The following is a 45,464-nucleotide window of genomic DNA, read 5'->3' as shown; positions in this document are numbered from 1 at the left end:
GGTCTTCAGGCTTTTCGAACAGTGTTTGAGTCGTATTCCTTTTTACTGTAATTTTTTTCTATTGCAGTGATACAGGATTAGCTCTGGAGTCCGTTATCTTCCTGAATGGCTGAATTTAAAGGCAATAAGGCCTCTGGAGTCCGTCTTGAAGAAGTGAGTACTAATTTTAAGGTAGGTCCGAGTATATTCGTTTTTATTTTTCGCATGTGATAAATGTCATCGAAAAGATATAATTAAAATTTGAATAATAAAGGAGAGAGAAATATATTTAGAGGATCACTTGCAGAAGGGGTGTGGGATCGTTGGCAGCCAGCCGCGAATCTGTGGAACAGGATTTTATGATTGAACAATTGAAAGAGGTATTTCAAGTTACGGTATTATGGTCCGAAGGGCGTGCATGTCTGGAGTATGACACCGAGGAGCAATTGCAGAAAGTATCAGACTATGTCAGAGAACATTTTGACAGAGATCTCCTAGATGTATTCTTTACAGCTGTGGAGAGCCTTCCTGAGGATGAATAATAAGATTGAAGGAATATACTCCATATGGAGTTTAATGAAGCTTAATGGCTTACAAGAGTAGCTTTTTACGGGATAGCTGGGTGGTTTTTTGGATGCCAGTAAGGTCGAATAATGATTGATTCCTACTATGTAAGTAGCAAAAGAAAAGACACCCGGCAAGGTGTCTTTTTCAATTCCATTTAAGCGTATTTCACCACTGTTGCATGTCTAACGATTCAAAGGCTACTTTGCATGCTCGTCCGGCTGATGAATACCAAAAGTATTTCCTTCAGTGTCTATATAATACCCTTGCCACGCCATTCCAGGCAGTGCATACTTGGGCAACGCTAACTTGCCACCAAGACTAAGAATTTTGGATTCAGTGGAATCGTAATCTCCCACCCCAATAGTACAGGCATATCCATTTATAGGTTGACCAGGCTGGGGTGAAGCCCCTTGACGTTGCATCAAGGCCCCATTAATGCCGAGTTCATTTGCATCTCCTGTCGTAGCTCCCCAATAAGGCATGCCAGCATAATTACTCCAATCCTCAAAGGTCCATCCAAATACCTCGCCATAAAACTTTTTAGCACGTTCCATGTCATCTACATGAATTTCGAAATGAACTAGTCGACCCATAATCTCCTCCTATTTTTTGACTTCCTGTATTTCCCTCTTATTATACTTTCCTATTTCGCTAAAAATATAAAATTGAATGGAAAATCGATGGCTAGGCCTTGCGTGAGTGTCGTTATTCTCGTTAGGATAATGCTATATGTTTAAATCGGAGAGGAGCTGAATGGATTGAAACTTAACCAAATAAATATCGCTGTTGAATTGTCCAAGCTTAGCAAAGACGAACTGGTAACCTTACTTGTCAACTTTTCTGAAGATATTGATGAGGTGAAGCGGTCGCTTTCCTTGAGGTTTATGGATGACGATGATAAGAGCAGTTTTAATGAATATAAAAAAATTATTCGCTCCTCTATCAAACAAAATTCTGATCGCTATGGCTTCGTCGCGTATCGTTATGTTAGTTACGCTGTAGTTGGTGCCGAACAAGTAATGGTCAAAGCAGAGGATGCTTTGGAGGGCGGAAAAGCTATCCGTGCTGCTGAAATTTCGTTTTGCATTATGCACGAGATGGGGAATTTGCTGCAGAAGTGCGATGATTCCGGTGGTATTGTCGGAGATATGATACAGGCGTGCCTGCGCTTAGTTCGTAGTGTGACTACCGATATTGAAGAGAACGACCCGAAGGTAAAGTCGAAACTGTTTAAATTGCTTTTAAAAGAGGCAGGCCATTCAAGTATTAAAGGGTGGAGTGATTGGCAACTGTCACTTTTGGAAAGTGCTGTTCATGTGATGACAAGCTCTGCGGAAAAGGATTTATGGAATGATACCATTAAAAAATTAGTGAGCGAGGAAGATAATCACTTATCGAAAAACAGCTATTTTCTTGAACACTCAGCTTGGCTGTGGTATCAAATCATTGAAAGGTTCGACGGCGTAATCCAAGCACAACATTATTTACAAAGTCATCTTGAATATACGGTTTTTCGGAAAAAAGCGATTGAACAAGCAATCCAGAATCAAGACCTTGATAAAGCGCTACAACTAGCTAAGCAAGGAGAAAAAAAGGATAGAGCAAACAGATTTCATGGTTTAGTGGACGAGTGGAAGGCTTATCAATATGAGATCTATGGACTTACTAATCAATTAGAAAAGCAAATCGAAATTGCCGAGGAGTTTGTGTTAGACGGCGAATATCTGTATTACTCGCGTTTGAAAGGATTATACAGTGCGGATGACTGGAAAATTGCCTACGAGAGACTTTTGAACGAGCTGGACAAGAGCGACAGAAGTTGGAGTGCAGACTCATTATATAGACGTGTACTTGTTGAAGAGAACGAGACGCAGAGATTGCTGAATTATGTTAAAAAGAATAAGCGTGCTGTGTTAGAGTATTACCCGCATCTTGTTTCTAAGTATGCTGATGATGTTTTCGCATTGTTTACACAACTTATTTCGGAGGAAATTGCCGTATCATCGAATCGGAAAGAGTATCAAAAAGTATGTGGAATGATTCGCCATCTAATCAAAGCCGGTGGGAAACTTCAGGCCCAAATGATAATTGAACAGTTATGTAATGATTATCCGAAAAGATCCGCTATGATAGATGAGTTGCGAAAGATAAAGGTTTAGACTATATTTTGAGGAATGTTCCTTTGAGCAGATCACGTGTATTCTTTGGGAGCATTCAGCACACAATAATCAGTAAAGACACCCTTTAAAGGAACCTATTTCCTTTTAGCAGGCTGTGTGACTATAAGTGGTTAGATGTTCTGCTACAACCCTACAACGGCGAGGGTTTAGCACCTTTTTTTGGGATTTAATTTTGTTTGACAGAAGGGGCACATTCATACATAATCTATTCATACTAAGCGCATATGTTTTACTGCATAAGAGGGGGATTGACATGTCAAAGTTTAATGCATTTCAAAGAAAGAAGTCGTTCTGGGTTGGATCTTTAGTGGTTCTGTTAATGGTTGTTCTGGCAGGATGCTCCGGATCGAATAATGAAGCGGCTCAAAATACAGGTGCTAATCAAAGCACGAACCAAGGCGCGGATACAAGCAAAAACACAGAACCGCCCGCAACTGGTGGAACGTTCACTTACGGACGTCCGGCTTCAGTTACCTCGTTTGACCTGCACAATCAGATTACTGCAAATAACGCTTTTGCAATAGATAAAGTTTTTGAGCCACTGGTTGCGTTTGATAGTGAAGGAAAGATTGTGGATTGGCTAGCCAAGTCACATAGTATTAGCCCAGATGGCTTGACCTATACTTTTGTTCTGCGTGATGGGTTGAAATTCTCTAACGGAACTGAAGTGACTGCAGAGGATGCAGTGTTCTCCATTCAGCGGCATTTGACTGTGGGTGGCCCTCTGGCTATCGCGGCACAGGTTGCTTCTCTTAAGGCCGAAGATGCCAAAACGTTAGTAATTACACTAAAAGAGCCGTACACGCCATTTATTTCCGAGCTGACGAATTTCTCCAACGGTATTCTGCCTAACAAATTTGGCGGTGTAACTGAAGAAGAATTCTTTAAGAACCCTATAGGTACTGGTCCGTTTGTCGTTGAAAAATGGGACCCAGCGGGTGATCTGACGTTCAGCAAAAACCCTAACTACTGGCAGGAAGGCAAGCCATACATCGATAAGCTTGTCTACAAGCTGATTGAAGATGATAGCCAAGCAATCAACCAGCTTAAAGCGGGTGAGGTAGATGGTATTGAGACGCTTGCGCTTGGAAATGCCAATGAAGTGAAGCAAGGTGCTGATACGACAGTAGCGACTAACGGCAGTTGGGTAACGGAGCAGTTGTTCTTCAATACACTCGATAAACATTTCTCTGATGTCCATGTTCGTCGTGCCCTGGCGTTGGCCCTGGACCGTGATGGATTGACCAAGGCGCTTACCTTCGGTTATGCGCAGGTAGCGAATTCGCTATTGCCACCAGCCATCCCTTATAACACTAACGATACGATTAAAGCACTCAACCATGATGAGGCCGCAGCTAAAGCAGAGCTTGCCAAGTCGAAGTTCCCTGATGGCTTCACTACGAAGTTGTTGGTTGCTTCCGGAAACAGTACAAGAGCGCAAGAGGCACAGATCATTCAGGCTGCTGCTAAAACCATCGGTATCAATATTGAGATTGAATCGGTTGAGCTAGCTTCATTCCGTGAGCGTTTCTTTGCTTATGATTTCTCGGCTATGCTTAACAGTGGTCAGGCGGATTCTCCTGAAGCTAACTCGATCCTTGCCTTCCAGACCGATCCGAACGGTTTCAGCAAGTCTTATTGGACACATTACACGAATGATGAAGTGACCAAACTTCTGATCCAAGGCCAAAAAACACTTGATGGGGCAGAACGTGGAGATATTTACGCCAAGCTTCAGCAGATTCTTGCGGATGAAGTGCCTTACATTCCACTGTACTATCCAGATATTATTACTGGTGTACGTTCTTCCGTAGAAGGTCTGGTTGTGCTTCCTAACGGCAGTCTTCGCTTTGAAGATGTTCGTATTAAAAAATGATTAAATCTAACCGTTTATTCAAAAAATTTGCCGACAACGATTCACCGCGCAGGTGGCTCGTGCTTGCTCTCATAAGAGCGGCAGCCGTTATCACCTGTGTGGTGGCGGCTGTCTTTTTCCTTATACGGATTGTGCCGGGAGATCCTGCCAAAATGATCCTCGGGGAACACAGCACGCCTGAAGCTATCCAAGCCTTGCACCATTCACTTGGGCTGGATCTCCCGCTATGGGAGCAGTTCACCCGATTTGTACAAAATCTTTTCACACACGGCGATACCGGGGCTTCCATTGCTTGGGGAACGTCGACTAGAGAACTGATTGCGGAGCGCGCTCCGGTTACACTCTTGTTGATTGTGATGGCCAGTGTATTGGCAATAATAGTGGCGCTTGTGCTAGCTACGCTTGCAGCGACGAATAAAGACAAACTGCTGGATCATCTGATACGTATCTTTCCAACGATCACGCTCGGTATGCCGGTCTTTTGGGTAGGCTTATTGTTGATTTTGTTCCTGAGCGTTCGCCTGGGCTGGTTCCCGGTAGGGGGAGTTGGGGAAGGCGTGGCTGGAACCTTATACAGTCTCACACTTCCTGCGATTACCGTTGCCTTCTCACAAATTCCTACCCTTGTGCGGTCCTTAAGAGCACAGATGCTGGAAGTGTTGGAATCGGATTTTGTAGTCACCTTGAAGGCGGCGGGAATTCCTAACCGGGTGATCCTGACCAAGCATGTGCTGCGCAATTCTGCGCTGCCTACATTGATGCTGCTTGGCGTAAATATTTCTTATCTGATCGGCGGTACCTTGGTCGTTGAACAGGTGTTTGGTATCAAGGGGATAGGCAGTCTGCTATTCTCAGCAATCTCCAAACGGGATTTTCCGGTCATCCAAGGAATAGCTCTGTACTGTGCGATATCTGTGGTCATCATCAGTCTTCTGGTCGAGATATCCTCCTGGCTGCTTGATCCCAGAACGAAAGGAAAACAATGAACACTACACTACTGGACCTACAGCAAGAGAATCAAAGTGTCCTGAAAAAAATACTGAACACGCCCTCTCTGCTTGTCGGGAGTATTATGTTTTTACTCCTCATAGGCATAGCTGTATTTGCGCCGTTCATTACTCCCTTTGAGCCTTCCGAGCAGAATCTGTACGCGATTTTGCAGCCTCCTTCCTCGGAGCATTGGCTGGGGACAGACCAGCTAGGACGCGACTTGTTCACGAGACTGATCTATGCGGCACGGACGGATTTGAAAATCATGGTGCTGGCGGAGATCATCCCTTTTTGCACAGGTATCTTTCTGGGAATGCTGGCGGGGTATTACGGCAAATGGGTGGATACCGTTATTTCACTAGTGACCGATACTTTTATTGCGTTTCCCTTCTATTTAATTGTTATTATCGTGGCCTTCGCTAGTGGCGCAGGTCAAAAAGGTATATACATCACCTTTATCTTGGTGGGCTGGATCGTCTTTGCCCGTGTAACGAGAGGCCTAAGCGCATCGTTTCGCAAGCAGGAATGGGTTGCTTCTGCCCAAACGATGGGAATTCCAGGGGTGAAGATCATTCTGCGGCATCTTTTGCCCAATGTATTGCCTCAGGCCGTGGTCGTGTTAATGACCGATATGGTTGGCTTGCTTGTGGCGATCGTCACATTAGGTTATCTGGGTATCGGTATTGCACCGCCAACTCCGGATTGGGGAACGATGATTTCAGACGGACAATCCTTCATAACTACAGCCTGGTGGCTATCAGCTGTTCCAGGAATTGCGGTTGTATACACAGGGATCGCGTTATCCCTTGTGGGTGATGGCCTGGCAGACCTATGGAGGAGAAAATAATGGCTACAAATCCCATTTTGGAAATAGAAAATCTCTCGCTCGCTACGTCCTCAGGCAAACCATTGGTCACCAATGTGAGCTTCTCTCTTGGAAAGGGCGAAAGCTTGGGACTTGTCGGTGAATCTGGCTCAGGCAAATCGCTCACTTTGCGTTCCATCTTAGGGTTACTTCCGCGTGGGGTTGAGCAAGTGGATGGAGCCATCCGGAGTGATGTGAGAAGCGCCATGATCTTTCAAGATCCCAGAGGTGCTCTGGACCCGCTTTGTCCGGTGGTTAGGCAGCTTGCCGAGGTAGTTTACTACAGACAGAACGTGAGTCGGAAAGCTTCACGCACCATTGCTCTGGAGTTACTGGAGATGCTCGGACTTCCCGATTCCCTGAAACAGAAGGATCGGTATCCGAGCCAATTGTCGGGCGGTCAATGCCAGCGTATTGTCATTGCTATAGCTCTAGCATGCAAGCCAGGTATCCTCTTGTGTGATGAGCCGACGACTGCGCTTGATGTTACTGTACAGAAGCAAATTATTGACACGATTACGCGTCTGCAACAGGAACTGGGCTTTGCCATGGTTTTTGTTACGCATAATCTGGCGATTGCTTCTTCGATGTGTTCTACGCTATGCGTGATGAAAGAGGGGCAGATCATCGAACGCGGCGAATCTTTGCCTCTTCTGCAAAACCCGCAACATCCGTATACGCAGATGCTGATCAATTCGGTGCTACCTTTGCCGGAGCTTGAAAGGGGTGCGGGTGCATGAAGACAGCCTTGCAGATAGAAGACCTAACAGTGAAGTATGGTGAGTTCACCGCACTGGATAAAGTAAGCTTAGAAATACAACCGCATACTACACTTGGTCTCGTAGGCGAATCAGGTTCAGGCAAATCTACGCTCGCGCGGGTCATTGCGGGGCTGATTGCTCCTAGTAGCGGACAAGTTTCGCTGGGTTCCCAAGTGTTAGGGAAGAAACGCAGTCGGGAGCAGCATAAGGACATCCAAATGATTTTTCAGAACCCGGATTCCTCGCTGAATCCGAAGCATACGATCCGGCAAATTCTTGCCGAAGGGCTGCTTTTTCACAAAATTGTGGATCGTGCCGGTGTGGAACAACGTTGTAAGGAGCTTCTGAACCGTGTTCATCTTGACGAAAGAGCCCTCGGTCGATATCCGCACCAATTCTCTGGCGGTCAGCGTCAGCGGATCGCGATCGCCCGTGCCTTAAGCGTGGAGCCAAGTGTGATTATCGCTGATGAACCTACGAGTGCGCTTGATGTTTCGGTACAACGTAGTATGCTTGAACTCTTTAATACGCTCAAATCGGAGCTTAATCTTACAATGCTATTCATCTCTCATGACCTGGGAGTTATACATGCGATAAGCGATATTGTGGCTGTTATGCGTAAGGGGAAGCTTGTGGAGATCAATCCCAAGGATCAATTCTTTTCACGCCCTGAAACGTCATATAGCCACGAGTTATTGTCCGCTGTCCCCAAAATGCCAATATCCAATACAGCAGGAGGTTTGTCATGAATCAAGTTCATAAAGGATATTCGCCACTTACGATCTCGGAGTTCGAAACGCTCACTCAGTTGCTCTCTAGGCTCCTATCCACAGAAGAATCCCCGGTTATCATACCGGGCGAGGCCATCTTGGGCATTGAGGCTATCGCAGCAGGTATCTCTGCTCCCGGCCGTAAAATTCTGAATGTTGTGACCGGTCCCTATGGGGATATTTTCGGAAAATGGCTGGAGCGCGGTGGCGCAGAAGTGATTGAGGTTAAAGTACCTTTTGATGAAGTAGCCACTGTAAATGAAGTTGCTGCCGCAATCGAACACCATAAACCTGGCGCAATTTCTTTTGTTCAGGGAGAAGCGGTCACAGGGGGTTCTAATCCAACCAAAGAAATACTGGAGCTCGCGCGCCGTTCTAACCTAATCACCGTGATCGATTCCGTGTCGGCCGTCGGGGCTGAACCGGTGCTTATGGACGAGTGGGGCATTGATTTTGTAGCCATTGGTGCGCAGAAAGGGCTGGCTGGACCCAACGGGGTCAGCGCCGTAGGTGTGTCCCAGCGTGGCTGGGCGTTCCTGGAGTCCAACGAACAAGCGCCGCGCAATTCTATTCTATCGTTGCTTGATCTTAAGCGTCCAGATAACAGTACAGCTCCTGTGCGTGTTCCGGCTAACATTCCTACGTTAGAAGCCAGAGACCTTATTGTATCTCTAGAGCTTATTGAGCAAGAGGGCTTGGCCGCGGTCAACCGCCGCCATCAGTTAGCAGCATCAGCTATGATTGCTGGCGTAGAGGCTTTGGGGCTCGAACCGTGGCAAAGAAATAGCACTGGGTACTCCTCGCTAACCACAACGGTACGGGTTCCTGAAGGCAGTAATCTCCATATCGACAAGCCGATTGGGATTGTTGCTCCTGGAGATGGAGTATTGCATGATAAACTCTGGCGCATCAATCATTTTGGTGCGAATGCCAGTCAGCAGGGCGTTGAACAAGCGCTTGTGACGCTGGCAGGATTTGTGCAAAAGGATCCTTCCAAGGCCATTGCCGCCCAAAAAGCAATTTGGGAGAATGCAAAATGACCAATGGAACTCAACAAGACCAGATTTTTAATAATATTTTTATTGCCGGGACTCAAGGAAAACGATTCGATATCACGATACGTGCCGGCCGGTTCTCATCCATTGTCGAGTCTAATTCGCCGGATGCCCGGGATGCTAGCTCAGGCAGCGATTTATGGATCAGTCCTGGTGTGATTGATCTCCATACGCACTTGGCATGGACCGATTTCGATCATGATGACCAATTGAAGCGTGATGCCTTGGAGGTAGAGGTGCTGCAAGCCCAAGCCTTTGAGGCAACGCTCCGTACCGGGGTGACTACAGCACGTGATGCGGGCGGACTTCTGCCGAGTGTAGTGAAGCATATTGCGCAGCAATATAATCAGCCTTTAAGCGTACACACCTGTGGCGATATGCTGGGTGCCGGAGATGCAAGGGGGATTAAGCATCTGGAGCAGCGGGTAAGTGATATTATCCGTTCCGGGGCAACCTGGATTAAGATCCTGGCCACGGGCGGACTGGGAGCAGCGCCGGATACAGTGCTGAACCCAGCGTTTTCGGAGGAAGAATTCGCTTATATTGTGCGTACTGCCCATGCGCAGGGCGCCAAAGTATTGGTTCATACCTGGGGTGGACCGACAGTCGACTGGTCTATTGATGCAGGCGTCGAGTCTGTTGAGCATGGAATGTATTTGACTGAGGCACAAGCTTATCGGTTGGCTCAGTCTAAGACAGCGTTCGTACCTACGGCCTCTATCTATCGGATTGCCGCAGACCCTTCCGGCGTGCTTGGCCTGCCTGAAGTCATTCGGGATCGGGCCGCACGCGCTGCCGCAGCTCACCCGCAGGCGATCAGCTATGCCAAAAAAGCAGGCGTACGCATTGGTTTTGGTACCGATTATGCTACACCTGCACTCCACGGACACAACCTCGATGAATTGGATGTATTAATCGACTGTGGACTAACACGTGAGGAGGCATGGCAGGCAGCCACGTCGTCCGCCGCCGACATTTTGGGATATGGTGACAGCTTGGGACGTGTCCAAGAAGGCTTCACTGCCGATGCTATTCTTTTTAATGCAGATCCGTATCAGGCATCAAGCGCAGCAGACTTACAGAGAAGTATTGTATCCGTCATTAAGGGAGCTGCGAGGCTGGAATAGTCAGGCACTCTTGAAAATAGACAAAGAAGAAGCTCCTTGGGAATCTCCAAGGAGCTTCTTCTTGCATCACGCATTCGTGTCCAGCATGGCTGGCATATGAATCTCCTTCACACATGACGCTTTAGATAGAGTGATCACACATTTTACGAGCGAAACAATATCTTGAACTGGAATCCTGGCGCCATCATACAATGAAATTGCTTTGTCCGCGCCTTCCTCGTAAGGAATTTCTGCGGCAATTTCTCCGGGATTGATACAGGTGACGGCGATACCGTATTTCCTGGTGTGTTCACGTAAAGCACTGCCAATCCCGCGTAATCCGAATTTGGACGCTACAAAAGTCACTTGGTCATTATTCGTATGATCGAGTCCAGCTGTGGAACCGATGAGGATGATTTTCCCGTTGTCCGATTGCATCAAATGGGGTAGCAGCTTCTGGATGCAGGTAATGGGTGAGGAGAGATTGACCTGAATCATCTTTAGGATCTCCGTTGGATCATCTTGCTCAAAATTGTACTGCTCTGTAAAGCCTTCCTTTTCCCAAAGCCCCACATTGTAGATCAATACATCAAGCGGAGTTCCTTCCATCTCAGCGGCTATCTTCTCAGTTGAAGAGGGTAAGGATAAATCAGCCTCAATCCAATAACGGTGAATGCTGTCGTTCAAATCTACGCTTGGCGGACGAGTTCTGGAGACGATCCAGACACGGTCACCGTTCTCTGGCAAGCCTTTTACGAAGGCGTCTCCCAAACCTTGGCTCGCGCCGAAAATTATATAATTTTTCATATGTCCTCCTGAATTGAAAATAATCGAACACACTTATCCGCTGGAAAGTTGTTTATAAAATACTTCATAGACGGAACTTTGTAAACAAAAATGTTTATAAAGTTTAATAATTAACAAAAAAAAGCGGCCCAAATGGGTCGCTTTGCTATTTCTATAAATCGCCTATGGCAGAGTCCAAAGGCGATTTATATCGTAGGCTGGGAAGGGTAGAGACGTTTTCTTTTGCGTTGCTCCTCCAATAGAGACATCATGATTTGTTGAACCTCTTTGGTTTGCTGTGTGGCAAGTGTGGGGTGTGCGAGGTTATTTGCCTCCAGAGGGTCTTCTGTCAGATTGTATAATTCATATTCATCAGGAACTGGCTCGGTTTTGGTTGATAGAACCCATTGTTCGGGGTTGCCGCCCTCACCGGGCTGTACAGTAACATCCTGAACCCCCGGCTGGCTCCAGAATTGACTATTATCAAAATAGCGGGAGAACTTCCAGATATGCCGTTGTTTCCCCTTATAAAGAGGGGCGATGACGGTCTCGATGTGGTTAGGCTGTATAACCGAGGCATACGGTTCGCCTAATAGATTGACCTGATGCTGTCCGCGTGTAACATCGTCGTCAGTCATGAAATAGAGCGGCTCATCGGTAGGGGAGATTGCCTTATTTTCTAAAATTAAAGGGGTAAGGTTGCGTCCGACTAAGGGGCGGGTTTCGCTAAATTTGTGCTGTAGATCCCGCTGAATGTCAGTCAGGTTCACATTCGCTAATCCCAGCATGGTCGGCAGCAGATCTAAATGACTGGTCAGCGTGTGGACATTTTTCTGCTCCGGGAATAGATGCTTGTTATGAATAAGAAAAGGAACATGAAGGAATTCTTCATAGGCGCTGTACCATTTTTGATGGAGATTGCCGTGAGACCCCAGTAGATCACCGTGATCCGATGTGAAAATAACAATGGTATTGTCATAAAAAGAGGAGTGAGTCAGCGCCTTGAATACTTTGAACATTTGCCGATCGGCATTTTTTTGCAGCTGATAATATAACTGACGGTAGAACGGACCATCGCTAATAGGTTGGAGTGCCTTCGGGTATAAATCTCTGTAGCTAGCTTGGCAGCCCGGTTTTGTGTTTAGTTGTTCGTTTAGCGTCGGAGGAGGGGGAACGTCCGGTATGTTATCGATCTCAAATTTAAAATTAGGAAGTCTTGCGGAAATATCTCCATAGAGCACAATGTCGTGCGGGTTCACAAAGGAAGAAACGATTAACCAGGGGGAGTCATTATGGTGCGGTCCGCAGTTTTGGTCTAACACTTTGATTAGTTCAACAGTCTCTTCTGCGTAGACTACATCTCGCCCACTTAATCCAATAGCAGCGGAAGAGGCGGAGTTGCGAGGGTTTTTGCCTACAGGATCAGGGCCAACCCAACTGGAAAAGCCGAAGTCATCTAAGCGGTTGGCATTCAGATAGAGCTCTGTCCATCCCTGGTCGGGTACTCCGGTTAATGGATCATAGCTGGGCAGACTGTTATGGGTACCGGGAGCAATGATATCCTCATTGGATATATGCCATTTTCCTTTATAGTAAGTCTGATAGCCGGCAGCCCGGAAGTAATGCCCCATTGTAGGTACGGTGTTACGGTTCAACCAGAACATGTCGGAGTCAAAGGATTCTTTGGCTATGCCGACCGTTTGGCTGACCCCATGCAGGGATGGATACTGTCCTGTGAACAATGTTGCTCGGCTAGGGCAGCAGGCGGTGCTCCCGATATAATGCCTATGAAATTCCAGGCTATGAGCCTTCAGAAGTTCCTGGGTAACGAGATTCTGCTTGCGCCATTCTTGGATTTCTTGACTCTCATAAACAGGAGGATAACGCTCTTCATCCACTAGGAATACAAGGAAGTTAGGTTTTTTCATAGGTAGGGATGACACTGGGTTAATGTTCATGGGTTACACTCACCTTTGGTTAGGATTTACATTTTTCTTATATGGAACATCCTATGTGTGGCTTGTTTCGAATATCCTTGGAACATAAAGATTAGTTAGTGAAGGAATTCTTGCTCAACTAGGAACAATGATTGTGAAAGTAGGAATGTTTGAATGATATTATGCTAATTTTCGCCTAAAATTAAGGATGAAGTATTTTATTTTATAAACTATTGAGGGATATATTGACAAAATGCGAGTAATTTTATAGGGTAAACTAAGAATTTAGTTCTTTTATTAGGATAATTAGGAAGGGAGTCCTGTTATTAGGTAGTAATGTACAGATCATGGGTTATAAATATTCGAATAATGTAGGAGATGAAAGAATGCGTTCGAGAGAGTTTGCGAGATTTAGGAGAATGGTTTCAGTAGTATTGATATTGATATTATCTTTGCTGAGTGTGCTGGAGGTCTCGGCTGCTCCATTGAAGGTAGATGTGATTTCTGCCGACCGCGCTGTGGATAGTACACAGAAAATAGTGGTTAGTAGTGTGTTAGATGTGACCTACACAGATATTCCTACACTTCAGGATATAGAGTTTTCTCTATTTAAAGATGGAATAAAAGTTGGCAGTCAAATCAAGAATAAAGAAGATGTAAAACGGCGTACAATAACGGATACCGTATATTCTATGGAATTTACCAATCTTTCTTTTGAAGGATTAAAAGTTGGGGAGGCTTACTCTCTTCAGGCTCAATACATGGGTAAGGATGGCCTGGTGACGACCGAACCGCAGACCATTCGTGTTCCGGCTACAACCAAAATCAATCTGACTGTAGAACGGATGCCCAAGAATTCTAATACATATATAGCTGCTTCCACTGGGGAAATTCGCAGTGATGACCAGAAGCTCAGACTTACAGTTACGAGTGAAGGTGTTCCTCTAGTGCGTAGTAAAATCGTTGTGGATAGTTACTACTCAGAATACCGCTACGCGATTACAGATACGAACGGTCAGGTGGAATTGAATAAATCGGAGTTTAATGCAAACCGGCCTGTTCTATTTGTATTCATTAATCAGGGTACAGAACATTATGAGGCTTGGCCATTATATGTCACCGATCTCCAGCCAGCAGGCACGCATACTGTAGCGATACGTTACCTGGATGAGACAGGAAAACTTGCACAGTCACCGGCCAACAATATCAGCCTACCTTATGGGGCTTCAGACAGGGTTGCTGTTCCAGGTTATGATGTACTTACACTAAGTACAGGTTCCATCTCTGGTAGTTACAGTTCTTACATATGGCAGATCCGAAACCAAACCCTCCTGTTCCAGACTAGCCAAGCTGCACTGTTCTCTGCTGAGTCCGGAACGCATAAGGAAATCATACAGGATGCTAGTGATTTCAGTTGGTTAAGCTTTGATTACACCTGGAATGGAAAACCGTTGACGGTAGAGTCTTATTCCATTGTCTTTAACGATCAGTATAAGCAGATCACTAGAACAGCTGGAGCTTTTGAAATGAGAACAGCCGGAGTATATGTTCCGAAAAATAAAGAGTACGATATTACAGCGCTCGCAAGCCTTCCAGGAACGAAGGATAAAATTATCATCCGGAGTCAGGTCAGACCTGTCGATTCGGAGACAATACTGCATTCTGATGCTGTGTCTGCAGACTACAGCGCTTTGAAACTACAAATTCCAGATTTGTCCACGTCAGGTTTAGGAAAGGTCGAGTTTACGTACTTGAACAACAAGTATAATGTCAATCGGATCAGTACATATTTCCCGATACAAGCTACCTCTTTGTATGTTGAAAAAGGTGAAGAGATTCATAGACTGACAGCGACTGCTGTATCAAGTATTCCTAATAACAGCACTTGGGATGTCGATCAAGTGGTTATAGCATCTTTTTTCAGCCCAACCGATAGTGAATATGCATTAACGGCTGGAAGCACTTATGATACGAACATTGTTACAAGCGTGTCAGGATCAAATTATTATGATGGAGTGGAGACTCGCAACGAAATTGTATTAGGTGAGACCGTTGATTACCAAGTAGTCATGGAGGATGAATACAAGAATAGTTTGGATATGAGCAGCAATTATAGAGTTCGCATCGTGGATGAATCCGGAACGGTGATTGAAGATAATTCAATTTACTGGTCGATGGACGAAAAAGACGGGCAGCTTCGCCGTGCAGACAAACGCCAATGGAAGCCTGCCAAATCAGGAACGTATAAGATCCAGCTATTACCTTACTATTACTCTAGTGGAAAGTATGTTTATGGAGAGCTACTCCATGAAACAGTGCTGAAGGTTACATCAAAGCAGGAGCTCGATATTGAGATTAGAGGTAAAGATGGAAAATTGGTTGATTTGGTAGACGAACCATATTTGAATACAGATCAGTCAGAGAATATGACGGTCACAGTACGTCAGCACGTGACAGGAGCCCAAGGCCCGTTGCTGGCCGGAGTTGAGATTAGTCGATTTGGCGAGTTGATCGGTGTAACGGATAGCCAGGGGCATCTGACCCTTCCTCAAGGGGATGCAGGTTACTTTAGCGAATTTATTTTTAAGAAACAGGGGTATTTATCTAAAGTTGTCTCCCTAGCAATTATTGACCCTCAAACCCAGGCTGTTGTTCGTGTGCAAGGGTTGGACAAACCTGAAGGTGACAGCTACGCAGGCGGCGTTCCGCTAGACAACGCCTATGTAATGGCTAAGATCAAGAAGGAAGATGGAACTTTCAATACACAAAGTCGGTATATCGATGTAGGCAAACAGCAAGCATTCCTTGTTACGCAATCCCCTTCGGTGGTGGACATAGACTTTATTCGATACAGTCGCACCTATATGGGCGTTCAAGCTAAGTATGGTTACTATATGTATGGTTCGATAGTGACTGAACCTGGTAAAGAATATTCGATGGTACTCGATGCCAGACAGCCTCTTCAACAGGTTAGCAAAGTGAAACTGACTCAGGTTATGAATCAATTATCGCTTGTGCGAAAAGATATGGTGGGATCGAAATATGTCCCTTATGTCATCAATAACAATACACCGGCAGAAAACTATTTCTATGCTACAGAGGGAACTTATAGTGTACTGTCCCAACCCCAAAGTGACACATTTATATATCGTGATGATGTAATCATTGGAGCAGGAGATCATACACTTGTGATTGACGATTCTCTTTCTACATTGGCTACGCTGGTGGCGCCGGCAGCGGGGGCTATTTATAGTGTTGAATATGCTACACAGGCGGGTTCAACTATTGTGGGTTATGCATATGACGCTGCCCAGGTTCAATTGACTCCGGGAGAAGTTACTGTGCAGGTAGGGCAGTCCGTCGGTGGTAGGGAGTATCAATATGATATTCATTTCTCAGCTGGAATATTAAAGGCAGGCACCACTACGCAGCTTGCCCTACAAACTATTAGCGGCTTGGATATTTTTGATCTGAAGGATGGGAAGTTGGTTCTTCCTACCGGGGATAGCTGGTTTAAGATAGGGTTAATGGATACAGCCGGGAACCGTATTGGACAAATAAGAAAGCCATTGGTTCTAGTGTCCGGTAGGGGTTCTTCATCTGGCTCAACAGGTCTGAACCCGACTGCTGCATCGTATGAAATCCAGGATGTAACAGGAAAAACGCTATTTAAATCAACCGCAGATAACTACTATCCGCTATCCATTAGCGCCATTCAGGAAATTAATGATTCTTTTCAAGTTCTCCCTTCCGGGAATTATGTGCTTAAAGCCCAGATGACAATTGATGGGCAGACCTATACTTTGAATAAAACATTTGAGCTGGAGTCCAGCGGCGGAACGGTGGTCGATCCGGGAGGAAATAACCCGGGCAACGGCGGAGGAAACGGACCGGGTCCAGGAACTGAGCCAGGTCCAGGAAATAACCCGGGGCCAGGGACCAATCCAGGCCCGGGACCAGCCGGAGGAGGAGGCAATCCAGGTGCAATCCCTGCTGCTCCCACAGTAACTGTTAACGACAGTGTAGCTAAACAGAATGCCAAGCTTCAGGAACTGCTTAAGGACGGAGCAGCTACTGCAGCGGAGCGGGCTTCAGCAGCCCAAAGCGCGTTGGCAAGTATTGCTGAGTCTCTTAAGGCAGCCGCAACCTCTGAGGAGGCTGAGCAGAACAGCAAGAGTCTCTCACAGGCACTGGAGAGTGCAACTCAATTGCTCGGATCGATACAAGATGCTGCAGCGAAGCAAAAAATCGTTACTGCGGTTAGCGAATTGGTAGGCAGTGCACCTTACCTGCTGAACAAATTAGATACTGCAGACAAGGCTGTGAGCTTCGCCCAGACGCTGATCCAGAATGCGGCGGCTGTTCTGAAAAATGCTAGCGGCGTTCCTGCAGAAGAAATTCTGCAGTTGAAGAACGGTGTCATCTCTTCCAGTCAAGCGGCATTGAATAAAGCCGGAGAAGTGACTATTGCTAAGGAAGATGTATCAGTTACGGGAAGTACAGTTACTTCCCAATTGAGCAAGGACTTGATCAATAAGCAGATCGTCTCTGCGAAGCAGGCGCTGACTACCGTTACTGGTGAGCTTAATACCAAACTGGGTGCAGGGTCGGCTCAGGAGCTTAAACTGTCTCTGACAGTCAAGGTACCACCGATGGGCGAAGGTCTGCATAAGTTGAACACCACTTTACCAGCAGAAGTATTAACCTTGGTAAAAGAGAACGGTATCGACGGATTGAAGCTACAGATGGATCATACCGCATTTACCATTGCTCCAGATACCTTCGGGGCTGTAGAAGCGGGACAAAACATCACTTTAGCGGCTGAAGTTGTACAGAACGCTATAGTGAATAAACCAAATCAGGCAGAGCCATTAGCTAAGATTCCTGTGATGGAGTTTAGTGCCTCGATTGGAGGCAAGACGGTAGAGGCGTTTGCCAAACCGATGAAGGTTACCTTCGATGTATCTTCTATAGATCCGGCGAAATACTCAGGAGCTGATCTGGAGAAGCTGACCTTGTATGTCTTGAACGATAAGAGCCTGACGTGGGAAGCGGTTGGGGGTAAATATGATCCGATAACACAAACGGTAAGTACGCTGCGAGGACATTTTAGCCGGTATACCGTTATGCTGGGCAAGGCAGTTTCCTTCACAGATGTGCCGGCGACTCATTGGGCAACGAAAGAGATCCACGACCTGTTGACCAAGGGCATCGTAGACCAGGCCGGAGAGTTCCATCCATCCAAGCAGGTAACACGTATAGAATTCGCGAGCTGGATCGCAAGAGCTTATGGTTTGGAGGGTAAGGGGATTACCTTGCCATTCAAAGACATCGCTCCGAATAACGACCATTACAACGAACTGGCGGCCGTTTATGCTGCAGGGATCATCAGCGGAAAATCAACGGCTGTCTTTGATCCTGAAGCTAGCATTACCCGTCAGGAAATGGCGACCATGCTGGCCCGAGCACTAAAGACTTACAACGGAGTGAAATCCGTTGCTCAGCCGGACGTGGTGAACGGGGCCTTTACGGATGGGGCCAAGATATCCAAATGGGCAGCGGATAGTGTTGCTCTTACCAAGAGTACACAGCTGTTCGGAGGGTTCGAGGATAAGACCTTCCGTCCTAATCAGACTGCTAGCAAGGCAGAGGCTGCAGCCCTGATTTACCGTTTATATCGATTGAAATAGAGAGTATAAGATACACCTAAAAGGAGCCGCAGATCTGAAATGATCTGCGGCTCCTTTTTTGCGATATAAGAGAAAACAGCCCTGGGGAAACTGTTGCAGTGAAGCATACGAATCGGCGACGATTTACTTTCCGATCTTCAACGAAATTTCAAACTTCGCACCCGCGTCACCCACGAATACAATGGTACCGTTCTTCGGTAATACAACCGTATTTTTACCGCTGACTGCTGAATCGTTCACACACATGCCGGCTTCGTCATATACGACAACTGCGCTGTTTGCAGGTAGTTTGACGGACAGAGTCTTTTCTTTGGCAGCGGCAGGAACGCTGAACCATCTGGCAAGCCCGTCCGCTTGGATGGTGGCTGTGGATTGTTTACCAGTATAGAGCGGCTTTAAGATCTCTTCACCAGCATACAAGTAACCGCCTGTTGTTTTGACATACTCAATGCCATCCTTCGTAAAGAAATTGAATTCCATGCTATCTCTACCTGCTATAGTGGGAATTTGCAGCTGGCTGATCGCTTTGTTTGCATCAACGATTTTATTATTAACGATATAGCCAGGAGCTTCTTTGCTCGTCACAATTGGAAAAGCAGGCAAACCCGAGAAGTAGGATATCGATGAGTATTTCTCGTTCATCATGTAATATGTTTTGCCCTCACGTTTGTCCCATGCGGCAGCTACATCTTTGGATAATGGATTAGCTTCAAGCTTTTCGGCGGAGTATTCAGAGAATACGGTCTGCCCAAGTCCAGGTACGGATACATATGCGCTGGACCACAAGTAGGTGCGTCCATTTTTTTCGACAACAAATTTGAACTTTTCCGTGCCATCCGCACTCTTAAAAGAACCATCGGTAGTGTACACATACTTTTGACCAGGATCGCCTGGGAACAGAAGTGAGGTTAGTACCATTTCACCTGATGGGTTGATTGCTATCTTCATCAATGAATTGGAAGCGCCATAGATGCCTGCATAACGGGACATCTCTTGCGGCATTTTTGCCTTCACTGGGAGGCCGTGCGACTTCTCTGCCTTCTGCTCTTTAATTACACCCTTCGCTTGCAATGCGCTAAGCAGCAGTTCATTCGCGAGCAATTGATCGGTTGTGCTGGAGCCACCAGATGAAGTCACAGCAGCAGCCAGATTATACTCTGGGAGCACGACTAACGATGAATGGAACAGTGTCGTGTCTCCTCCTTTGGTAAGCGCCTGAATACCATAATTATTGAATGGGAAGAGATCTACGCTATCCCAGCCTAGTCCGTAGGCAAAGGTCGCATCGGTATTGTTCGGCCACATGCCTTTTTTATATTCTGCTTCGGTCATTGCCTTGACGGATTGTTTGGAAAGAATGCCGTCTACTTGTCCCGTGAAGATCTGTGAGAATTTCACCAAATCCTCAGCTGTGGAGCGAAGCCCTCCAGTTCCGATGACATTATAATTTTCTAAAGGAAGTGGAGCCTGAGAAGAAGGAATAAAGGTCCCGGCTATTTTGGCTTTGTCTATTTGATCTATAGGGGTCTTGGTATTCTTCATCCCTAAAGGCTCTGTGAAATTCTTGTGGATAAACGTCGTAAAGTCCAACCCACTGACTCTTTCCAGCAGGATTTCAGCTAGTGTAAAGCCGTCGTTAGAATAGACCGAGAATGCTCCCGGGTCTGCCTTCAAGCTTTGAGTTGCTAATTGCTCTAACAGATGATCGTGGGCATAGGTATCGTTATCATTGAACAATAGCGCACGGTTAAAGGAAGAACCTTCAATACCTGCAGAATGATTTAGCAGCATACGCGGCGTAATCTGTTCGTAACGGGCATCTTTCATTGTAAAGTCAGGAATATATCTCGTAAGCGGCAGGTCCAGATCCAGCTTGCCTTCATCCACTAGTTTCATAACAGCGGATGCTACAAACATTTTGCTGGTCGACCCTATGCCGTAGATTGTATCAGAGGTTAACGGCACATTCTTCGTCAGTTGGTTCTTGCCAGAATGCCCGGAGATGACAATGTTCCCTTGGTCTATCAGAGCGTATTGCAGGCTTGTAGTACCGTAGGTATCGGTTAGTAGTGCCGCCTTCTCTGCAGCTGTTTTTTGGGAAGATACATAGTTAGTCTTATTGCTGCTGCTGTCGGCCATCACACTCAGCGGAGCTAGCAGTGTTAGCGCGAGTGTCGTGCTTAAGATCACAAATCGTTTTGCTCTCATCTCATTACCCTCTCTCATTCATTTCTGTATGCCTTAGTTTTCGGTGTTGTGTCAGCATAATGGAGTGAGATGAATTCTACATAAACGTAACTTTAACAGAATCTTAACAGGTACAATTGCGCTTCCATTTTTTTATTGGGTTTAGCCAGGTTTACTACTATAATTGAAACTAACTGAATTCGTAAGCATGTCTCATTCCACTATGCAGGAACTAAGGAGATAGTCCAACGTGCCAGATCATCGAAACAAGCTTGGGAAATGGAAATTCCCTCTCGTTATCACCCTGTTCATCCTCCTCCTCACCGGCTCACGTCTGTTGTGGATGACATCGTTTAACAGCGTAGATCATGCAAAATCTGTGCGTGGAGTGATGGATTTGCGCGATTGGAACGCGCGACAGGGCGGCACCATTCTGCTGGATGGAGATTGGGAATTCTATCCCCATGAATGGTTATTCGGGCAAACATCTTATGAACGTCCCCTAAGCGATAATTCCCAATTTATACAAGTTCCGGGGAGTTGGAATCAAGCGCTGCAGCCGGGGAAAGATAGCCCCTTTGGCTATGGAACCTACCGTTTGACAGTTCTTGTGAATCCCGACCATGATTTAAATTACAGCATTCGCACTGCCAGTATCCGAAGTGCGTACACGCTATATATTGACGGCCGAAAGTTGGCTCAGTCAGGAGAGACAGGGGAGAACGGAAAGAATTATGTAGCCAGAAATGTACCTTTCACAGCAACCTTTGCTGCTAGCAGCAGTGGGGTCATCGAGGTCGTAATTCAAGTGGCTAATCATGTGGATGTTCGGAAGAGTGGGATTGTCCACTCTCTTACCTTTGGATCGGAATTGGCAATTGAACAGAAACAAATGTTAGCTATATCCATGCAGATGCTGGATGTCGTTGTATTTTCGATGCAAGCTATTTATGCGATTATTTTGTACCTGGTAGGCAACAGAGACAAGAGACCACTGTACTTTGCCCTACTTGCGGTTAGCATCATGCTGAACAATCTGCTTGTGAATGATGACAAATTTTTACAACATCTATTACATTTCAATTATGACTGGAGCTTTAGACTTGCCCATTTGTCTACTATGGGTATCATTTACGGGTTACTGCGAAGCGGGAAGCAACAGATGCAGTTCTACTGGCCCAGAGCCTACCAATGGTACACTTCGTTTTGTACAGTTGACGTCATAGTGGCGCTATTCCTCCCTCTACGGTATCTCCTGATCTATCATCCTATTGTTCTAGTATTAATGGCTTCTTCTGTATTTCTTACACTCACATCCATAATTCGGGCATCTCTCAAAAATCTGAAAGAGAACATTCCCCTTGTGTTGTCGTTAATCGCGTTGATGAATCATTTCGTCTGGCTGATCCTTTCATTCGCAGTTGGCTTCAAAATGGACTTTTATCCGTTTGATTTGATCATCGCCACGACCTACTTTGCTTCCCTCTGGTTCCGGCAATATTTCAAGATCTATGCGGAAACGGGGATGCTTGCGGCCAAGCTGCAGAGAACAGACAAGCTCAAGGATGAGTTTCTGGCGAATACTTCGCATGAGCTGCGCAATCCGCTGCACGGTATCCTCAACATCTCACAATCCATTTTGGAGCGGGAGCAGCATGTACTTACAGAAAAAAGCATCAAGGATCTGGGGACGGTGTTGTCTGTAGGACGCCGAATGTCACTTATGCTGCGCGATTTGATCGATGCCAAAAGACTGCAGGAAGGAACTCCCCAGCTGAATCTTCGGAACGTTTCTTTACATGCAGTAACCACAGGTGTATTGGATATGCTCGTTTTCATGACAGCAGGGAAGTCCGTTCGATTGGTGAACGATATCCCCGAGTTTTTTCCAGATGTGCATGCCGACGAGAATCGGGTGATACAGATTGTGTTCAATCTGCTTCATAATGCGGTAAAGTTTACGAATGAAGGAGAAATTGTCATTTCCGTAAGTGTGAGAGAAGGGTGGGCACACATTGTCATCTCGGATTCAGGCATTGGCATGGATGAAGAGACGATGCGCCGTGTTCTGGAGCCTTATGAGCAGGGAGAGCTTGGAAAAACAATGGTTGAGGGTGGGTTTGGACTGGGTCTCAGCATCACCAAACAACTAATTGAGCTCCATGGTGGGACGCTGCAAATCAGCTCGAAGCCCGATCAAGGTTCGGAATTTGTCTTTACGCTGCCGCTGAGTCAAGGGGCCACTCCAATAGGGGATAAAGCAGCAGAAATTTTTGCATCAGAGGCCCTAATCAATGCGACAGTGCCAGATGCTCGCACTCTACCTGCCCAAGTTTCTGTCCAGCCACTGAAGAAATATATGGATAGACCTCGGATATTAATTGTGGATGATGATCCGGTAAATCTGCAGGTTCTGGAGGCCATTCTTTCGTTGGAGCAATACGACATCGTGACGGTTACAAGCGGTAAACAAGCACTAGCGTTATTAAAGACTAGGGAATGGGATTTGGTTATTTCTGATGTCATGATGCCTCAAATGTCAGGGTATGAGCTAGCCCGCAGCATCCGCCAGCATTTTACACTGACCGAACTGCCAATCCTTCTGCTCACCGCAAGAAGCTATCCCAAAGATATTGAGAACGGCTTCCTTTCCGGTGCCAACGACTATGTAACGAAACCCGTGGAGTCTTTGGAAATAAGGTCACGGGTAAGAGCGTTAACCGAAGTAAGGCAGTCTGTACGCCAGCGGCTAGAGATGGAAGCAGCCTGGCTGCAGGCGCAGATTCAGCCCCATTTTCTGTTCAATACGCTAAATGCTATTTCAGCCTTAAGTGAAATTGATTTGGTGAGGATGCGCAATCTGCTCGAAGCACTCAGCAGCTTCCTAAGGGATAAATTCAAATTGCAAAATATGAATCAGCTTGTCCCAATTGAAGAGGAGCTAAGCATCGTCCGGTCCTATCTGTTTATTGAACAGGAACGGTTCGAAGAACGTCTGCATGTGGTGTGGGAGCTTGGTGAATGCAAGGAACTGCGAATTCCGATGCTGACCATTCAACCGTTGGTGGAGAATGCCATAAGACATGGCCTTATGAAGCGCGCTCGCGGAGGGAGTATCTGTATTCGGGTGCTGAATGAAGAGAGTTATGCAGAGATCACGGTTCAAGACGATGGCGTCGGGATGGATGAAGACATGCTGCGCCAATTATCGGGGGGACATCCTGGTGACAGGCCGGGCGTTGGTCTGTATAATACGGATCTCCGGTTAAAGCGCCAGTATGGGGAAGGGCTGCGGATTCAAAGCAAGCTAGGTCACGGAACTTCAGTTTCATTTATTATTCACAAATAGAAGTGAGACGAGAGGTTCCGTCTTTGTTTTTTGCGAGCGGGACTTGTATATTATTATGATAGCCACTATTCTTTATAGGAGCTTTACATAGAGACAGGTCTAGGAAATGAAGATCAGGAGGAAAGAAATTGAGTACACAGAATGTGGGAATTCCATTAGAGGGTTTTGCAGAATTTAGCCGGACGGTGGCCGCAGAAGGTGCGGTACTACTGAAGAATGATCATCAAGTTCTTCCGTTGCGCAGCGGTGACAATGTTGCGATTTTTGGTAGAACACAAGTGAATTACTATCGCAGTGGTACAGGTTCTGGCGGTAGCGTTCACGTTGCTTATACAACGAATCTGTTGAATGGTCTTCGCAGTAAAAACGATTTTATTGTGAACGAAGAGTTGGCAGCTGTCTATGAACAGTGGATTGAGCAGAATCCGTTTGATGATGGTGGAAAGGTCTGGGCTGCAGAACCTTGGCACCAGAAGGAAATGCCTGTAACTGCTGAGCTTGTAGCAGGGGCAAGAAGCAAGTCCAACAAAGCCATCGTAGTGATTGGACGTACGGCGGGAGAAGATCAGGACAATGCTGACGCTCCAGGCAGTTACCAGTTAACCGCGGATGAGAAGGATCTGCTGAAGCAGGTTACAACTTATTTTGAACAAACCGTTGTCGTGCTGAACGTATCCAACATCATTGATATGAGCTGGATTAACGATGAGAGCTATGTACATCCGATTGCGGGTGTGATCTATTCTTGGCATGGCGGTATGGAAGGCGGAAACGCGATTGCCGACGTGCTGAGCGGAGAGGTAACACCGAGCGGTAAACTAACCGATACCATCGCCTATTCGATCAATGATTACCCATCCACAAGCAACTACGGTAATGAGTTCAAGAACTTTTATCAAGAAGATATCTATGTGGGCTATCGTTATTTCGAGACGTTTTGTCCAGAGAAGGTTCAATATGAATTTGGTTACGGGATTTCGTATACCTCCTTCCAAGTGGAGCCAGGGGAAGCCAAGCTGTCAGTCAAAGACGGCCAAGAGCATATTGAGATTGATGTACTTGTAGCTAACACAGGAAACCACTATGCTGGTAAAGAGGTTGTACAGGTCTATTACGAAGCGCCGCAAGGAAAGCTGGGTCAACCGGCTAAAGTGCTGGCAGCATTCGGCAAGACCCGTGTCCTTCAGCCGGGTGAATCAGAGCGTCTTACCGTAAGCTTCCCAGTGGATATTATGGCCTCCTATGACGACGCCGGAGTAACAGGGCAATCTTCTGCCTATGTACTGGAAGCTGGAACGTACCACATTTATGCCGGAACCAGTGTCAAAATGCTAGCGGAAGTAGCTGTCCAAGGCCAAAACGGTTACGTTGTGGAAGCTCTGCGAGTTGTGGAGCAACTGCAAGAGGCGATGGCTCCTACAGAGGGCTTCTCAAGAATGATGCCAGGTGCCCGGAAGGCTGACGGTTCATACGAGATCGTCTACGTAGAAGTGCCTACGCGAAAGATTGACATGGCGGATCGTATCGAGAAGAATCTACCGGGGGCCTTGGAGCAGACTGGAAATAAAGGACATATCCTAAGAGATGTTTTGGATCAGAAAATCACTATGGAAGCCTTTATCGCCCAGCTCAGCGACGAGGATCTAGCCACCATCGTTAGAGGCGAAGGCATGAGCAGTCCGTTGGTTACACCGGGTACAGCTTCAGCTTTCGGCGGTGTAAGCGATCAGTTGTTCAATTACGGCATTCCTGTTGCTTGTACGGCAGATGGCCCGTCCGGCATTCGGATGGACAGTGGGGCAAAGGCAACCCAGGTTGCTATCGGAACCTTGCTCGCAGCCACTTGGAACGCAGAACTGGTTGAAGAGCTGTACGTCATGGAAGGCCGGGAGCTGCTGGGTAACAATGTAGATACTCTGCTCGGACCTGGTCTGAATATTCGCCGTAGCCCGCTGAATGGGCGTAACTTCGAGTATTTCTCTGAAGATCCGCTGATTTCCGGTGTCTTTGCGGCAGCATGCACCCGCGGTATTATGAAAGGTGGCTCTAACGCCACACTGAAGCACTTTGCTTGCAACAACCAGGAGAAACACCGCAGTAAGGTAGACGCGATTGTGTCTGAACGCGCCCTGCGGGAGATCTACCTGAAAGGCTTTGAAATCGCAGTGAAGCAGGCTGGCGCAAATTCGATTATGACTTCCTACAATCCTATCAACGGACATTGGGCAGCGTCTAACTATGACCTGAACACCACCATTTTGCGTGGCGAATGGGGCTTCAAGGGCATTGTGATGACTGACTGGTGGGCGATCATGAATAATGTTGTAGATGGCGGACCTGCGGATCGGAAGTACACGAACTGGATGGTTCGTGCCCAAAACGATTTGTACATGGTCGTTCCTAACTATGGTGCAGAAATCAACGGCTGGGAAGACAACACCATGGAATCTCTGGAGAATGGATCGGTTACCCGTGGTGAGCTGCAACGTTCAGCTATGAATATTTGCGAATTCATTATGCACGCACCGGTGTTCTCCAGAAAACATGAGATTGTAGAGACGGTTGTTGCCTTCACAGGTAATCCATCGCTGTCTTCCGAAGGGGCACATGTGCTGTCCGACAATGCGCAGGTTACACCAGCGACCACTGGTTCAACTTTTGTAAAAGTGGACGCGGCTGGCCAGTACCGGATTATTGTTCATATCATGTCTCCAGAGCCTGAACTGGCGCAAACCGCTTGCAACGTCACACTGAACGACCAATTGGTGACAACCATTCAGACGAATGGTACGGAAGGCAAGTGGATTAAGCAAAAGCTGGTTAAGATCGAACTGGAAGCAGGTCTGTATGAATTGAAATTGGACTTCGTTAAGCCAGGTCTGCAAATCGACTGGATTGAATTCAAGCAAGCCTAAGAGCAGGTGCCGAAGAACAGGTAGTTCTGATTTGTGAAAAAAAGGTCAGGAGTGTTGCAGGGATGAGAGGATATAACATCTGGCGTCCGCTGATGCTGATTTTGGTCGCGCTGGTGACGAGAAGCTTGGTTACCAACCTGGGCATTATGTTTGGTATGTCGCCCGATTCAGCAAGCAGCATCGCTGTACTTGCCATGATGATCGTGGCATTTACCATGTACAACCGAATGATGAAGAAACGTCGCAAATAAGGCAGAAGCCGACCCTTGGCTCCGTTATGGAACTAGGGAGAGTGCCTGTTTCAACCAGGCACTTTTCCATTGCCCGAGAAACCCGGATCATTTAAAGATCTAGGGTTTCTCTTCATATTCGACATTTATTTTAAAAAGAGCATTGTAATGAAAACGGTTTTATGTTAGTTTATATTTATAAAAACGTTTTTAGCGAGGTGAATCCTTATGGGGAAAATAACCATTAAAGACGTAGCGCGAGAGGCAGGCGTCTCCATATCTACGGTGTCTAACGCGCTTAATGATGTGGATGTGCTCAATCCGGAGACCAAGCAGCATGTACTGAAGGTGGCGCAGCGGCTCAATTATGTTCCGAATCTCAACGGTAAGCAGTTGAAGTCAGGAAAGACGAAAATGCTGGGTTTTTTCACCACAAGCGTGTCGGGTCCTTATTTCTATAAGCTGGTTGAGTCCATGGCCCGGGAGTGCGACCATATGGGGTATGGTCTGAATGTCTTTGTTACCAAGGACAAGCAAGTTATCATGAGCAATATCATGGGCCGCCGCGTTGACGGCGCCATTATCTATGAAGAGCTGAAGATTGATGATAATGATATCGCCATGATGCAGAAGGACCGAATCAAGGCTGTGTTCTTGGATCGGGAGATTCAGAATGAGACGATGGGCAGTGTTATTTTTGACTCCTATGTTGCAGGTTATGAAACAACCAAATACTTAATCAGTTTGGGTCATAAGAAAATTGCGTACATATCCGGTGTCGATACGATGTTTGACAGTGTCCAGCGGAAGGAAGGCTATCTGGCTGCGCTTCGGGAGTACAAGCTTCCGATCAAAGAGGAGTACGTGTTGCAAGGCTTTTTCGAAGAAGAAGGTACCTACAACGTTGTGAAATCATTCATAAACTCCCATTCCGACATTTTGCCGGATGCGTTCCTCGCAGGTAATGACATCAGTGCCATCGGCTGTATGCAGGCTCTGAAAGCCCATGGGTATGAAGTGCCTACTGATGTTAGTGTCGTAGGATTTGACGATATTGATATTGCTCAATATATCTCGCCCTCCCTGACGACAGTGCGCAACCAAATTGCGCGGCAAGGGATTCTCGCCATTGATCATCTGGTTCGAATGATCAAGGAGAGGGAACAGGGCAACATTCAGAAGTTGGCGGGAGAACTGGTGGTTAGAAAATCGAGCCAGGTAAAGATTGATCGAAAAGATTAGTGGTAATGCGGTGTTACAAGCTTCTTCGTTTTTTTCATAGTGAATCAAACAAGAGGATTTTATTGGCAAAAATAAAAACGTTTTTATGAAAGCGTAAGTCAGAGGGGAGAAAAAACGTGGCTAAACCATTAGCAATGCCATCATCTGGCAAGAGACCTATGGGAGAAAGAGTCAAAGAGTTTTTTGCAGGCTACTGGAGACAGAAGGAACTGCAATCGATGGTTCTGCCGGGGATTATTTTCATGATTATCTTTTGTTACATTCCCATTTACGGACTGACCATTGCGTTCAAGAACTACACGGTCATTGATACGTTGAGTTCAGCACCATGGGTGGGCTTTGATAACTTCAAAATCATCTGGTCTGACAAATATTTTTGGGACGCGGTCGTGAATACGCTGGGCATCAGCTTCCTGAAGCTGGGCATCGGATTTGTAATCCCGATTATACTGGCCATCATGATCTATGAAGTCAGCCTGACCCGATTCAAGAAGTTCGTTCAAACGATTTCGTATCTGCCACACTTTCTGTCATGGATCGTACTAGGCGGGATGTTGATTAACTGGTTCTCCACCACAGGCCTTTTTAATCAGATTCTGCTGGATCTAGGTCTGATCTCGAAACCGTCGAACATCCTGCTGGACCCGAGTAAATATTGGTGGATCGCCACCCTCTCTGATATTTGGAAAGAGGCGGGCTGGGGAACGATCCTGTATCTGGCCATTATGTCTAAGATTGACCCGACGTTCTATGAAGCAGCCAAGATTGACGGGGCAGGTCGTCTTCGTCAAATTTGGAACATTACCCTTCCCAACATGAAGCCTATCATCAGCTTGAATCTGATCCTTACTGTAAGCGGTTTGTTTGGCTCCAATCTGGACCAGACGCTGGTGCTGATGAACACGCAGAACCGTGAAAAGGCCGAAGTCATTAACTCCTACGTGTATCGTATGGGGATGACCCAAGGAGATTTCTCCTATGCAACGGCTGTAGGTCTCGGCGTATCCATCGTTTCTGTCATCTTGCTGGTGATTGCTAATAAAGTGACCACTAAGCTGAATGATAACCAATCCGTTTTATAAGAGGAGGCATTTTCCATGAATCGAAAGGCGATAAAGGGAGATCTGGACAGTCGGATCTTTAATGCCTTCAACATTGCAGTGCTTGTAATTGTTTCACTGGTCATTATGATCCCGTTATGGAATGTTATTATCTCCTCGCTCAGCTCCGGACGAGCGTTGGCAGAGGGTGGCTTTATTTTCTGGAGTAAAGAGTTCTCGTTCGAGAATTATCGTGCTGTGTTTCGGGACAGCAGCATTTGGCAGGCCTTCTTTATTTCCGTGGCCAAAACAACGATTGGTGTAGCCACTCACGTCTTCTTCTGTGCGATGGTCGGTTACGCGCTTAGTAAAAGGCATCTTCGCGGCCGTAAGTTGTATGTTGCCATGGGTGTCATCACCATGTTCTTCTCTGGCGGTATGATTCCTACTTACTTGCTGATCAAATCTTTGGGTCTATTGAATAGCTTCTGGGTGTACATTATCCCGGCGCTCTTCAGTTACTACGATGTTGTCATCCTGATGAACTTCTTCCGAAATGTACCGGACGCCCTTGAAGAATCCGCCAAAATCGACGGTGCGGGCGAATGGCGGGTGTTCCTGAAGATCTTCATTCCACTGTCCATGCCGGCTATGGCAACCATCGCCTTGTTCAACGGGGTGGGACAATGGAACGACTTTATGACAACAAAGTTATATATCACGGACCAAGCCTTGTATCCGCTGCAGATGAAGCTGTATGAGGTTATCGTGCAGTCTCAGACACAGTCCATGCAGAATATTGGCTCAGTCATGATTGAAACCACTACCAAAGGGGTTCAACTCGCGACCATTGTCATTACCACCCTGCCGATTGTGATCATGTATCCATTGCTGCAGAGATACTTTATCTCCGGTATGATGCTCGGCGCTGTTAAAGAGTAAGCTTTCTAGCTATATAAGATGAATAAGAGAAAGTAACAAAAAGCGAGAAGGAACGAAGGGGAAAGTTTGGAACTGTAGGAGCGATAGCGATCGCCTTTGTCTCCGGATTTCAACCGCTAGAGGCGGTTAACAAATAAGAAATCTGGGGACAACAGCGACCGGAAGTCCAAACATTCACCGTAGTAACGACCGAGCCTTACGTTGGTTTCTTAAATTCATCTTACATAGGCAAGACATGTGTATTTACCAAAATGGAGGTTACTAACATGAAGAGATTTGCAAAAGGAATTAAACTGGGTTCGGCTCTTCTGGCCGTTGCCCTGACCGTTAGCGCATGTGGTGGTTCAGGTGGATCAAACTCGGCAAGCAGCGAATTGCCAGCACTAGGTGATCGTTACACGCCAAATGCAGATACCCCGGCATGGCAGTTGGATACGAAAAAAGAGACCACTGACCTAACCTGGTATGTGAACGCAGAATGGTGGAATACCGATTTTGGCAAGGATTTGGTGACGAAGAAGATTAAAGAAGATTTGAACATCAACATTAAATTTATTACCGGTGATGATTCCAAGCTGAACACCTTCTTTGCCGGAGGCGACATGCCGGACGTGATTACAGTGTTCGATTCTAACTCGGCGGTAGCGCAGAAGGCATCCACTTGGGCTTGGCCTTTGAACGACCTGGCTGAGCAATATGATCCATACTTCAATAAAGTAGCCGCTCAAGATACCATCAAATGGTTCCAGCAAAAAGACGGCAAAACATACGGATATCCAGACTACTCCAATACACAGGCTGATTACGACAGCGGCGATATTCCTGCTAAACAAGCCTTCATTATCCGGAAGGATGTATATGAAGGAATCGGCAAGCCTAGCATGAAGACACCTGAAGAATTTGTCGCAGCTATGAATAAAATCAAAGTCCAATTCCCTTCGTTGGTGCCATTCGGCTTCAATGCTATCGGCAACGGCACTGGCTCATTGGGCGATGGATTCCAGGATTACCTGGGCGTACCGCTGGAAGATAAGGACGGCAAGTTCTATAACCGCAACCTGGACGAAAGCTATTTGACTTGGCTGAAAACGCTTAATACCATCTATCGTGATGGTGATATTAGTGACGATAGCTTTGCAGACGACGGTACTGCTTTTGATGAGAAAGTAAAATCCGGTAAATACGCTGCTATATACTTAGATGGTACACCACAACAAGGTGGTAACCTGCAAGTATTCATGAGTGCTAACCCGGGTAAAGAGTACATCGCTATCGATGGTCCTCAGAGCACCATTGGCAACCAGCCGCTCCTTAACCAGACTGGTATTACCGGCTGGATGATCAGTTACATCACCAAGAAGGCTAAAGATCCGGCGAAAGTAATGCAAATCTTCACCTACCTGCTTAGTGACGAAGGTCAAATGCTGATGAACTTCGGTATCGAAGGCGAGACGTATAAGAAGAATGCCGATGGTAAGGTGGAGTTCCTGCCAGCAATCAAAGATCTTCAGGAAAACAATGCAGATAAGTATAAAAAAGAGTACCGGATCGGCGAGTTTATCTTCTTCGGTCATGACCGTTACAAGGCCCTTAGCGATGATTCCTTCCCAGAATCTATCCGTCAGATGCAAGAGTGGGGTAAAGGCAAGCTGACACCACACTTCATTTTGGAAAATATCAATCCGGACCCAGGTACACCGGAAGCACGTTCTTTGACAGCGATCGACACGACTTGGTATTCCACAATGGTCAGCCTGATCCGCTCTAAGAGCGATGATGATTTCAACAAAACATTGGATGCCTACAAGAAGGTCCTTGACGACAATAATTGGTCTAAAATCGTAGAGATTCGCAGCGAGAAAATGCAGAGTAACAAAGAAAAGCTGGGAATGAAATAAGTTTGATCTAACGAAGGTGCCCCTATTGAAGGGGCCCTCCTTCGTTACCGGCAGGGTTGTCAACAAACTGTACACTAGTCTGGAGGGATAATGATGACTGAACTTATCATTTATGAGTCCAAGGGAGAAGGAGATCTGTTCGTTGAACGGACCGTGGAGACCTTGACTCCAGTTGTAGAGGAAGCGGGACATACGGAAATTAACCTGGACAGGAACCAAACCTATCAAGAGATGGACGGCTTTGGCGCCTCCTTCACCGATTCATCTGCCTATCTGATTCACCAGGTACTGAGTGCGGAGCAGCGTTCAGAAGCTATGACTCGTTTGTTCGATGCCCAGGAAGGGATTGGACTCTCCGTTCTGAGAAACCCGATGGGTGCTTCGGATTATGCCAGAATGTTCTATAGCTATGACGACAGGCCGGAAGGGGAGATTGATCCGTCACTGGAGCATTTCACCATTGCTCATGATGAGGAGGATGTCATTCCGCTAGTAAAAGAGGCTTTGAAGCTGAATCCAGCGATTAAGCTGTTTGCTTCACCTTGGAGTGCGCCAGCATGGATGAAGACAAGTGGCTCCATGAAGACCGGGGAACTGAAACAAGAGTTCTATTCTTCTTATGCCGATTATTTTGTGCGGTTTATTCAGGCCTATAAGGATAAAGGTCTTCATATTTATGCGGTAACCCCGCAGAACGAGCCTTTATATGAGCCGGCTCACTATCCAAGCATGCTGATGCTGCCAGAGGCACAGGCTGATTTCGTGAAGAATCACCTGAAACCGAGCTTCATCAAGAGTGGACTGGATACTAAAATTCTTAGTTACGATCACAATTGGGACCGGCCGGATTATCCGCTGACCGTAATGGAGCAAGCCAAGGATAGTGTGGATGGGGTGGCCTGGCATTGGTACGGCGGTAAGGCATCCGCTCAAAGTGAAGTGCTCGAAGCCTTCCCGGACAAGGAAGTACACTTCAGTGAAGGCTCCGGTGGAGAGTGGATTCCGCCATTTGAGGAAGCATTCTCTAACGTAATGCGCACGGGAATTGAAATTCTCCGCAATCACAGCAAGTCTTTTATTCTATGGAACATGGCGCTTGATGAGAAGAATGGTCCGACAGTACCGGGCTTTGGCAAAAGCACCTGCCGCGGCATCCTGCTAATTAATCAGCAGACCGGTGAACTGGAGTACACCTTGGATTACTATGCGCTGGCGCATTTCAGTAAGGTTATCCGTCCAGGCGCTAAGCGTATTGCATCGACTGCCAGCGCAGAGCATGTCCGTTCGGTGGCTTTCACCAACCCGGACAAGTCCGTTGGTATCGTCTTGTTCAATGACAGCGACGAAGCTCAAAATGTCAGCATCAAGCTGCAAGGACAAGAAGTTCTGTCCTGCAATCTCATTGGTAAGAGTGCCATTTCGGTTCTTGTACCACAGCAATAATTGACTTATTCGACTGTTGCTATGCTATGGCGAAACACCCTCGCAACCACTGATAAAGTGGGGACGAGGGTGTTTTTGTTTTAATGTGTACTTTTTATGGAATTAAAATTATTATATATAAAAATTTTAAAAAATACTGAGTCTTATTTACTAATTTTGCTAAAAAAATAATATTGAGGAAAAATACTTGTAAAGGTGTCTTTAAATCAGAAAATTACAGCCAATCCTAATCCTTCACTTCATAAAGGATTTTAGTTCCCCAAGGAAAGGTTGGATTGTTTTGATCATATTATAGCCCGTCTTCATCAGTGGCATGGTGCGTTGAATCATGCCGAATAAGCCCATCTGGCCGAAGCCTCCTCCTGCTGCTGTTGCCGCCTCTGTTCCGGCTTCAGCGGCCGTGGCAATGCTGGCGGCGTTAGGCGGACCAGTAAAGGGATCGAATATGGGGAAGAAGCCTGAGACTCCAGCTTTTTTACGGGGGGATGTCTTCTTGTAAGTTTGTCTTCTTGAAGCAGGTCTGCTTGGTCTGGAGAGAATCAAGGCTTCTTTCTCAAGTCCGGTTATCCATCCTACATATGAACGTCCATTGTGCAGGGTAATGCAGACAGGCCGGCCCTGAAGCTTCTGTGCCTGCTTACGGATCTTGGTTGAACTACCCATAGTGAATCACCTCCATTTATTTGATTTACTTTATAGTACTCAATTCATGACAGGTTGCCTGTGCAGACAACTATTTTTGGCTTGTTACATCAGTACTATGTTTACAGGGCATCTATGGTTCATAATTAATGGGTTAATAATCCAAAAAAATGGGATTCAGGAAGAAAGTGAAGAAAAAAATTTATTAATCAGTACAGTTCTCCTTCTATTTGTAATAGCGGGGTGTTCGGAGAAAAAAACGATGCAGCCCTGTATCCCGGCTGTCCCTGCAAGAACTGCAGCAATGAGTCCATATTCATATCCTGACATTAACATCGCTTTCGATGAAAGTAGTGGTGAACAGCCCAACAATTCATGGGAAATTACCCATTTCTCCACTATAATAAATGTATATAACCCATAGAAATGAGGCGGCAATATGTCAGCTAAGGCGGTTTGGAGCGGAGATACCAATCAGGCGATTTGCGCGTTTACGTTTGACGATGGGCCTTCCCGGCTTCCACTTGAATTGTGGCTGGATGTTCTGGAGGAAGAGGGCGCAGTAGGCACCTTTTTCTTCACAGGAGAATGGATGGATCGTCACCCGGACAAGGCGCGGGAGATTCTGTTCAGAGGGCATGTGCTCGCTCCCCATACCTACCATCACCGGCGGATGGCTCAGGTTCCGAAACCAGTGTTTCTGGAGCAGTTAAAACTGACCGAGCTGGCATATCAGGATGCAACCGGTCTGGCGTGTCCCAGCTTCATGCGTTTTCCGTACTGTTCGTTCCGTGAGGAGAATCTGGATTGGCTAGCCGATTGGGGCGGGTATCTGGATATTGAAGGTGTGGATTCGGGCGATTGGGCCGGGATTTCTGCAGAGGAGATTGTGGCACGTGTCGAGCCGGAGCTGAAGAATGGCACGATTGTAGTCATGCATAGCAATGATATCGCGACAGGATCACCAGAGGGTCTGAGACAGCTTATCCGTATCGCCAAGCAAAAAGGGCTTCAGGCCGTAGGCGTTCCTGAAATTCTGGACTCCATTGGTGCTGAGACCGAGTATAGACCATGGAAGATCACAGTGAAGGTTCCAGATGAGCTGGATCATCCGGTGGAGAAGTGGGTGCCGCTTCAGAATGATAGTCAGCTTACTGATCTGGCGACCCAGACGATCCAATGGAACACTCCACAGTACACCCTTCAATTCTCCTCGGAGAGTGAGTGGCTGGAACACCTGAAGACACCACTGGAGGAGTTTGGTGTGATAGAGGATCGAGAAATGTTCACCCTCAGGGAGTTCGATGGCAGCTATTGGGGATATCTGCGTGCTGGAGTCCGTGGCGATACGTTGGTATTACTAGACTTTGCGGCTAAGGAGGCACAGGCCGACACACTGGTGTATGTACTTCGTCTGGCAGCTGAAAAGGCGATGTCGCTCGGATTGACACATATTGAGGCCAGACAGGATCTTCGCAAGATGCACGAGATGTGCAGACAGCTCGGCTGGAGTGCAGAAATCGAAGAAGATCGTTAAGAAAGAGGAGCAGTGTCATTCGTGAGGACATTATCAAGCTATTATTTTTTATATTACCTGGCCATGTCTGTTCTGATGCCGTATACAAGTCTGTATTTCAGTGAGAGAGGCTTCAGCTTCACTGCCGTAGGCTTGATTCTGTCCTTATGGGCACTGGTAAGTGTGGTTGCTCAGCCGGTTATGGGGCTCATTAACGACCGGTTGGGCAATCCCAAACGAATCATGCTGATCTCTTCGATCCTTGCCGCAGTGCTGGGCTTTGGGTTTAACTTGATGGAAGGATTGACCGGGATCATTATCCTGTCTTTGTTCTTTGCCTGGTTTCAATCCTCTGTTGGTCCGGTGGGCGATGCGCTCGCGGTGGAAATTGCCAGCCGTGACGGCTTTTCTTTCGGTAACGTGAGGCTGTTCGGAGCTTTGAGTTATGCCATAGGTACATTCACTACAGGAATTCTGTATGAGCGATTCGGTTACAGTCATATTTTTGTCTATTATTTAGTCATTAGTTTGATCGTTTGCGTGACGATTCTGTTTCTGCCCACAACGAAAGTGTCCCGCAGCAGAAAGGTGACGCTCTTCGGACAAATGGGTGAGGTTGTTCGTAATAAGCCGTTTATGATATTTGTAGTCACCAGTACGTTAATGATGATGTCAGCTTCTATTAATTTGAACTTTCTACCACTGTACTTCAAGGAAATGGGCTTCAATAAAAGCTGGATCGGCAGCGCCTTCGCCATCGCGGCCATTATTGAAGTGCCGATGTTCTGGGTAGCCACTCGGCTTAGCAAGGCTATCGGAAGATACCCACTGCTGTGCCTGGCCGCTGCGATCTATGGCAGTCAATATCTTGTCATGTTCCTGTTCTCTAATGTATCGCTTACGCTCGCGGTTCAACTGCTGAATGGTGTTGCCTTTGCTTTTGCCGCAGGGACAGCTGTAGAGGTGGTTCAGAGTTATGCCGCAGAAGGGACCAAAGCAACATTGCAGACGGTCTATGCAGCAGTAACCTGGGGCCTCGGTGGCATTGTCGGAAATGCGGTCGGAGGTGTCGTCACGGACCATCTTGGTGCAAAGTTTCTGTACCTAATCCTCTTCTGCCTGTGCGCCACAGCTTCATTATTATTTATTGTGAACAGGCATCATCAGCCTTCGGTGGGTCAGGAGATTGGCTTGTAACAGAGGTTAGAGAACGAATGTTGAACAGAGGGGTTGTTGAGTGATTAAACAATCGCGAAGATAAGTTCCACAATGCTCACCCTTGATTTATCAAGAGTCTTTACTAGCACATGTGAAAAAAAGCTGCCCCATCACTCGCGGATTTGACCGCGTTGGGGCAGCTTTTTCTATCGGATCAAGTTCATTTATTGTTTGGAGGATACGGCCTCATTAGCGAAAAAATTAGGCAGATACTCCCTGTTGGCTTCCAGCATTTCATCCAACATCTTAATGGCCACTTCCACGGATGGAACCAGTGGATGATGGGCCAGTGCTTGAATGGCCAGCTCACGGCTGCCAGTCACAGCGGCTTCAATTGCCAGCTGCTCGTAGGTTTTAACTGCATGAATGAGTCCCTTAGCCATTGGCGGAACGGCTGTCAGTGGAAGTGGCAGTGGTCCGTTCTTCGTGACGACACAGTTCACTTCAATGCTGGCATCATCGGGCAGAAAATCCAGAATACCGTTATTGGCGACATTCAGCGTCTGGATATCATTCGCACCGTTATACAATGAGCGCATCAGGTTGACAGCTGCTTCTGAATAAAAAGCGCCGCCGCGTTGTTCGAGCTGCTTCGGCTTTTCTTTCAGCTCCACGTTGCTGTAGATTTCGAACAGCTCTTCTTCCACACGCTTTACGACCTCGGCACGGTTGCCGCCCTGCTTAAAGGATTCCAACTGTTCTTCCAGCATAGCATCGGTCATGTAGAAGTACTTCAGGTAATAGGAAGGCAAAGCATGAAGAGAGTGCAGGAATTCTGGATTCCATTCTCGGGCAGGCACATTCTTGGCACTGTACGCAGTTGTATCGGCTAGCATTTCATCAAGCTTGTTCTCGCCCTCAACATCAATGCGGGTAATCCAGTGCAGGTGGTTGAGACCCACAAATTCGGCGTATACCCGATTTGGGGCTACGTTGTATTTGGAGGAGACTTGCTTGATCAGGCCGATAGGAGCGTTGCATAGGCCGATGCTTTTGACATTGGAGTATTTCAGGACAGCTTCTGTGACCATTCCCGCCGGGTTGGTGAAGTTGAGCAGCCATGCGTTCGGAGCCAGTTCCTCAATATCGCGGCAGACGTCAAGAATCACAGGAATCGTGCGCAGAGCTTTCAACATGCCTCCGGGACCGGTGGTCTCCTGACCAATAACCCCATACTTGAGCGGGATGGATTCATCGCGGGCACGGGCATCCAGCATACCGACACGCATCTGTGTGCTGACAAAATCAGCACCTGCGATGGCTGCGCGGCGATCTGTCGTCAGATGGACTTCGATCGGGAGTCCGGATTCCTCAACCATCCGTTTGGCGAGGTTGCCGACAATGTTCAGCTTGCGCAGTCCTGGTTCAATGTCCACCAGCCATAGCTCACGAATAGGTAGTTCCTTGTGATGAAGAATGAATCCTTCTACGAGTTCCGGTGTGTACGATGAGCCTCCGCCGATGACGGCGATTTTCAGTCCTTGATTAGCTGTCATAATAATCACTCCTGTCTGGTAGTTTGTTTAATGGATTCGAATTCCTGAAAAACCTTCATCTTGTCATAGACTTCACTACTGATCGTCATCCCGTCACTTTCCATGGCTGACCATACTGCACCAACCACCGGTTCGGTAGTTAGGGTGACCACGGTTGCCTGTGGGGCCGCAATAGCTACGGCTTGTTCAATGGGATTGCGAATCCAGCCCCGGTCTCCGCGAGTCAACAGGCTTCCGGCTAGCACGACATCGAAGATGTCCTTTTCCATGCCTAGCCGGTGGATGACAGCGGCAGCCGATTTGCCCAGCTCGACACCTTGCCGATGCAGGATTTCCAGAGCAACAGCATCGCCCTCCGCTGCGGCCTCGAACAGCAGGCGGGCAGCATCTGTAGGCACGTGCTTCCCGTGGTCTAGAAAATCATTGAACATGCGCTCTACACTCTCATACCCTAGCATTTTTAGCAGCGGGGCAGTCAGGAGAGTCGGTTGTTCCCGCCCGTCCCAAGCCCGGATGACAGATCGGAACACTTCAATGTTAAGCGAGCCTCCGCCGCCAAAATCACCATACATATAGTCGAAGCCACCACACTGATAATGCTGTCCATGCAGATTTCGGCCAGCAGAATTGGTACCTGTACCGCAGATGAGGGAAACACCATATGGACGGTTAGTGCCTGCTCGTAGCCCAATCATGGTGTCACAATTGATGGTGTATCTGGTAAAACCGATATCGCGGATGATCGGGTGCAAAATCTCATAATCGGCATCACGGTCGGCACCCGCCAATCCCAGATAGGCGTGCTGAATGTCGTCCAAGCTGAGCCCGGCATCCGCCAAAGCGCCGAACGTAGCTTCACGAATACTACTAGCTGCCCGGGCGGCATCCACCTGATGATTGCCGTTGCCACTCTTGCCTTTCCCTAGTACATTGCCCTGTTCATCGCTGAGCAGGGCGTAGGTTTTGGTTCCTCCCCCATCGAGTCCCAAGTAGTAAGTCAATGGTCTTCACTCCTAAGTGAATATATATTATAGAAAAAAGACTGCGGCCGATCAGCGAATGGATGTCAGCCTAGCTGGAGATTGTAGATTCGCGAATGATCAGCTCAGGATCTATCCGTACCCCGGACCCGCGCTTCATCTTGCCAGAGATACGCCGCAGCAGCATATCTGCTGCAGCCTGCGCGATTTTGTCCGCAGGCTGCCGAAGGGTCGACAGATGCGGACGAAGCTGTGAGGCAATGTAATGATCATCATAGCCGACAACGGCTACCTGCTCCGGTACTGAGATCCCCGCCTCCATCAGCGCGTTGATAACCCCAAGGGCGATATTGTCGTCACCGGTGAATACGGCGGTAGGCAATTTTCCTTCGCTTAACCAGCGTTTACAAGTGTCATAGCCAAATTCGATTTCGAAATCACCCTGTACGATTTCAAAAGGAGTGATTCCCTTTTCCTGAAGCGCCAGTACAAATCCGTTGCGCCGTTCCCGTGTACTGCGGAACATCTCATGTCCGCACAGGTGCGCGATAGACGTATGCCCGAGCTCCAACAGATGGCTTGCTGCCGCGTAGCCACCCTTGAAATTGTCGATTGTGATCGAATAGGTATCATTCTCTGGCTCCTGATTATCAATCAGTACATATGGGATGCCGCGTCGTTTCAACTGCATGATATAATTCTCTTCTCCGATCGGCGAGAGCAGAATCATACCGTCTACCCGGTCTTCCTGAATGAGATAGTGATCCTCATCAGATTCAATACCTCTGGAGATGGCGATTGCCAGGAAATAGCCATGCAGCGCCAGTACCTCATTCAGTTCCTTAACAACAGCGTCAAAGAACGAGTCGTGCAGGGTGGTTACTACGAGGCCGATAATCCCCGTTTTTCCGCTAGCCAGGCTGCGTGCAGCCGCATTGGGGCGGTAATCCAGCTCCTTGATCGCATCCAGCACTTTCTGCCGATTCTTCTCGCGTACCGAGTCAGCGCCGTTCAACACCCGTGATACCGTCACGACAGACAGACCGGATTTTTTGGCTACATCAAATATGCTCACTTTCATGTCTTGTGCTCCTTGCAGCAGATTTTCCGAATGTATTATCTACCATTAGTATACAGGGTGGAGAGTCGGTCCGCTAAACAATAAGATTCCAAGCAAGGATACCGCCCCTTCCGGGACGGTATGCGGGCTATTAACGTTTGATGATCTCGGTCACTTTTTTCTGAATGGTGCCCATAACCTCTTCAAGCGTCTTATGTCCAGTCTCCACAGGCTGCATTTCATTGATGAACATGTCATTGATTTGCGAGTAGTGGGTGATCAGATGGTTGTAGGATTCATAGCCGTACTTCACAGCCCCTTCGTACACCTTCTTCACATCTTCAGGATCAATGCCGTCAAAATGCTTGTAGTAGGCTTCAGCCGCTTCTGTATTGACCGGCGGGTTGCCGCCGCTCAGCTCAATAGATTTTTCCTGGATTTCGGTACCCAGCAGGAATTTAATCCATTCAAAAGCTTCTTTAGGATGCTTGGAATCCTTCAGAATCAGCAGTGGGTCAACAAACAGGGTGCTGCGTACCTTGTCATTGCCACCCCATGGCACTGCAGCTACGCCGACTTTAAACGGAAAATCGTTGGAACCGGCAAGGTTCCACGAACCGCCCACAGACATGCCGATCTTGCCTGCTACGAACGGATCACCATTCTGTCCGGCCACACTTTTGCTCCATTCAGAGGTAGGGGAGACCTTATCCTTGAACACGAGATCGAACAGCTTTTGATAGGCTGCAATGACTTTTGGGGAGTCAAAATGAGTCTCAGAGGGAACACCGCCATTGGTCCAAGTATCCTCGGAATACGGCTCAGCTCCGAAATAGAGCGGACGCATATCACGTTCAGACCAAGTGAAGTCTACGCCGTACTGTGTTTTGGAGATGTCGCTGGAGACGACAGTCATCTTCTTGGCGTCCTCGACCATTTTGTCAAACGTCCAGCTCTTGTCCTCGTAGTCGCTTGGCGGATATTCCAGCTTCGCTGCATCGAACATGTCCTTGTTGTACAGCATGAGAGTCACATACATATTCACCGGAATGCCGTAGGTGCGGTCTTTAACCTTGTAGATCTTCATCAGGTTCTCAGGGATATGATAATCGTTGGCGTTGAAGCCTTCTTCTTTAATCAGATCAGTCAGATCAAGTAGCATGCCTTTATTGTAGTATTCGGCGAACCCGCCGTAACCGTAGTGGCTTGTAACGTCTGGCGACTTGCCTCCGGCAATCAGCGTTTGCAGCTTGCTGTCAAACTGCTCATAAGGCGCTTTTTCCACTTTCACCTTAATGTTCGGATGCTCTTTCTCGAAGTCGGGGATCAATTTCTCAACAAAAGTGCGGTCCTCTGAATCAATAGTGTAATAGGTAATCGTCACGGGTTCACCCTTGCCGCCGGAACCGTTATCGGGCCCTGATGCTACATTTCCTGCCGATTTTCCGCCGCTACAGCCTGATAGTGTCGTAAGGAGCAGCAAGCTTGCCGTGAGTAGAGATACAACGTTGTTCCTGTTCTTCTTCATGAGCTAATCCCTCCAGGATTCAGTGTATGATTCCGCCAGAGTAGGCGGTTTATTACTTAATGCCTGTAAGTACAATCCCTTCCACGAACTGCTTCTGTGCTACTGCAAATAGTGTCACGATAGGAACCATAGCCAGCACAGAGGCTACCATCAACAGATGCCAAGGCGGAATGCGGAACCGCGATGAAGTCAGAGAGGCCATGCCGACGGGAAGTGTGAATTTCTCAGATGAGCTTAAATAAAGTACAGGTGTGAGCAGATCATTCCAGCTATAGATGAAGGCGAAGATCGCCACGGTTGCCAGTGCCGGCGCAGAGAGTGGAAGGGCAATCTGGCGCCACATTCGCAGTTCCCCGCAGCCGTCGATTCGACCTGCATCGAACATTTCTTCCGGGAGCGTGGTGAAGAATTGGCGAAGCAGGAAGATGTTATACGCCGAGCCGAAGAATGCAGGGACAATCAATGGCAGGAAGGTGTCGATCCAGTTCATTTTGGAAAATAGGATAAACTGCGGGATCATGATCGCCGGATAAGGCAGCATCATTGTACTGAGCAGCATCATGAACCAGAACTGATTGCTCTTTCCTCTATATCTGGCGAATCCGTAAGCTACCAGGGCTGAGGAGATCAGGGTACCGATGACACTAAGGACGCCGATAATGAGACTGTTCTTGTAGAGTGTTCCGAATTGCAGGGTGTCAAAAATCTCCGTATAGTTGCTCCACTGCCAGCTCTCCGGCAGGAAGGTAGGTGGAAACTTCAGCATCTCCTTCTTGGACTTGAGCGAAGTGGAGACCATGAAGAACAGGGGAAGCAGCATCAGGAATGTTGTGATGACCAAAGTAATGAAGCTGATAATCTTGACTGGCCCAGCCTTTCGGCGTGAACGTGAACCCGATGATCGGGGCGTAATGCTTGGGATGGTGCTCATTTGCGTACGCCTCCTTCATAGTGAACATAACGGTTGGACAGCTTCATAATTAGGGCTGTGCACAGCATGACTACGATCAGCAGTACCCAGGCCAGGGCCGAGGAGTAACCGGCACGATATTCTTTAAAGGCGCTGGTATAGAGGTTATAGACGTAAAACCAGGTGGAGTAGTTCGGACCGCCCTGAGTCATAACAAAGGCTTGAGTGAATACCTGGAAAGAATCGATCAGACCCATAATCAATTGGAAGAGTATTACTGGTGAGATCATTGGCAGTGTGATGTGCCAGAAGATCCGGTGACGTCCCGCGCCATCCAGCTTTGCAGCTTCAATGAGGCTTGAAGGTACACCCTGCAGTCCTGCAAGGAAGAGGATCATCCCGGAACCGGCGGTCCAGAAGGACATAATAATCAGTGCGTACAGTGCGGTGTCCGGATTCATTAGCCAGGCTGGACCTTGAATACCGAACCAGGAAAGAATGTAGTTGAACAATCCGATCTGCGGGTTAAAGATCCAGTACCACAGGAGGGACATCGCTACACCGGATACCATGCTGGGGAAATACATTGCTGTTCGGAAGAAGCCACGGAGCGGAATCGTTTGGTGGAGCAGTAGTGCAAAACCGAGCGAGAGCAGCAGTTGAATCGGTACACCAATGAAAGTGTATTTGAGAGTGACTACTACTGATTTCCAGAACAGTTCATTGTGAAACATCTCTTTGTAATTGGCGAGACCGACGAACACAGGTGGATGAATAATGTCATAATCAGTGAAGCTGTAGTAAAACGATGACAGAATAGGATACAGAGCGAAAATAAAGAAGCCGATTAACCAAGGAGAAATAAACAAATACATAAAGAATGTCTGCCGCCGGCTCTCGCTATTGATCACGACCACACCAACCTTCCTGGTTTAAAAGTATAAGCGCTTTAACTTTAATTCGTAAATTAGCTGTGAAAATTAAGAATTAGGAGTGTTATCGGTACAAAAGTTAAAGTGCTTTAACTTTTGGTTCCTCCAATGTCATTATCATAGAGGATTAAATCGAAATAATCAATACCTATTTTCAAAAATAAAGCGCTACCAGTTATGTTATATGACATATAATATGATCTATTTTTATTATCAGGGCCATAATTGATGATATTCTTCGATATATATGTAATATTTTATTACGTAATAGGGCGATTTTTTATTTATATCTTGCTGTTAGAATGGTTTTTTCGAAAATATGTCAGGTTTTATGTGATGAGGGGATCGAAAAAAGTTCGGGAAACTGGGCGAAGCCCTATCCAAGGGACGAAAAGGTGTGAAGTATGGGGGGTGTCCGGTTATAATTATCGTGTGGCAAGGGGCCATAGTTCAAACTGGGTTTACCCCGGTTAGGAGGTGTGATCGGTCTGATTTATCTAATTAAATTTGTCTATAGCTTCGTACTCCCACCGGGACTGTTCGTGCTGCTGCTTCTGGTGCCGATTATCTGGTTGTGGAAACGTGAACGAAGGGTCTCGTTATTCCTACTCGTCGTTACCTTGTTATTCTATTTATCCTCTACATCACTTGTCAGCGATCTATTCATACGCGGGCTGGAGCGGCAATATGCGCAGCCAGAGGCTGCACAGGGAGATGTTATCGTTGTTCTTGGCGGTGGGGCCACACTTACAACGCCTGATCTGAATGGCAAGGGTAATATGCTGGGTTCAGCAGCGAACCGATTGCTGACCGCCGTACGGCTGCATAGGGCCACTGGCTTGCCAATTCTGTTTTCCGGAGGTCAGGTCTTCGCCGATAGCGGCAATGAAGCGAACATTGCAAAACGGCAACTACTCGGCCTTGGAGTGGCGGAGAGCGACATTCTTGTCGAAAATAGCTCACTGAATACCAAACAGAACGCGGTTAATACGGCGCTCATCCTGAAGGAACACGGATTTAACCACCCAGTACTCGTGACCTCTGCATTCCACATGCCACGGGCGGTGGTAGAGTTTGGCCAAGCTGGGCTCTCGGTGCAGCCTTTTCCAACCGATTATGTATCAGATAGCAAGTTCGTTTTTTACCCTGCCAAACTATCACCCAATGCCGGGGCGGTTAGCACTACAGGGCTGGCTTTGAAAGAGTATTTGGGTCTTTTTGTAGCCAAGATTCGTTGATCTACTAGATCTGAGAGGAGCAATAAAGTTCATGCAAGAGAAGCTGTCATTAGCAGAAGCCTTTAAAGAAGCTGCCTTTCAATTGCCGGCTCACGGTAAACGGAATGTGCAGGTGCTGAAAGAAGTTTTCGAGCAG

At 47.1% G+C, this 45,464-nt stretch carries 33 protein-coding genes (1 of these 33 only partly in view); 22 read left to right on the top strand and 11 right to left on the bottom strand.

Going from position 1 to position 45,464, the window contains the following annotated elements:
* Window positions 1–293 precede the first annotated feature (293 nt).
* On the top strand, window positions 294–521 hold the full coding sequence (locus AC3Y23_RS22400; RefSeq protein WP_379203187.1) for a hypothetical protein: 228 nt from the start codon (window positions 294–296) through the stop codon (window positions 519–521).
* Window positions 522–743: 222 nt separating this feature from the next.
* On the opposite strand, the gene AC3Y23_RS22395 is transcribed toward AC3Y23_RS22400, so the two are convergent.
* Window positions 744–1,139, bottom strand: a complete 396-nt coding sequence (locus AC3Y23_RS22395) for a VOC family protein (protein WP_379203185.1) — start codon at window positions 1,137–1,139, stop codon at window positions 744–746.
* A gap of 165 nt (window positions 1,140–1,304) precedes the next feature.
* Here AC3Y23_RS22395 and AC3Y23_RS22390 point away from each other — a divergent pair, with 165 nt between their 5' ends.
* The 8 genes from AC3Y23_RS22390 to AC3Y23_RS22355 all read left to right on the top strand — a co-directional run bounded on the left by AC3Y23_RS22390 (window position 1,305) and on the right by AC3Y23_RS22355 (window position 10,170).
* A complete protein-coding gene (locus AC3Y23_RS22390; RefSeq protein ID WP_379203183.1) occupies window positions 1,305–2,705 on the top strand; it encodes a hypothetical protein in 1,401 nt (466 codons plus the stop codon).
* Window positions 2,706–2,979: 274 nt separating this feature from the next.
* Entirely contained in the window at window positions 2,980–4,602 is a 1,623-nt protein-coding gene (locus AC3Y23_RS22385) for an ABC transporter substrate-binding protein (protein WP_379203181.1), read from the top strand.
* Window positions 4,599–5,588, top strand: a complete 990-nt coding sequence (locus AC3Y23_RS22380; protein ID WP_379203179.1) for an ABC transporter permease — start codon at window positions 4,599–4,601, stop codon at window positions 5,586–5,588. The genes AC3Y23_RS22385 and AC3Y23_RS22380 overlap by 4 nt, the downstream gene beginning before the upstream one ends.
* Window positions 5,585–6,439 (top strand): ABC transporter permease, encoded by an 855-nt coding sequence (locus AC3Y23_RS22375; RefSeq protein ID WP_379203177.1) that lies wholly within the window; start codon window positions 5,585–5,587, stop codon window positions 6,437–6,439. Before AC3Y23_RS22380 ends, AC3Y23_RS22375 begins: the two co-directional genes overlap by 4 nt.
* Window positions 6,439–7,197, top strand: coding sequence for an ABC transporter ATP-binding protein (locus AC3Y23_RS22370; RefSeq protein ID WP_379203175.1), 759 nt, complete (start codon window positions 6,439–6,441; stop codon window positions 7,195–7,197). Before AC3Y23_RS22375 ends, AC3Y23_RS22370 begins: the two co-directional genes overlap by 1 nt.
* Window positions 7,194–7,967 (top strand): ABC transporter ATP-binding protein, encoded by a 774-nt coding sequence (locus AC3Y23_RS22365; protein WP_379203173.1) that lies wholly within the window; start codon window positions 7,194–7,196, stop codon window positions 7,965–7,967. The genes AC3Y23_RS22370 and AC3Y23_RS22365 overlap by 4 nt, the downstream gene beginning before the upstream one ends.
* Window positions 7,964–9,028 carry a pyridoxal-phosphate-dependent aminotransferase family protein gene (locus AC3Y23_RS22360; RefSeq protein WP_379203171.1) on the top strand — a complete coding sequence of 355 codons (1,065 nt, stop codon included), beginning with the start codon at window positions 7,964–7,966 and terminating at the stop codon, window positions 9,026–9,028. Before AC3Y23_RS22365 ends, AC3Y23_RS22360 begins: the two co-directional genes overlap by 4 nt.
* Window positions 9,025–10,170, top strand: coding sequence for an amidohydrolase family protein (locus AC3Y23_RS22355; protein WP_379203169.1), 1,146 nt, complete (start codon window positions 9,025–9,027; stop codon window positions 10,168–10,170). Before AC3Y23_RS22360 ends, AC3Y23_RS22355 begins: the two co-directional genes overlap by 4 nt.
* Window positions 10,171–10,236: 66 nt before the next feature.
* On the opposite strand, the gene AC3Y23_RS22350 is transcribed toward AC3Y23_RS22355, so the two are convergent.
* Window positions 10,237–10,956: an SDR family NAD(P)-dependent oxidoreductase gene (locus tag AC3Y23_RS22350; RefSeq protein ID WP_379203167.1), complete on the bottom strand. Its 720-nt coding sequence runs from the start codon at window positions 10,954–10,956 to the stop codon at window positions 10,237–10,239.
* A 185-nt stretch (window positions 10,957–11,141) separates the two neighbouring features.
* Window positions 11,142–12,893 (bottom strand): sulfatase family protein, encoded by a 1,752-nt coding sequence (locus AC3Y23_RS22345; protein WP_379203165.1) that lies wholly within the window; start codon window positions 12,891–12,893, stop codon window positions 11,142–11,144.
* Window positions 12,894–13,291: 398 nt separating this feature from the next.
* Here AC3Y23_RS22345 and AC3Y23_RS22340 point away from each other — a divergent pair, with 398 nt between their 5' ends.
* Entirely contained in the window at window positions 13,292–18,562 is a 5,271-nt protein-coding gene (locus tag AC3Y23_RS22340) for an S-layer homology domain-containing protein (RefSeq protein ID WP_379203163.1), read from the top strand.
* A gap of 123 nt (window positions 18,563–18,685) precedes the next feature.
* Here the strand turns inward: AC3Y23_RS22340 and AC3Y23_RS22335 are convergent, their stop codons facing one another.
* Window positions 18,686–20,770 (bottom strand): serine hydrolase domain-containing protein, encoded by a 2,085-nt coding sequence (locus AC3Y23_RS22335; RefSeq protein WP_379203161.1) that lies wholly within the window; start codon window positions 20,768–20,770, stop codon window positions 18,686–18,688.
* A gap of 229 nt (window positions 20,771–20,999) precedes the next feature.
* Between AC3Y23_RS22335 and AC3Y23_RS22330 the strand changes: the two genes are divergently transcribed.
* From AC3Y23_RS22330 to AC3Y23_RS22295, 8 genes are all read left to right on the top strand, one after another.
* Window positions 21,000–24,098, top strand: coding sequence for a hybrid sensor histidine kinase/response regulator (locus AC3Y23_RS22330; RefSeq protein WP_379203159.1), 3,099 nt, complete (start codon window positions 21,000–21,002; stop codon window positions 24,096–24,098).
* Window positions 24,099–24,226: 128 nt separating this feature from the next.
* Window positions 24,227–27,013 carry a glycoside hydrolase family 3 C-terminal domain-containing protein gene (locus AC3Y23_RS22325; protein WP_379203157.1) on the top strand — a complete coding sequence of 929 codons (2,787 nt, stop codon included), beginning with the start codon at window positions 24,227–24,229 and terminating at the stop codon, window positions 27,011–27,013.
* Between the two features lie 62 nt (window positions 27,014–27,075).
* A complete protein-coding gene (locus AC3Y23_RS22320; protein ID WP_379203155.1) occupies window positions 27,076–27,264 on the top strand; it encodes a hypothetical protein in 189 nt (62 codons plus the stop codon).
* Between the two features lie 207 nt (window positions 27,265–27,471).
* Window positions 27,472–28,485 carry a LacI family DNA-binding transcriptional regulator gene (locus AC3Y23_RS22315; protein WP_379203153.1) on the top strand — a complete coding sequence of 338 codons (1,014 nt, stop codon included), beginning with the start codon at window positions 27,472–27,474 and terminating at the stop codon, window positions 28,483–28,485.
* A gap of 134 nt (window positions 28,486–28,619) precedes the next feature.
* Window positions 28,620–29,567: an ABC transporter permease gene (locus tag AC3Y23_RS22310; protein ID WP_379203205.1), complete on the top strand. Its 948-nt coding sequence runs from the start codon at window positions 28,620–28,622 to the stop codon at window positions 29,565–29,567.
* Between the two features lie 15 nt (window positions 29,568–29,582).
* Window positions 29,583–30,467 (top strand): carbohydrate ABC transporter permease, encoded by an 885-nt coding sequence (locus AC3Y23_RS22305; RefSeq protein WP_379203151.1) that lies wholly within the window; start codon window positions 29,583–29,585, stop codon window positions 30,465–30,467.
* Window positions 30,468–30,733: 266 nt separating this feature from the next.
* Window positions 30,734–32,365: a type 2 periplasmic-binding domain-containing protein gene (locus tag AC3Y23_RS22300; RefSeq protein ID WP_379203149.1), complete on the top strand. Its 1,632-nt coding sequence runs from the start codon at window positions 30,734–30,736 to the stop codon at window positions 32,363–32,365.
* Between the two features lie 93 nt (window positions 32,366–32,458).
* Window positions 32,459–33,808 (top strand): glycoside hydrolase family 30 protein, encoded by a 1,350-nt coding sequence (locus tag AC3Y23_RS22295; protein ID WP_379203147.1) that lies wholly within the window; start codon window positions 32,459–32,461, stop codon window positions 33,806–33,808.
* Window positions 33,809–34,042: 234 nt separating this feature from the next.
* Here the strand turns inward: AC3Y23_RS22295 and AC3Y23_RS22290 are convergent, their stop codons facing one another.
* Window positions 34,043–34,471: a hypothetical protein gene (locus AC3Y23_RS22290; RefSeq protein WP_379203145.1), complete on the bottom strand. Its 429-nt coding sequence runs from the start codon at window positions 34,469–34,471 to the stop codon at window positions 34,043–34,045.
* Window positions 34,472–34,889: 418 nt separating this feature from the next.
* Here AC3Y23_RS22290 and AC3Y23_RS22285 point away from each other — a divergent pair, with 418 nt between their 5' ends.
* Both AC3Y23_RS22285 and AC3Y23_RS22280 read left to right on the top strand, forming a co-directional pair.
* On the top strand, window positions 34,890–35,987 hold the full coding sequence (locus AC3Y23_RS22285) for a polysaccharide deacetylase family protein (protein ID WP_379203143.1): 1,098 nt from the start codon (window positions 34,890–34,892) through the stop codon (window positions 35,985–35,987).
* A gap of 21 nt (window positions 35,988–36,008) precedes the next feature.
* Window positions 36,009–37,163, top strand: coding sequence for an MFS transporter (locus AC3Y23_RS22280; protein WP_379203141.1), 1,155 nt, complete (start codon window positions 36,009–36,011; stop codon window positions 37,161–37,163).
* 185 nt (window positions 37,164–37,348) lie between these two features.
* Here the strand turns inward: AC3Y23_RS22280 and AC3Y23_RS22275 are convergent, their stop codons facing one another.
* The 6 genes from AC3Y23_RS22275 to AC3Y23_RS22250 form a co-directional block, all read right to left on the bottom strand.
* Entirely contained in the window at window positions 37,349–38,680 is a 1,332-nt protein-coding gene (locus tag AC3Y23_RS22275) for a 6-phospho-beta-glucosidase (protein ID WP_379203139.1), read from the bottom strand.
* A gap of 5 nt (window positions 38,681–38,685) precedes the next feature.
* Window positions 38,686–39,681 carry an N-acetylglucosamine kinase gene (locus tag AC3Y23_RS22270; RefSeq protein WP_379203137.1) on the bottom strand — a complete coding sequence of 332 codons (996 nt, stop codon included), beginning with the start codon at window positions 39,679–39,681 and terminating at the stop codon, window positions 38,686–38,688.
* Between the two features lie 70 nt (window positions 39,682–39,751).
* Window positions 39,752–40,741 carry a LacI family DNA-binding transcriptional regulator gene (locus tag AC3Y23_RS22265; RefSeq protein WP_379203135.1) on the bottom strand — a complete coding sequence of 330 codons (990 nt, stop codon included), beginning with the start codon at window positions 40,739–40,741 and terminating at the stop codon, window positions 39,752–39,754.
* Between the two features lie 130 nt (window positions 40,742–40,871).
* A complete protein-coding gene (locus AC3Y23_RS22260) occupies window positions 40,872–42,248 on the bottom strand; it encodes an ABC transporter substrate-binding protein (RefSeq protein WP_379203133.1) in 1,377 nt (458 codons plus the stop codon).
* Window positions 42,249–42,300: 52 nt separating this feature from the next.
* On the bottom strand, window positions 42,301–43,179 hold the full coding sequence (locus AC3Y23_RS22255; RefSeq protein WP_379203131.1) for a carbohydrate ABC transporter permease: 879 nt from the start codon (window positions 43,177–43,179) through the stop codon (window positions 42,301–42,303).
* Entirely contained in the window at window positions 43,176–44,033 is an 858-nt protein-coding gene (locus AC3Y23_RS22250) for a carbohydrate ABC transporter permease (RefSeq protein WP_379203203.1), read from the bottom strand. Before AC3Y23_RS22250 ends, AC3Y23_RS22255 begins: the two co-directional genes overlap by 4 nt.
* A gap of 545 nt (window positions 44,034–44,578) precedes the next feature.
* Between AC3Y23_RS22250 and AC3Y23_RS22245 the strand changes: the two genes are divergently transcribed.
* A complete protein-coding gene (locus AC3Y23_RS22245) occupies window positions 44,579–45,328 on the top strand; it encodes a YdcF family protein (protein ID WP_379203201.1) in 750 nt (249 codons plus the stop codon).
* A gap of 31 nt (window positions 45,329–45,359) precedes the next feature.
* A protein-coding gene (locus AC3Y23_RS22240) for a threonine aldolase family protein (RefSeq protein ID WP_379203129.1) crosses the window boundary here: on the top strand, window positions 45,360–45,464 show its 5' end (the start). 993 nt of this gene lie beyond the right edge of the window; 105 of the gene's 1,098 nt are visible here — the first part of the coding sequence; its start codon is at window positions 45,360–45,362; its stop codon lies beyond the right edge, outside the window.

It is taken from the genome of Paenibacillus sp. MAHUQ-45 (assembly GCF_058133325.1).
The sequence above is the reverse complement of the archived record's forward strand: the minus strand, read 5'-3'. Positions and strand labels throughout refer to the sequence as shown.

What these genes read in the sequence shown, in the direction of transcription:
- AC3Y23_RS22395 (WP_379203185.1), bottom strand. Translation starts at nt 1,139, where the DNA reads ATGGGTCGACTAGTTCATTTCGAAATTCATGTAGATGACATGGAACGT.
- AC3Y23_RS22385 (WP_379203181.1), top strand. Translation starts at nt 2,980, where the DNA reads ATGTCAAAGTTTAATGCATTTCAAAGAAAGAAGTCGTTCTGGGTTGGA.
- AC3Y23_RS22380 (WP_379203179.1), top strand. Translation starts at nt 4,599, where the DNA reads ATGATTAAATCTAACCGTTTATTCAAAAAATTTGCCGACAACGATTCA.
- AC3Y23_RS22375 (WP_379203177.1), top strand. Translation starts at nt 5,585, where the DNA reads ATGAACACTACACTACTGGACCTACAGCAAGAGAATCAAAGTGTCCTG.
- AC3Y23_RS22370 (WP_379203175.1), top strand. Translation starts at nt 6,439, where the DNA reads ATGGCTACAAATCCCATTTTGGAAATAGAAAATCTCTCGCTCGCTACG.
- AC3Y23_RS22365 (WP_379203173.1), top strand. Translation starts at nt 7,194, where the DNA reads ATGAAGACAGCCTTGCAGATAGAAGACCTAACAGTGAAGTATGGTGAG.
- AC3Y23_RS22360 (WP_379203171.1), top strand. Translation starts at nt 7,964, where the DNA reads ATGAATCAAGTTCATAAAGGATATTCGCCACTTACGATCTCGGAGTTC.
- AC3Y23_RS22355 (WP_379203169.1), top strand. Translation starts at nt 9,025, where the DNA reads ATGACCAATGGAACTCAACAAGACCAGATTTTTAATAATATTTTTATT.
- AC3Y23_RS22350 (WP_379203167.1), bottom strand. Translation starts at nt 10,956, where the DNA reads ATGAAAAATTATATAATTTTCGGCGCGAGCCAAGGTTTGGGAGACGCC.
- AC3Y23_RS22345 (WP_379203165.1), bottom strand. Translation starts at nt 12,893, where the DNA reads ATGAACATTAACCCAGTGTCATCCCTACCTATGAAAAAACCTAACTTC.
- AC3Y23_RS22340 (WP_379203163.1), top strand. Translation starts at nt 13,292, where the DNA reads ATGGTTTCAGTAGTATTGATATTGATATTATCTTTGCTGAGTGTGCTG.
- AC3Y23_RS22335 (WP_379203161.1), bottom strand. Translation starts at nt 20,770, where the DNA reads ATGAGAGCAAAACGATTTGTGATCTTAAGCACGACACTCGCGCTAACA.
- AC3Y23_RS22320 (WP_379203155.1), top strand. Translation starts at nt 27,076, where the DNA reads ATGAGAGGATATAACATCTGGCGTCCGCTGATGCTGATTTTGGTCGCG.
- AC3Y23_RS22315 (WP_379203153.1), top strand. Translation starts at nt 27,472, where the DNA reads ATGGGGAAAATAACCATTAAAGACGTAGCGCGAGAGGCAGGCGTCTCC.
- AC3Y23_RS22310 (WP_379203205.1), top strand. Translation starts at nt 28,620, where the DNA reads ATGCCATCATCTGGCAAGAGACCTATGGGAGAAAGAGTCAAAGAGTTT.
- AC3Y23_RS22305 (WP_379203151.1), top strand. Translation starts at nt 29,583, where the DNA reads ATGAATCGAAAGGCGATAAAGGGAGATCTGGACAGTCGGATCTTTAAT.
- AC3Y23_RS22300 (WP_379203149.1), top strand. Translation starts at nt 30,734, where the DNA reads ATGAAGAGATTTGCAAAAGGAATTAAACTGGGTTCGGCTCTTCTGGCC.
- AC3Y23_RS22295 (WP_379203147.1), top strand. Translation starts at nt 32,459, where the DNA reads ATGACTGAACTTATCATTTATGAGTCCAAGGGAGAAGGAGATCTGTTC.
- AC3Y23_RS22290 (WP_379203145.1), bottom strand. Translation starts at nt 34,471, where the DNA reads ATGGGTAGTTCAACCAAGATCCGTAAGCAGGCACAGAAGCTTCAGGGC.
- AC3Y23_RS22285 (WP_379203143.1), top strand. Translation starts at nt 34,890, where the DNA reads ATGTCAGCTAAGGCGGTTTGGAGCGGAGATACCAATCAGGCGATTTGC.
- AC3Y23_RS22275 (WP_379203139.1), bottom strand. Translation starts at nt 38,680, where the DNA reads ATGACAGCTAATCAAGGACTGAAAATCGCCGTCATCGGCGGAGGCTCA.
- AC3Y23_RS22265 (WP_379203135.1), bottom strand. Translation starts at nt 40,741, where the DNA reads ATGAAAGTGAGCATATTTGATGTAGCCAAAAAATCCGGTCTGTCTGTC.
- AC3Y23_RS22260 (WP_379203133.1), bottom strand. Translation starts at nt 42,248, where the DNA reads ATGAAGAAGAACAGGAACAACGTTGTATCTCTACTCACGGCAAGCTTG.
- AC3Y23_RS22255 (WP_379203131.1), bottom strand. Translation starts at nt 43,179, where the DNA reads ATGAGCACCATCCCAAGCATTACGCCCCGATCATCGGGTTCACGTTCA.
- AC3Y23_RS22250 (WP_379203203.1), bottom strand. Translation starts at nt 44,033, where the DNA reads ATGTATTTGTTTATTTCTCCTTGGTTAATCGGCTTCTTTATTTTCGCT.